Genomic DNA, 56,673 nt, shown 5'->3' on the forward strand with positions numbered 1-56,673 from the left:
CGACGCCACTAACGTTCCCGACCACGACCTGGATCAACGAACCCCTGAAGGCAGGAACGAACTCAATGACCACCTAAAGAAACTGACTCATAAAGGTTGACATCTTCCGCTCGTGCCCTAAAAAAGTGAGGCCCGCGTACCGTCAGGCCGTGACCTTCAGCGGTCAACTTCTAGTCCTGAAGAGAGTCTGCGTAAATGGCTAGATATGACTCAGCTGCGCGCTGTATTTGGAATTTCAGAGCATGCTCTAGAGCGTTCTCTGACATTTCCGCGAAGGCCCCGACATTTGCTTGCAGCTCCAAGATGGTTTCAACAATATCGGGAACCCCACGCGACTGATCGAAGAGCAGCCCCGTTGTCTGATCGATGACGGATTCGTTGAATCCGTCAACATCGGGACCGATGACAGGAAGTCCGAGCGCCATCGCTTCCGCCGCAACCAAGGAGAACCCCTCAAACCTGGAAGTCGAGAGGAGAGCATGGTGTTGATCCATTAAGGCTGCGACATCATCACTCGGACCGTGCAGACGTATACGGTCCGATACATGGAGGGTCGCTATCAGATTCTGTAGGAGATCTCGCTCTGGCCCCACACCTACAATCGTAAGTTGAACCAAAGGGCACTGGGCAACAGCTCGTATTGCGTCACCAAAGTTCTTCCGGTTGTCTAAAGTGCCAACCGCGATCAACTTCAGCGGTGGCTTGACGTCACGGTGCCGCCTCAATTTAGAGCTGAAGAAGGCATCTCCGATTCCATTTGCTACGACAGCCACTGATGAATGAACTCCCAACTTAGCGAGATACTTCTGCAGCGGCTTCCGAACCCCCTCACTAATGGCGATAATTCGAGAGTATTTTCTATACGCGAAACGGTCTGGAACACGGAATATTCTTTTGTCCCGACGCCGGTTCCAGGTGCTGTGCTCGGTGTAATGCAGAACGGCACCACGCGCAACCAGCGGTACGAGATACAGAGATGGAAACAGATGAACATGGACAATGTCAGCACCCCGCAGCGATTTACGGAGTGCGAGCAATGCGCCTAGATCCCGCGTAGACCGCCCAAGCAAATTAACTCGGAGCTCACGCGCCCTGGCCACGTCAAGAGGAACACCTCGCGTTCGCCCGATGGCCACTATCTTTACGTCGTGTCCCAGACTGCGCATGGACGTCGCGAGGTCAACCACCAGCGTCTCAGCCCCCCCCGTCGCAAGTGAATTAATTACATGAATTATTTTCATTCCCGAGGCTCCGCTGGAACTGTCGGAGACGGACCGCGCTCACCGTGGAACCGTGGACGGGCACTGGGTGGAATAGTCTCAGGCGGTAGTCCGATGCGAACAGTTGCAGTGTTCGCTGCGACCTGAGCTTCCATCAGGGCCAAAGCGAGCCAAACAAAAGCTCCCGCTGACGTACCTAGGGTGACGCCAAGCATCGCACCACCTGTTCCTCCCAAAAGCGCCCCTGTGACGGGAAGCACTATGCCAATCAACGAGGTAACGACCCTTCCTGAAAGCAATCGCCGCCGAGAGAAATGCGTGCGCCCAATGAGGTAGAAAACGCCGTTCAGTAGAGTCGCGCCAACGAAAATAGATGCGAGCGGTGCATAGGCCGCAAGGGCCGTGAGCGTCCCCAACTCCACACCCCACAGCGAGAGTAACCAGAGACAGGTGTACGCCAGCCCTCCCAAAATGGCAGATACTGCGCCCAATGCGAGTAAAACTCTCGCCCTCGTGAACCTGGCTAAGGAATAAGCCGAGAAGAGTGGTCTAAGAGGAAAAAGTATGAGCTTCACGGGGCCAGCGATATTGGACAGCCCTCGATATATACCGAACCCAGCAACACCAAGAATCGGGAGAAGAACGTAGGGTGTTCCAATCGCAGACGCGTCCAGAATGATCGAATCGGCCAGTAAGGTTCTAATTTCCATCCGATGACGTTTCATCCACCATCGAACGGCTCGGATGCGAATACTGTGCAGTGGTTTCGATGCCAGGGCGGAGACAATTGCGCTAAAAGACCATAGGAAAACTATATTGACTGTCGATACCGTTACGGAGTCCACGAAGATAAATACGATCCACCCGCCAAGGAGAACGAGGACGCTGAAAAGGTCCCCGGGAAGGACTCCAATCAAGGATCGTTGCTGTAGCGCATAGTATCGGGCACCTGTCCTGTACGCCGAAAGGCCCACTGCAACCGCACTCAAGTACGAGATGTCACGGAAGCCTGGAATGAGTTGGCACAGAATAAGAGCAAGGGCGCCGCTTGCCAAGGATAGCCAAAAAAGTGTCGCACCGTATTCCGGCCAGCCCGCGTGTGGCGTCTGTCTTTGCCACGCCTCGCACAAGACGGAAAGTAGCACTGATGTGGACAATGCTGACAGCAGATAAAGAGCTGAAAACCTACCAAAGTCTGAGGGCGCAAGCGCAACGAGCGCGAGAATCTGCAAAAGTAGTATTGATAGCGCATTCAACAAAGTTCCGCCGGCAATGCCGATAAGTCTTCTTCTGAGGTTGTGTCGATGGGTCCTCGAAAGGTTTACTTTCAAAATATATCCATTCAATAGGACTAAGGACTAAGGACTAAGGACTAAGGACTAAGGACTAAGGACTAAGGACTAAGGACTAAGGACTAAGGACTAAGGACTAAGGACTAAGGACTAAGGACTAAGGACTAAGGNCTAAGGACTAAGGACTAAGGACTAAGCTTACCGAGGTGCAGCATCATGCCCAGGATCCTGTCGAAACCGAATATCCACGCTGTGACTCTTGTAGGGGCACTTCGCAACGTCTTTAACTGTCTTCAGTTTCACGGAATGGCTCGTAGAAGCGATGTTCGACCAATATTGTTTATCGCAATTTCGACATATCTGAGCCTTTCCGGGATGAACGCCATCGCTCCTGCAAATGGCAGTTATCGCCCACTTTGTGCGCCCTCGCTGGCACCAAAGGGCGTTAGTTTACGTGCATATCTGGGGTGCATACTCCGTTGATCAGCTTTTAGAGCCGTTCGACATGCTCTCCAGAAAGCTTGTTCTTCGTATCGAGAATTCCCGTCGTCGTGTTGCGGAGCAGGTCGAAGTCGAAGTCATCATGGTCGGTGACCATGATGATCACATCCGCCGCCTCAAGGGTGGCCGCATTGAGCGATGCCTTTTCTACGCCTGAGGGCCATCGGTGCGCCTCAACGTGCTCATCAATACCGAGAACGGTCGCGCCATACTCGGTGAGGATGTCGATGAGGCGCAGCGACGGTGACTCCCTGATGTCGCCGGTGTTCTTCTTATACGACAAGCCCACGAGTACAATTCGAGACCCGTTGACCGATTTTCCCAGCTTGTTGAGCATGAGCATAAGCCGTTGAACAACGTAGTCGGGCATGTGGTCGTTGATATCGTTGGCGAGTTCGACGAAACGGAAATTCTGGCCAAGTTTGCGCCGCACCTGCCAGGAGAGATAGCTCGGGTCCACCGGCAGACAATGACCGCCGACACCCGGACCCGGCGTGAACTTCATATAACCGAACGGCTTCGTGCTGGCAGCCTCAATAGACTCCCAAACATTCACACCCAACTGATGCGCGTAAATGGCAAGCTCATTCACCAGCGCGATGTTCACATGCCGGAACGTGTTCTCCAGCAGCTTGGTGAGCTCGGCCTCCTTCGGAGTGCTCACCGGCACGGTCTGATTAACCAAGGTGTCATAAAACCCCTGAACGGCCGCAAGGGATGCCGGGCTGATGCCCGAGACGACTTTGGGCGTCTCAACGAAGCCCCACATCTTGTTGCCCGGGTCGATACGTTCGGGACTGTAACCGACATGGAAGTCAACGCCGGCGACAAGCCCCGAACCCTTCTCCAGGATCGGAACGAGAAGCTCTTCAGTTGTGCCGGGGTACGTTGTCGACTCCAACACCACGACGGCACCCTTCTTGAGAAGCACCGCGAGGGAATGCGCTGAATCCTCAATAAACGTCAAATCAGGAAGGCTTTCACGTAGGGGTGTAGGAACGGTGATGACTGCCACATCGAATTGCTCGGCATCCGCGTAATCCGTCGTCGGAAGATACGCACCGGACTCAAGCGCCGCAGTGAGTTGTTCCCCCGTGATGTCATCCACGAAGGAAACACCGGCCTTGAGACTGTCCACCCGACGCGTATCAACATCGACGCCAACCACTCGGTATCCCTGCTCAACCGCGCGCATTGCGACGGGAAGCCCTACGTACCCTTGGCCTACTACTACTACGGTCTGTGTGCGGTTTATCATCACTCTGAAACTATCATTTCTTTCGCCACACCACGTCGCGGTGCGTGTCGGCGCTGGGGCCACCTCAGAAGAACTATTCCTGAAGCTGGCTTGGTTGAACTGTCCGACCAATACTTCGCCGCAACAAACGCGACCAACATAAGCATGAACCAGCCTTGCGGTGCAGTCTCGCTGATGTCCGTGAAGCCACGCCCAATTAGCATGACGCTGGCTAACAAAACCCAGACACCTCCCTCGACTGTTGCCGTTCGAAAGATGCGCGCACCCGACCACAGCACGAAGACGTAGAGCGCGACCACTACGAGCAGCCCTACTCCCCCCAGCGTCACTAGCCAATTCAACATCTCATTGTGAGCGTGGAAGACTGCGTGTCCTCCTAGGGCCTCGACGACCGCCGCGCTGTGCGGCGACCCGGCCGGCCACGAACGCGACCAGCCGAACCCGATCACAAGACTGTGCGGCACGACTGACAGAACGGCAGACCAGATCTCGGATCGCCCGTTCAGTGTCGGATCCTTGCCGAGAAGCTCTAGAACACGAGTATAGTTGACGGCGGCAAACGCAACAACGACGATGACGCCAAGTGCCAACGCCGCCAAGTAGCCCCAGTGGCGCCTGACCAGCACCGCTGCAACCCAGACCAGCACCACGAGCAACATTGCAAAAATAGACGTCTTGGAATCACTGGCAACGACCCCCGCAGCAAGCACGAGCACAAGGACGGTCTTGACCAGGAGTCCCGCGCGGAAAGCAAGACGCACAGCCATCGCGGCAGGGAGTGCCATGAGGATGACGTACCCGAAGCCATTTCGATTGCCGTAGAAACCCTGCACTGCACCGGTATGATAAAAAGCCTGTTCCGGTGCCACCGCGATGAGCACCAACGAGCCTGCCAGCGCAAGGAGGCCACCGGCGGCAACTCCGATCAGGATCGTGTTGAGACGGGCCGAGTGAACGATGAAAAATGCTACAACCGCGAGAACAACAAAGGTCAACGCGTCCCTCGCCGTCTCCCATGAAGCGAAGCTCCATGCCGCCGAGAAACACATGAGAACGAGCAACACTGCAAGAGCAGTCGGAACGGCGACAGTACGAATGGTCGTTCGGCTGCAAACGAAAATGACTAGGACTGCGGTCAGGATCACTAGGGAAAGCTCAAGGAGCGAGTACCGGCTGTCGAGACCGACCGGTGGAAACAGCAGGAAGAAAGACAGCCCAACGACAACGGCGAGCAACGGCTGCGTCCAGCGCCAGTCACGTTGCATCGCTGCGTCGGAACCGCACATTACTGCATCCATGTCAGGTCTTTCCTTAGCTGCGGGGCGCACGGCGCACCAACCTTCGGAGTATCGTCTTGAGCTGCCGGGCCGGGGCCAGCGCATATGTTCCTAACCGCCAGGAGGCTGAGGTCAGCACCGCGGTATTGCGGGCGTGCAGCGCTCGACCGGTGCCCTCGACGGCGGCCGGCAAGTCCAGCCACAGACTGAGCGCGTTCGGCAGTCGTGCCATCGGGCCAGGGCCTTCGTCGACGAGTTGATCTATTCGAGCAATGACGGCGCTGAGCGGGTAGGCGCGGGAAATCTCATCGACAGATCGTGTGGCCGCCTGCGCCATGGCATCGAGTTCGTCCGGCCCATCATGGGCGCGGCGCAGCGCTCGCACGAGGTCTGCCGGGTCCTCGGGGTCGAAGAGCAGCCCCGTCACCCCGTCGCGCACCAGTTCGGCACCGGCACCGCTGCGCCCCACGATGACGGGCTTGCCGAGTGCCATGTATTCAACGGTCACGCGACCAAAGGCTTCGCTGTTTGATGCCGTGATGCCCACGTCACCTTGCCCGATGTACCAAAAGGGGTTGTCGGTCTCCCCCACGAACACAACCTGGTCGTCGAGCGCCAGGTCGTGAACGCGTTGTTTCACCGCATCGGCGTCGTCGCCCTGATCGCCACCGACGAGAATCGCGGCGATGATCCTGCCCTCATCGCGCAGCGCCGCCACAGCGTTCAGAAGACGCCACTGTCCCTTGGACGCTGCCAAGCGGCCGACCATGACCGCGGTGAGCCCGGCCTGAACCTGCGGCAGGATCGGTTTGGCGGGCGCCCGGCCGACGAGCTCGCGGGCCCGCGCCAGGTCGATGACCGGATACGCGATCGCGAGCTTGTCGGCCGGAATCCACTGGCCGATGTGCTCGTGAACGGCACGGGAGTTGGCGACGACCAGATCGGAGAGGATGCCGATATCTTCAAAAGTGGACGCGCGCGACGTCTCAAACTGCAGGCCATGATCGAGATCGCCGTATTCGTGCACAAACCACACGTGCGGAATGCCGAGGTAGCGCGCGGCGATCGCTGCCCACGGCGAGATGATCGTGTTGGTGATAACGACATCCGGCTTCTCCACGCGCAGAATCTCGACGATCGCCAGCACCGCTTCGGAGTTTCTCCGGGCAGTGTGCAGAATGTCTGCAGGGTCTGTGCGCACAGTCGGGAGCACCCAGGCGTCGAAATTCAGGGTGTGAGTGGGCACACCGCGAGCCGCCAATTCCGGTTGCAGCAGGCCCGCCGGGCCACGTGTCACGACCGTGAATTCCACCGCGGCATGGTCTGCAGTCCAGGCATCGATCAGATGCAGCAGAGAGAGTTCGGCGCCGCCGAGATTCTCAATGGCCGAACTATGCGACAGACAAAAGACCTTCATGTGCGCCATCCGTTTCGAAGAGTGCGAGGAACAACGCGTCGAGCAATTCGACCGGCCGTTCGGCGGACGGATCGCAGCGGCCGAGCCAGGTTGCTCCCCACAGTCCAGGTGACCGAGTCGTGCGGATCAACCAAGGCTCCTACATCAGCAAACATTCGTTGGGCCGTCGCGGGGAGGGTCATCCACGATAAGACGAGGTGGGGCATCCGCTCAATCGGAGCAGACCCAGCGGCGACGCAGCCCTCGATCTGCCGCACAATTGCGGGCAGCCTGTTGCGGTTCACGATCTCATCAACCCCGGCGAGAGCGGCCGCGCCGTGGGCGGCCAGCAAGGCCGGGTCTCGGTGATAGGCGAGCAGGGCTTCTACCAGTGCAGAGTCGTCAGCTGCGTCGTAGAGAAGCCCCGTGTGGCCGTCAGAGACCAGCTCGGGGGTTGCTCCGACCCGCGCTGCGACGACGGGCTTTCCGACCGCGAGGTATTCGACCGTGACGCGTCCGAACCCTTCACTGACCGAAACAACGGCGCCAATGTCGGCTGCGGCAATGAATGGAAAAGGATTAGCGGTCTCGCCAGTCAGTACGATCCGGTCACCAACATCCAATTCATCAATCAGTAAGCGGATGCTCGTCAGGTCGTGATCCCGCGCACTCCCCACCAGCGCCACTTCCACGCGAACGTTTTGCCTTTTAAGCTGGGCGATAGAGCGCACCAGCCGCGCCTGCCCTTTAGAAGGCGCGATACGCCCGACACACACCACCCGGAGGGTATCCGGCAGCGCCGAGAACGGATTCGTCCAGTCGGGCGGCGTATCTTTCACACGGTGCGCCAGGTCGGAGAACTCGAGTGCCGGATACAGTACGGCCATCTTGCTGTCGTCAATCCAGCGCGACAGGTAGGTCTTCAACGCGGCCGAGTTCGTCACGACCAGGTCGGATAACGCTCCGAGGTCGTCAAAGGTGTGGTCGACCCCGATCGCGAACTCGTGATCGTCGCCGTATTCGCTGGGAAACCAGACGTGGGGAACGCCCACCATTTTTGCTGCCAGCGCCGCCCACGGAGCCACAATCGTGTTGGTGGCCACGACGTCCGGTCCAAATTCCTGAATCAGCCGTACCAACGACTTGGTCGCTAGAAAGTCGTGTCGTGCCGTTCGATAGACATCTTCCGGTGAAACGATCAGCTGGGGCAGCACCCAGGATCCGAATTCCAGATTCATCCAGGGAATCCCGCGACGGTCGAGCTCTGGTTGCAGACGACCCACCGGGCTGCGCGACACGACCATGACTTCAACCGAGGGGTCGTACGTCCTCCAGTTGTCGATCATCTGAAGCATCGATAGCTCGGCACCGCCCAGATTTTCGACCGCGGAACTATGCGACAACAAAAGTACTCTCACCTCGCGAGCTTAGCCTGCACTGCCTCCTCATTGAGTCTGGAGAGACTATGGTCGTTCACCCAGTGCCGCTGTGATCACCTCGGCTATCTTGGGACTGAGTTGCGCTGAATACGTCGCTGACAGGTGCACAATATCCCGGTACATTATTACATTGGCGGCGACCACGGGGCAGACCCCTTCCGAACACAAAAGCTGGGTCGGATCGAAATACGACACCTGCTGTTTCACGGCGACGCTCTCGTTCAGATCCAGCAAATCCTGAGGGACTGCCTTTTCAGTTGGCGTGGAACAGGCGCTGACGTCGAGAATGTTCTCTGACAAGCACGTCGCAGGGTCCTGGAGGAGTGTGGGAGTTTGCCCTATGAACAGTACCGTACTCCCCCCGGTCATCTGGTGGAGAGTCGTTGAAACGCCATCGGTCCATTTCTCGATAAATCCGTCTTTCAGGCTCACCTTGCTTGTGCGATACCCCTGGGCGTGATTGGCGTAGACAATGAGATCCGGGTCGAGCGCGAGAATGGCCCCCGGTGCCGCCTCCTGCCACGATGCGCATTCCGGCCACGCGTCGCTTGTCGTGCCCTGGCTGATTTCGACGTCGGCGAGCGCGCATCCGTTTTTACCGACGATGTACAACTTCCAGTTGTTATCCCGGGCTGCCCGATCCACGGCTGGCCACCATTGGCCCGCATGGGAATCGCCGGCGAGGACAATCTTCAGTGTGCCTTCTGGATCCCCCCCCTCACAGACGTTGACTTTAGGCCCATAGCAACCGTTTGTGAACACCTCGGCGAGGTCGTCGTCGAGATCATCAAGGGCGACCTGCAGATTGGCGGGCACGCCATCGGGCGTTGGCCCTGGCCCCTGAATCGCAAAGGTAATCGGGCTTGTCGCAGACGAAAGAATGACGTCAGATTCACTCTCCTGGGCCACGATTTCACCTGACGATTGCACAATGAGCGTCGAGACAAACAGCGGTGTCAGGGAGGCGAGCAGAGTGATGCCGAGCCCGAGGGCGATCACGCGAAAGGGCCCAAAGCCCGCCCTCACCCGATTCAGAGGCTGTTCGACGACGAAGTAGCTCGCACTCGCCAGAAGTATGGCGACCATACCGAGTATAAGCAACTTCGCCCGTCCTGGCTCGCCACCAAGATAGGCCGCACCGAGTATGAGAACCGGCCAGTGCCACAGGTACAGAGAGTAAGAAATATTTCCGATGAATTGAGCCGGTCGAAGACTCAATAGCCGATACACGGTGCCCGCCTCCCCGTAAGAACCCGCCCAGAGCACCAACGCCGCACCAAGCGCGGGCACAGCCGCAGTCCAGCCCGGAAACGGGGTCGCGTCAGTGTAGAAGGCAGCCGACCCCGCAATCGCCAATATCCCGGCCCAACTCACACCGCTACGAATGCGCCCCGAAATCACGAAGCGGCGATGGAACACAAGGTAAGCCAAGCCACCACCGATGGCGAGTTCCCACGCACGAGTAGCAAGGGAATAATAGGCCCCCAAGGCTTCGGCATTCGTGAGAATGACAGAGGCGGACAGGGAACAAGCGATGATCGCGATGAGAACCACCATAAAAATCCATGCGCGCTCTCTCGCCAATGGCAGCACGGCGATGAGCACCAGCGGCCACAAGAGGTAATACTGCTCTTCAACCGCCAACGACCAAAAGTGCAGAAACGGCGAAGGATCCGAAGTGTCAAAATATCCGGTCGTCGCTTGGGAAAAGTGATAGTTGGCCAGGTAACCCGCAGTCCAGGCCATGTCCTGCAGGATTCCCGCGAGCCGAATGGGGCCAACGAGCAAAAACGCAGCCAGGACGGTTCCCACCAGAGTGACGGTCGCCGCCGGCAGCAGCCGACGGATGCGGCGCGCGTAGAAGCCTGACAACGAGATACGCCCTGAACGCTGAATCTCTTTAAAGAGCAACAGGGTGATGAGAAATCCGGAGATCACAAAAAATACATCAACGCCGATGAAGCCACCACTGAGCAGGCCAGGAAAATAGTGGTAGACCACAACGAGAATCACCGCGATTGCCCGGAGCCCCTGAATATCGCGGCGGCGAGGCGACCGAGGTTTGTTCGGCACTGTCGCGACGGGCGACAACTGAAAAGTGATATCAGGACTCATCATTGCGAACATTCCGTTTCAGCCCGATCAACTTTGGCAAGTCAATGTCATCTTCAGATTATTCGACAGCGGAACTCTGCGCGAACCTCACTCTCACCCGGCCAGGCCAACTTTCCAGCTTGATTGATCCCGCCGGTAGGCTGACTGGATGCCTGCTCCTCAACAAGACCCCGCGACTCCTGCCTCGATTGGGAAGAACGCGTCGGAGAAGTCCCTCAATCGCATCACGATCGTGGTGCCCGTCTACGGGGACTGGGCGTCTCTGCGCAACTGTATTGCCGCGCTGATCGAACATGCTCCAGCCGCGGACTACGACGTGCTCATCATCAACGACTGCGGTCCCGACGCCGATCTGATGGAAGCCGGCGTGCTCGGCATGATCTTCGGGCACCCCAATTTTCGCTATGAACGCAACCCCGTCAATCTCGGCTTCGTGCGCACCTGCAATCGTGCCGCGTTCGAGCTGGACCGCACCAGCAACGACCTGCTGCTGCTCAATAGCGACACCCGCATCACGGCGGGCGCCCTTGATGAAATGCGTCGGGTGCTCAGCCTCTCCGAACGCCATGCGGTCGTCTGCCCCCGCAGCAACGATGCGACCATTGCCACAATTCCCTTCTATCAGCGCGACCGATTCGCCGATCGGGATGAGGCGCGCACCGAGCGCGTCTTCGCTGCCATTGCACCGAGCCTGCCCCGTTATTACACCACCCCGGTCGCCATCGGATTCTGCTTTCTCATTCGCCGGTCCCTGGTGGCGAACAACGGACTCTTCGATGAAGTTTTCGGGCTCGGGTACAACGAGGAGAACGATTTCTGCCTGCGTCTGAACGCCCTCGGGTATTCATCGCTCATCGCCAACCACGCCCTGGTCTACCACGTCGGAAGCACCAGCTTCGGCACAGAACAGCGGGCGACCCTCGAGGCGGAGAACTCAAAGATTCTGCACGCCCGTTACCCGTTCTACCCAGCGGCCGTCACCGACTTCATCAACAATGAGTATGCGGTTCTGGATCGTTTTGCGGACATCATCACGCACCCGAACGGCCCGGGCAAGAAGGTCTTGATCGACCTGCATCACCTCTCGCTGGCCTTCGATGGATCAACGAAGAATGCCCTGAGTTTTCTGCAGTTCGTCGCCGCTGAAGTCGACTCCGCGACCTTCGCGGTGACGGTCGCAGCGCCGCAGGACGTCATCGACTTCTTCGATCTGCGCTCCTACGGACTGCGCGTGCTCGCCTACGGAGACATCGCTGAGGTTTTCGACGTGGGCATAGCAATTGCCCCGGTCACCGCCCTCGGGCAGATCACGACTCTTAATCGGTTCTGCGCGAAGTGGGTCGTCTCCTATCTGGATGTCATCGCCCTGCGCTCCTGGGGGCTGCGGATGCTGGTTCCCTACAAACCAGAGATCGTGAAGGCATCGCTCGCTTATGCTGACCGTGTCGTCGCGATCAGCGACGCCACGCTCGACGACGCCGTTGATTTCTTCGATGATTTGGGCACCCTGCGCTCCCGCACGACGGTGCTGCACCAGGGTTCCGGCGTCTCGGTTTCCGTGCCCGACGTCGTCGACTTCTCCCCCACCATCACGTCGGCCTGCGCTGCGGTCATTACCGGCGGTGACTACATTCTGGTCGTCGGCAATGCCTTCCCACACAAGCAGGTACGACCGGCGCTTCAGGCGCTCAGCACCATCAACCTGCCCATCATCGTGCTCGGCGGTCCCGACACCGCTCGGGATTTTCCTCAGATGCACGCGCTGCCAGGGGGCACCCTCACCGACGCCGATGTCGCCGCCGTCTACTCGGGGGCCCGGGTCGTCGTCTTCCCCTCGGCGTACGAGGGATTCGGCTTGCCGATTCCCGAGGCCGCACAGTTTCAGCGCCGAATCGTTGTCTTCGATACGGCGGTCGCTCGCGAGGTCACTGCGGCGCTGGAGCTGAGCGAACAGGTGAGCTTCTTCAGTCTTTTCTCAGAACTCCCCGACCGGGTTCGCGTGGCCTACGACAGCGACGCTCACACATCGGCAGCAGCGCCCAGCGTGCGCACGCTGGCCGACTACAACCGGGATTTCTGGGGCCAGGTGCTCGAGACCCTCGACGCCCCGATCGATCAAGCCCACCTGCGCCGGCGTTACGCAGCGATCCGCTCGATCACCGTCGTAAGCGAGGACTTTCTCCAGCGCACCGCGCACAACCTGCATGAACTCGCCGAGATCAAGGGCAGTCAGAAGTATCGACTCTCCCTGACCATTGCGCGCATTCTCGGGCCTGTCGGCCGCGTTGTCGGTCGCGGTCGAAATCCAGGTTCAGCCCTGCAGATGCGCGATGTCGACCGCAGCTAGCGCGACGCGTTAAAGACAGAATGCGGGCTGATTGCATCAGCCCGCATTCTCGTTTAGCCACCACCCAGGGTGTCAGCTCAGCGCTGCTATGGTGTCGTCACGGTCACGCAGCCGAGGTCAACCGAACTGCTGCCGGTCGCACTCAGTCCGAACACGCACACGCGGTGCGCACCGGGGGTCAGCGAGATCAGCGAATCGAAACCGTGGTTGGCGCCGAGGCCCGGAAAAGCGTTCCCGACGTCGCTCCGCGCGATGTTCGCTGAGAAACCAGCGCTGAACCGACCGTCAACGTAGACGTGCACGTCAGTGGATGCTGCGGTGGTCGGATCGAGTGACCAGCCGCGCAGCTGCGCGCCGCCGACGGCGCCCTGCACGGAGTCGAGGAAACCGCGAGGCGTCGGTGTTGTGACGTTGACCGACCGGCAACCCAAGGCCGTTGACCCGGAACCTGAAGCCGTCAATGCGAACGCGCAGACCGAATGGTTTCCCGGGCTGAGGTTGACCGACTGGCTGAAGCCGTGCTGATCGCCCTGGTTGGGATACACAGCACCGACATCTGTGCGCGTTCCCGATGCGGCGAAACCGGACAGGAACCGGCCGTCGGCATACACGTGAACATCGGTAGACGCGGTCGTCGAGGTGTCAAACGCCCAACCGACAAGGTTCGCACCGGTGGCAGTCGCCGTGACCGAGTCGAGATTACCCCGTGCGACAGCAGCGGCCTGACCAGCGACCGTCACGGTCTTGCAGCCGAGACTCTTTGACTGCGGACCTGAGACGTTGAGGGCGTAGGCGCACACCGAATGCCTACCGGCATTCAAGGCGATGCTCGATGTGAAACCGTGCCGAGCGCCCAGGGCGGGATACATGCTCCCGACGTCGGAACGAACCTGGTTGGCAGCGAAGCCGGCGGAGAAAGCACCATCGACGTAGACGTGCACACTGCTCGATGCCGCCGTTGTGGGGTCAAGCGCCCAGCCGCGCACCGACACTCCGGTCGACGTCGCCGTCGCGGCGTCGAACCATCCGAGCGGGGCGGTCGAGGGCACCGTGACGGTTTTGCAGCCCAGAGCCGTGTTGCTGCCGGCGCCATTATTGATGGCATGGAGGCAGATCTGCCGAGAACCTGGGCTCATGGCGAAGGTCTGGTTGAATCCGGTCAGCAGGCCCTGTGACGGGTAGAGCGCCTTGACATCTGACCTGGCGCCGTTGGCGATCCAGCCGCCAACCATTGTCGATCCGCTGTAAGCGTGGATGGCGATCGAGTTTTGGGTGTCATAGTCGAAGGCCCAGCCGCGAACGGTCACCCTCCCGGCGGTAGCGCTGATGGCGTCGAAGTTGCCCACCGGAGCCGCACTCGCCTGTGGGGAACCGAACCAGTTGTTGTAGTGCACCCAGAAATTGCGGTTGCCGTACGAGGAACATGTGTCACCGGTGCCGCCAAGGTTGTTGAGCGCCGCTGCATTTGGCTGGTAGGGCGTGTAGTAATAGAGCGCTGCTGTCGCGCGGTTCTCGATGAGAACGTTGGACGAAGCACAGGCCCCGTTCGGGTGATAAGGACGAGCACTCAGCTGTCCAACCTGGATAGAAGTGTGTGATCCTTCCGGGTTCCCGTACCACGCGAGCTGACGTGCCGCACCCAAGACCTGCATGAAGAATCCATAGTAATAGGGGTTGCAACTAGCGGTGTCTGGGCATTCATATCCCATAGCCTTCCGAAGTATTGCTTGGCTCGGGGACTGACGAGTCACAAGGGTTTGTTCCTTTTGCAGAGTGACGAGAATCACTTTGGCACTGATCGAGCACGCTTGTTGCACCTTATAAATGATCCGCGCTGCAGATTCGTTGGCGCCACCGACATACGTCGCACAGGTCCCGAAGGACAATGTTGTCGTCGCGGTATCCATCCTGACGAGGTTCAGGCAGGGTGAAGTGGAACACTTGGCGTCCAAGAAGGACTGGACTTCGGCCTCCGACATTACGTCTCGGGCATAGAAATTCGCATCACTGATGATGTTTCCGGCGCGAAACTCCGAACCGGAGAGGGCCTGAGACGGGGCCGGAGCGGCCACGACCAAGAAGGAAGAAACCAATGCGACAGCCACCGCCCAGATAACGAAGGGTCTGGAGCGGGATTTCTTAGACGAGAGAGGGATGTTTTTTAGCATATGGAACCTTTAAATTCAATGGTATACGTGAGCACGCATGAGTGCAACGGATCGTGTTCTACTGTGCGGCACCGCGATACGAAGCCACTACCTCGTCGGGATTCCCGACCGTTTGCAGCTCCCCATGGCTCAACCAAGCGAGCCTGTCGCACATCGTCATCATTGTGCCCAGCGCGTGACTGACGATAATGACAGTCTTACCTTCTCGTCGGAATTCCACAAACTTATCGGCACACTTCTGTTGAAAAGTTTCGTCGCCGACGGCCAGCACCTCGTCGACGAGCAGGATATCGGGATCGACATGGATCGCCACCGAAAACCCGAGCCGCACATACATTCCTGAGGAATAGTTCTTGACCGGCTGATCGATGAATTCACTCACACCGGAGAAATCAACGATGGAGTCGAATTTCTTGACGATCTCCTGCTTAGCCATTCCCAGAATGGAACCGTTGAGAAAAATATTCTCGCGCCCCGAAAGCTCGGGGTGGAATCCGGAACCGACCTCGAGCAGGGCTGCGACGCGCCCTTGCATGGCGATACTGCCCTTGTCGGGGTAGAGAATCTGTGCCATGCATTTGAGCAGGGTGGACTTTCCCGATCCGTTGTCCCCGACCAACCCGAATGTTTCACCCTTGTTGATATCGAAGGAGATGTCATTCAGCGCCCAAAAATCTTCGTGCACTGATTTACGACCGCGCATAATCGCCGACTTCAACGACTGGTTGCGTTCCTTGTATAGACGGAACTTCTTCGAGACGTTGTCTATGTGCACTGCTACTTCGGTCACAGGATTTCAGCTAGCTTTCTCTCATTGCGGCGAAAAACCACCCAGCCCAAGGCGAAAACAATCGCCGAGATGAGCACGCACGCGACCGTGTCGCCCAGAGCGGGCCACGCGTTGTCGTACAGCAGGCTGCGGAAAGCGCTGAGGAAGCGCTCCATCGGGTTGAGCCGATACAGGTCCACCAAAGTGAACCAGCCGAACAGGCTCCCGAAACGATCGGACTGCGCCTGAACCAGCGATATGGGGTAGATGACCGGCGTCAGGTACATGCCAAGTTGAAGAATGATCCCGACGAAGTACTGGGTGTCCCGAAAATGAACGTTCGCGATGGACAGCATGAGCGCAATACCCACGGCAAACACGGCGAGCAGGGACATGAAGAAAACGATGACGGGAAGCCAGAGGATGACACCGTAGGCACCGGCGATCACCAGGGCGACGATCAGCACCAGCATCTCGATTCCCCAGTTGACCGCGAGGGAAGCCGCGCTGGAGAAAATGAGAACGTTGCGGGGAAAATAGACCTTCTTGATCAGGCCTTCATTGGCCAGCAGCACGCCCATGCCCTGTTGCACGACGTTCGAGAAGAAGATCCATGGCAGCAAACCGCACAACAGCCAGAGCGGGAAAGCATCGAGCCCGCTCGGAGAACCGACGGGCGGTGCAATGCGAAAAATGAAGGCGAACACAAACGTGTACACAAGCATGAGCGCCAGGGGGTTTGCCAAAGACCAGAGCTGCCCAAGCACCGTACGCTTGTATTTTCCCTTGAGCTCCCTCTGCGTGAGGTTGATGAACAGCTCACGTGACCGCTTGAACTCACTTGATACAGCCACAGAACCATCCTGAACGAGGTTTGCCCCGCCGAGCCGAGGATCAACTAAGGATACATTGCCCGGCGATTCTCGCTGGTCCGGCTGGCAGAGCTGCTGCCGACCGTCTCGTATGATTGTGTGAATGCACGGTAAACCACTTTCACCGGCAGTGTGCACTGCCGTTGTGACCGTCACGTACAATTCCAGCGCCGCCCTCGGCGATTTTCTGGAATCAGTGAAGGCCAGCGAGTCGTCTCCGCCTCCGGTGACCGTCGCCGACAATCTCTCGGCCGACGTCGACGAGACCCGAAGCATCGCGAGCTCCTTCGGTGCGATCGTGCTGTCGCTGGGCAGAAACCTGGGTTACGGCGGAGCCATCAACGCCGCCGTTCGCTCCGTTCCGCTCTCTTATGACTTCGTTCTGGTCTCCAATCCGGACGTTCTCGTGCACCCCGGCGCCATCAGTGCGCTGCAGGACGTGCTGCGTGCCAATCCCGGCGCGGCGGCGGTCGGGCCGCGGATCCTCAACTCCGACGGATCGACGTATCCCTCCGCCCGTCGCATCCCATCTTTGCGAACCGGCGTCGGGCACGCGCTGTTCTCGCGTATCTGGCCGTCGAACCCCTGGACCCGTTCATACCGCGCCGAGAATGAAACCGGAACCGGTGTGCGCCCCGTCGGTTGGCTCTCGGGAGCGTGTCTACTCATCCGTCGCTCTGCCTTCGACGAGATCGGCGGTTTCGATCAGGCGTTCTTCATGTATTTCGAAGATGTCGATCTCGGATACCGCCTGGGCCGGGCCGGTTGGCTGAATCTGTACGTGCCGGCCTCCGTGGTGACCCATACCGGCGCCCACTCCACGAGCACAGACGCCCTCCGTATGATCGCGGCGCATCACGAGAGCGCCTACCTCTTTCTCTCCCGGAAGTACCGGTCCTGGTACCTCGCGCCGGTGCGATGGGCATTGCGCGGCAGCCTGTCCGTGCGCTCCTGGTGGGCAACCCGCCGATAGCGGTCGCTCGCTGCACGGCGCGCTACGAGCTACGAGCTACGAGCTACGGCTGAGCAAGACCAGGCTGGTCGCGGCACCCGGATACTCTTCCAGCACCGAGAATCCCAGGGCCCGCAGCATCGTCTCGTCGGTTGAGCCTGCCCACAGGTAGCCCGACGGGTTGACCATCCAGACCCGATCTGAATCTCCGAGCCGCTCTGCAGCGGTGTCAAACGGCACGAGCTCGTCAAAGAAGTTGGCCCGGGTCGTGTACGAGGTGGCGAGGGCGATGTCTTTCAAACCACCGACCGCGTCGGGGTATGCAAACAGCATTGACCGCGCGTAGGGATAGACGGCCGTTTCGGCGCGCGAGAAGAACACGGCGTCGCCGGGCTGAGCGTGAGCGCCCAGAACCATGCTCGTGCTCCGCCAGTCGGTGCCCTTGGAAAACGGCTCACGCTGGGCCAGATACAACGGCGTCGATAGGACGAGGATGGCGACCAACCCGGCAGCGATCACGAACCTGGAGCGGATGCTGGCGAGGGCCACAGCGGAAAGGAGCGCCACAGCGGGAAGGCTGAAGGCCACATAGCGACCGACGTAGAGCGGGGAGACCACCAGCGAGCCGAGCACCAACGCTGCGGTCGGCAGGACCAGCCACGGCAGTGCGATGAGTGCGAGGCCCGCAGCAGCGGGATCAGTGCGCCGTCGCACAATGACGACGACGACGGCGGCGCCGATCAGGGCCCAGAAGATTCCGGCGATCCAGACGTCGCTGTCGAACCATTGGTCGGCCAGCACATCGAAAACCGTCTGGCGGCTGATCGGGCTGATCCAACTCACCTGGCCACGTTGAAGCACCGCCAACCGAAATACCGGGATCGTGCACACCAGGATGCCCAGAGAACTCAGCCCGAACAACCACCACGACCGGCGCCAGCCCCGCAGCGCCAGGACCGTGATCGCATGAGCGACGATCAGGAGCGCGATATAGATGAAGACCGTGACGGAGATGATGCCGAGGATCGCGTAGGCGATCCACCACCAGCTCGATGATCTGACGGCGAGCACGAGCACGATCGTGAGCCAAACAGCCAGCATGACCGTCAGTCCATACGATCTGGCTTCGGTTGCCACCCACTGGGTTTGCGGAATGAGCGCCAACAGAATCCCTGCCAGAATTCCTACCCTGCGGCTGACCAGCATCGTCCCCAGAACAACGATACCAAACACGGCCAGGGCCACTGCTATCGCGCTGGGCAGACGAAAACTCCAGTCATGAACCCCAACGAGGGCGAACCAGTAGTGCATCAGGAAGTAGTACAGGCCGTGCACGGCGTCCAGGGTGTGCGTGACCAGCGTGAACATCTCAGGAATCGGACGGGTGGCACCGGACAGGGTCGCCTGCTCATCGGTCCAGACTGACGGGACCCACGATCCGCTGAAGCTGATCACACCGGTTGACAGGCCGAGACCGGACGCCAGCGTCCACGTTGTCCCGGTCACCTGCCCGGGTTGTGTGTCGGCGGTGGCCGCCTCAGAGATCGACCCATCATTAATCATTGTCATACTTCACAGGCCGCCCTGCGCCTCTCAATAGTGCCGACGCTGGTGAACTCCTCGGAGTTTCGTTTCGCTCGCATGTAACGACGGGATGTTCCCCAAGCTAGCATTTTTCTCCCGAATTTCTGGGCCGTCGAACCCCGGCCGGTGATTCATAGACGTAGATTCACGCTTCCCGGGCCCGACGAGGGGCGATGACCGAATCTCACTCCAGCCACTTCGGTAGTGTTTGACGAGGATCAGGTGAAGGGACGCCGAAGCGTCTACTCATGGACCCACGCAATTCTCCAGTCTCAAGAAGTAACCGAAAGAACCCGTGCCAGAACTCACCCCCGCAACGCTGATCATCATCCCGACGTACAACGAGGCCGGGAACGTGGCAGCGACAGTGCACCGGGTGCACGCCGCCGTTCCTGACGCGCACATCCTCATTGTCGATGACCAGAGTCCCGACGGAACGGGTGAAATCGCTGACCGCCTCGTGGAAGTAGACACCCGGATTTTTGTGCTTCATCGTGCGGAGAAAGCCGGTTTGGGGGGGGCCTACCTGGCGGGATTCGATTGGGCACTCAATCATGGCTACGAACTGATCGGTGAATTCGACGCTGACGGCTCACACCCGGCCGATGCCCTGCCCGAACTCATCGCGGCGTTCGACCGTCCGGGAATACGCCCCTGGGTTGCCATCGGTTCTCGATGGGTGCCCGGCGGGAGCGTGGTCAACTGGCCGAAGAGCCGTGAATTTCTGAGTCGAGGCGGCAACACCTACGCCCGGCTGATGCTCGGGCTCCCGGTCAGCGACGCCACCGCCGGGTATCGAATCTATTCCGCCACGGCCCTGCGGTCGATGGATCTGCAGAGCGTTGATTCGAAGGGCTACTGCTTTCAGATCGATCTGACTTTGCGGGTCTTCGATGCGGCCGGCCCGATTGTTGAAATCCCCATTGAATTTCGAGAACGGGAGATCGGCGAGTCAAAGATGAGCCGCAGCATCGTTCTGGAGGCCATGGGGCGGGTCACAATCTGGGGGGTACAGCGAAGGTTCAAGAAGCTGGCTTCCCAACGGCCAGGCGGGCGTCGCCGGGTATCCTAATTCACCTGGGCGATGGAATGGAGGTATTTTCCATACCCGCTTTTAACCAAGGGGGCGGCAAGCGCGGCCAGTTGGGCGTCGCCGATCCAACCGGCCCGCCAGGCAATCTCCTCGATGCAGCCGATCTTGAACCCCTGGCGGTCTTCGATGACGCGCACATACTCTGATGCCTGCATCATGGACTCGAAAGTTCCGGTATCGAGCCAGGCGGTGCCCCGGTCGAGCACCTGCACCTGCAATTTGCCCTGTTTGAGGTAGTGCTCATTGATGGTGCTGATTTCCAGCTCTCCGCGGGCGCTCGGTTCGATCGTCTTGGCGATTGCGACAACGGAATTATCGTAGAAGTAGAGACCAGGAACGGCGTAGTTACTTTTAGGCTTCGTCGGCTTCTCTTCAATCGACACCACGGTGCCCGACTCATCGAACTCGACGACACCATAGGCCGTGGGGTTACTGACGTGGTACGCGAAAATACGCGCGCCCTCGATCTCAGCATTTCCACGCAAGGACGCCCCCAGGCCTGCGCCGTGGAAGATATTGTCGCCGAGGACCAGCGCAACACTGTGATCGCCGATGAACTCTTCGCCGATGATGAATGCCTGGGCGAGGCCGTCCGGCGAAGGCTGCACGGCATATTCGATGCGGATGCCTAAATCAGATCCGTCCCCGAGGAGCGCCCGAAACTGCTGGTTGTACTCCGGGGTGGTGATGATCAGGATCTCTTTGATGTCCGCCATCATGAGCGTCGACAGGGGGTAGTAGATCATCGGCTTGTCCCAAATGGGCATGAGCTGCTTGGAGATGCCTTTGGTGATCGGCCACAGGCGCGTGCCTGAGCCGCCGGCGAGGATGATTCCGCGCATGAGCGTTAGTTCCTGTCGTTCAAGGTGGCGTAGTAGGCACGGGCGGCGTCCCAGGTGGGGAGCAGGCCGGCGGCAGCGGCTGCTGCGAGAGTGGGGGCATCCGTGTCTTTGGGAGACAGCAGCAGTTCCCCGGCTTCAGGCGGAAAGACCAGGCCGACCTCTTCGTCGAGCGGGCTGATGCCGTGTTCGCGGCCCGGGCTGAAGGTGCTGTTCACGAGATAGCTCACGGTGGCGTTGTCGGTCAATGCCACGAAGCAGTGCCCGAGTCCTTCAGCAATATAGACCGCGCGACGATCGGCGTCGTCAAGCAAGACGCTGTCCCACTGCCCGTACGTGGGCGACCCGACCCGAATATCGATGATGTAGTCCAGAACGGCACCGTGCACCGCAGTGACGTACTTTGCCTGGCTCGGCGGCACATCCGCGAAGTGAATGCCGCGCACCGAACCGCGCTTGGACACGGAAGTGTTCGCTTGGGCGAGGTCGAGTCTGTGCCCGACCTTCTCTTCGAGCTTGTCGAATCGATACCACTCGAGGAACACTCCCCGGTCGTCACCAAACTGCTTCGGGGTGATTTCAAATGAATCGGGGATAGAGAGTTCGCGAATCTGCACGGTCGGCAGTCTACCAATCGGGGTCCGGTAGAATCGCGGAGGCCATTGAAGCGAACGGAACGGTTACTCCTATATGAAGATCCTCGTCACCGGCGGCGCCGGTTTTATCGGCTCCAACTTTGTTCGACGCACGATTGAAGACAAGTACCCGGGCCTCGAAGGCGCCGAAGTTGTCGTGCTCGACGCACTGACTTACTCGGGCAACCTCGAAAATCTCGCCCCGATCGCCGACTCGCCCCGTTACTCCTTCGTGCACGGCGACATTCGCGACGGCAAGCTGCTCGACACACTCTTTCCCGGGCTCGATGCGGTCGTGCACTTCGCCGCCGAAAGCCACGTGGACCGCTCCGTGATGGACTCGACCATCTTCGTCGAGACCAACGTGCTGGGCACCCAGCAGCTGCTCGACGCGGCTCTCCGCCACAAGCTGGCCCGGTTCGTGCACGTCTCCACCGACGAGGTCTACGGCTCCATTGCCGAAGGCTCCTGGAACGAGGAGCGGGCGCTGGAGCCCAACTCCCCCTACTCAGCGTCGAAGGCGGGCAGTGACCTGCTCGCCCGCAGCTACCACCGCACGCACGGCCTGAACGTTTCGATCACGCGCTGCTCGAACAACTACGGCCCGTACCACTTCCCCGAAAAGGTCATTCCGCTGTTCGTCAGCAACCTGATCGACGACCTGCACGTTCCGCTTTACGGCGAGGGCAACAACATTCGTGACTGGCTGCACGTGGATGACCACACTCGCGCCATCGCCATGGTGCTCGTCGGCGGTCGCGCCGGCGAAATCTACAACATCGGCGGCGGCACCGAACTCACCAACAAGGAGCTCACCCAGCTGCTGCTCGACTCGACCGGCAAGGACTGGTCGTACGTCGACCGCGTCGCCGACCGTCTCGGACACGACCTGCGCTACTCGGTCGACATCAGCAAGATTCAGGCCGAACTGGGCTACGCGCCCGAGGTTCCGTTCGAAGAGGGCCTGGCCGACGTGGTGCAGTGGTACCGCGACAACCGCCAGTGGTGGGAACCGCTCAAGGCTCGGGCGGCGCTGAACTAGCATGACCCGTTATCTGATCACCGGGGCCACCGGCATGCTGGGGCGCGACCTGCAGACGGCGTTGGCCGGTCGCGAGGTGACGGCGCTCGGCCGGAGCGACCTCGATGTGACCGACCTCAACGCGGTCACGGCCGCAGTCGCCGGGCACGACGTCATTATCAATTGCGCCGCGTACACCAAGGTCGACGACGCCGAAACAAACGAAGACGCGGCCTACGCCGTGAACGCGGTGGGGCCGCGCAATCTCGCGCTGGCAGCATCCGCTTTGCGGGCGAAGCTCGTGCAGCTCTCGACGGACTACGTCTTCGACGGCAGTGCGACCACGCCCTACGCTGAGAACACGCCGCACAGCCCGATCTCAGCCTATGGTCGCACCAAGGCCGCCGGTGAAGACTTCGTGCTCGCCGAGAACGGCGCCCGCAGCTACATCGTGCGCACGGCCTGGCTGTACGGCAAGAACGGCCCGAACTTCGCCAAGACCATGCTCAAGGCCGCTGGCACGCGCGACACGTTGAACGTCGTCAACGACCAGGTCGGACAGCCCACCTGGACGGTCGACCTCGCCGCGCAGATCGTGTTGCTGCTCGACTCCGACGCGCCCGCCGGCATCTACCACGGCACGAACTCCGGGGTGGCGTCGAAGTTCGACCAGGCCCGCGACGTGTTCGCTTTGGCCGGACTTGACCCGGAACGCGTGCTGCCGACCGACAGCTCGGCGTTTGTACTGCCGGCGCCCAGGCCCGCGTACTCCGTGCTCGGCCACGCCAACTGGGCGGCCGCCGGGCTTGAGCCGATGCGCAGCTGGCAGTCGGCCCAGGCCGAAGCTTTCGCCGCGGGAGTCTTCGAGACAGCATGATCACTCTGCGGGTAGTCGTCGACCAGATGGTCGCCCCGGTTCCGGGTGGCGTCGGGCGTTACACCGAGGAACTCACGCGTGCGCTAATTGCGACCGCTCCGGCCGAATGCGCGGTGGAGGGCATCGTCTCGTCCTCACCGCCCGCACAGTATGAACTCATTGAGGCCGCGCTGCCCGGTCTGGCGAACCTGTTCAAGACGACGCTGGCCCGCCGCGAGCTGGCCACGGCCTGGGCGCTTGGCGTGACCGCGTCGTCGGGCACTGGCCTGATTCATGCGCCGGGATTACTGGCCCCGCTGCGCCGCCACGATCGGGCCGTAGACGGCACCCAGATTGCGGTGACCCTGCACGACGTGCTGGCCTGGACGCATCCGTCATCGTTGACGCCGACAACCGTGGCCTGGACCAAGAGCATGCTCAAGCGCGCCCGCAAGCACGCCGACGCCATTGTCGTGCCGAGCCACGCCGTGGCGAACCAGCTGACCGAGATCATGGACCTCGGCGACCGGGTGCGCGTGATCGGCGGCGCCGTGGGTCGGGGGCTCGTGCTGCCGACCCTTCCCCTCGTGGAAGAGCGCCTACAGGCGCTGGGCCTGCCGTCGCAGTATATTCTGACCTCGGGGTCGCTCGACCCGCGCAAGGCGGTCACTGCGCTGATCACGGCGCTCGGTCTGCTGGGCGCGCCGGACCTGCCGCTGATCGTGCTCGGCCCGGACACCTGGGGCGAGCTCGACCTGGCCTCGGTCGCCGATGAAGCCGGGCTCGAGCCGGGGCGCGTTCGCGCTCTCTCCGGGCTGAGCGACTCCGACCTGGCCGTTGTTATTGCCCGGGCCAGCGTGTTTGTGTATCCGAGCCTGGAAGAAGGCTTCGCCCTGCCGATCATTGAGGCGTTCCATCTCGGCACCCCGGTCGTGCACTCCGACGCCCCGGCACTGCTCGAAGCGGCCGGAGACGCCGGCGTCGCAGTGGAGCGATCGAACGCGAAGGAATATCCCTCGCGGCTCGTCGACGCGGTGAACCGGGTGCTCGGCGACAGCGTGCTGCGGGGTCGCATGAGCGTCTTCGGTCAGGACCGCTCGCGGGCGTTCAGCTGGCGGGACTCGGCCGAGCGCGTCTGGCAGCTGCACGCGGATCTGTAGGCCATGGCGAGCTTTCTACAGGACCAGCGTGTGCGGTTTCTCGCGGTCGGCGCGACAAACACGCTCGTCGGGTACTTGGTCTTCTCGGCATTCACACTCTGGGTCTTCGCGGATGTCTACCTCGGCTATCTGCTGAGCCTCGCTCTCTCGTACGTGGTTGGCATTTCCCTGGCCTTCGTGCTGTACCGACGATTCGTGTTTGTGGTGCGTGGCCACGTGCTGCGGGACTTTGTCCGGTTCGTGAGCGTGTATCTGGTGGCGATCGGCATCAATGCGGCGGCGTTGCCGCTGCTGGTTGAGGTCGCCGGGGTGCCGCCGCTGCTCGCCCAACTGGTGATTCTCGTGGTCACGACGCTGCTGAGCTTCTTCGGGCACAAGAAGTTTTCGTTTCGGCGCAGTGGTGAGTGAAAGGGCCGACAGCATCCACGTCCTCTACTCAGGCTCTCGACGCAGCGAGTGAACCAGTTGACGCACTCGTAGGCATCCGCTTTCGTGCGGGAGCGATGCTTGCTACAGCGTGCGACTCCCGGCTACACTCAGCGCATGAGCTTGGTTCCGGTTCGAGAATTGCGCAATCACACCGCCGATGTGATCGAGCGCGCGCGACAGGGTGAAGAAGTAACAATTACCAGCAACGGCGTTCCAATCGCGACGCTGGTGCCGATCCGTTCAGGCAAGCAGGCGTTTCTCACGAAAGCCGATATGCGACGCCTGGTGCGACGTCCCGGCGATCCGATCGCGGAATACTCCGACGACGAGGAACCCGACGAGACAACGGACGATCTGGGTCCCATCCAGTGAACCCCTCACGGGGCCTGATTGACACCAGCGTGTTCGTGGTGCTAGAGACAAATCGTGCAATACAGTTCGACAGATTGCCAGAAGAGCAGTTTGTCAGCGCCGTGACGCTCGGTGAGCTGTACGCCGGAGTACATGCAGCGCGGGACGCCGACACACGGGGAGCCCGACTGCAGACCCTTGACACAGTGTCAATCGCGACGGTGCTCAATATCGATGAGGCAGTGGCCGCGCATTGGGCTCGATTGCGGCAAAAACTTCGCGAGAGCGAACGTCGGCTTAACGTCAACGACCTGTGGATTGCCTCCACGGCACTCGTGCATTCGCTCACCGTCTACACCCAGGACGTCGATTTCCAGGTCTTGTCAGACCTTGGTGGCCCCGAAGTGATCGTCATTTAGCGCGCGTTGGCATCAGCTTTCGCAATGCGCTCATTGGTAGGGGCGGTCGCGCGAGCGAAAGCTGCAGGAGCGGATAGCGGATGCTGGTGCTAGTGCTAGCAGCGTGCCACGCGCGCGCAACGTTTGGACGCGCATGCAGGCTCCGCACGCACAACGGCGTGCAGGAGCAGCCTCAGGGCTACGGGGTGGGGGTGGGCGCGGGTGCCAGGGCTGCAGCGATCATTGCGGTGATGACGGCGTAGTCGGGGTTCTCGGGGTCGATACCGTTTTCGGGGATCAGGGGCACCGACACGACCGGCAGTTCCTTGGTCTTCGCTGCCAGGTTCACGAAGTAGCCGAGCATGCCCTGCGGCACGTCGGTCTTCACGACGCGACTGCTGGCGGAGGCGACGCCCTGAAACTTGGTGAGCACGTTCGCCGGGCTGGCCTGCGCGAGCAGGGCCTCCTGCATCTGGGTCTGGCGCTGCATGCGGTCGTAGTCGCTCGTGCCGTGCCTCGAGCGGGCAAACCAGAGGGCGTGGTAGCCGTCCATGTGCTGCATGCCCGGCTCGAACCAGAACAGAACCTCGCTGAAGCTCTCGTCGGTGTGCACGGGAACGCGGTTCTGCACGTCGATGTCGACGCCGCCGAGGGCGTCGATGAGGTCGGAGAACCCCTGCATGTCGATCAGCACGTAGTACTGAATGGTGAGTCCGGTGATGCCCTGCGCGGCCTCGAGGGTGGCCTGAATGCCCGGGGAACTGCCCTCGGCCACGGCATTCGGGTAGTACTCGGGGCGTTTGAGCTCGGCTTCGGTGAAAATGGAGTTAAGCATGCACGCCGACACGTCGCATCCGTCGATCGATCCGTATCCCTCGGGGTACAGCGCGCCGAGCGAGGAACCGGCCGAGAACGGCACGTCCTCGAGGTTGCGCGGCAGGCTGATGGTCGTGGCCTGGCCGGTCGTGGCGTCGATGCTGACCACGGAGAGGCTGTCGGGGCGCAGGCCGTCCCGGTCAGCGCCGGCATCCCCGCCGAGCAGCAGGATGTTGTAGCGGCCATTGACTGGCGGTTCACTCGGACCGGCGACGAAGACGGAGGAGAGGAATCCGCTCGCCGAGGTCGCGACGAAGGCGCCATAGCCAGCCGTGCCGCAAACGACGACCATGAGGGCTGCGGAGAAAGCGGCGATCAGCGGGCGGGCGCCGGGCGCGGCTTTCAGCAGGTTGATCAGGCTGAGGGTGTTGACGGTGAGCACGAGCCAGGTGAGCGCGTAGAACGCGAGCACTGCGGCGGCGGCCCAGAGGCCGATCGTGCTCGTGAACACCGTGAGCACGGCCTCGGGCCAGAACAGGTAGACAGCCCCGGCGACGATTGCCGAGGCCACCAGGATGAGCGTGGCGCCAAGGCCGAACCGGCCGAGTCGTCGATTGCCGGCGAGTACCTGCGCCGAACCGGGGAGCACGAAATTGAGTACGACCAACCACCACGCACGCGTCGTCATGATGCGCGTGGAGCCGGAATTCGGGTGCCGGATCGGGTCAGTCACACTGCTCATAATCGCTCTTGGAGGTCCCGGTTCTTCTGCTCGACCAGGTCGGCGAGTGCGACGGAATAGTCTTCGAGCTTCACGCGCAGCGCGTCATCGCTCGTGGCGAGAATCTTGATCGCGATGAGCGCGGCGTTCTTGGCCCCGCCGATCGACACGGTCGCGACCGGCACGCCGGCCGGCATCTGCACGATCGACAGCAGCGAGTCGAGGCCGTCGAGCAGGCCGAGCGGAACAGGAACCCCGACCACGGGCAGCGTGGTCATGGCGGCGAGCATACCGGGCAGGTGCGCTGCTCCTCCGGCTCCGGCGATAATCACCTTGAGGCCACGGGCCTGCGCGTTGCGACCATAGTCGAGCATCTTCTCGGGGGTGCGGTGCGCAGAGACGACCTGCACCTCGTGCGCCACCCCGAAGTCTTTGAGGGTCTGCGCGGCGGCACTCATGACGGTGAAGTCGGAGTCGCTGCCCATGACCAGGCCGACGAGCGGCGCGCTGGAGTTCACGGGCACACTGTTAATGGGCACAGCGTTTATGGGCACAGCGGAGGGCTCGATGTTGTCTGGCACGCAGATGATCCTATTGCTCAAGACTGAAAGATTTGTGCAGTGGCACGCGCCTGGTAGGCAACTTCGTCGAGATCGTCGCCGCCCGCGGTGACGTGGCCGACCTTTCGGCCGGGCCGTGACGCCTTCCCGTAGTTGTGCACTTTCACCAGCGGATGCTCCGCGAGGGCGCTCTGATACCGGTCGCCGAGCGAGCCTTCCGAGGGCCCGCCGAAGATGTTGACCATGACCGTCCACGGGTCACGGGCGCCCGTCGCCCCGAGCGGCAGGTCGAGCACGGCCCGCAGGTGCTGCTCGAACTGGCTCGTCGTGCTGCCATCAATCGACCAGTGGCCGCTGTTGTGCGGACGCATGGCGAGCTCGTTAATGAGGAGGCGCTCATCCGTGGTCTGAAACAGTTCGACGGCGAGCACCCCGGTGACGCCGATTCCCTTGGCCACGGCCACCGCGATGTCGGTGGCGACGTCGGCGAGGCGGCCTGCAGACTGCGGGGCCGGCGCGATCACCTCGGCGCAGACACCGTCTTTCTGCACGGTCTCCACCACCGGCCAGACCGCGATCTCCCCGCTCGGGCGGCGCGCGACAACCTGGGCGAGTTCCCGGCTGAAGTGCACGAGCTCTTCGACCAGCAGGGCGCCGCCGTTGCCGTCTTCGGCGAGCGCCAGAAACCAGTCGTCAACGTCGTGTTCGTGGCTGACGACGCGCACGCCCTTGCCGTCGTAGCCGCCGCGGGCGGTCTTCACAACGGCGCGGCCGCCGTGCGCCTGCAGAAATTCGGCGAGGCCGGCGGTATCCGTTATGCGCGCCCAATCGGGTACGGGCAAGCCCAGCTCGGCCAGCTTCTCGCGCATGAGCAGTTTGTCTTGCGCGTACAGCAGCGCGTCGGGGCCGGGATGTACTTTGACGCCGGCGCTGACGAGCTCGCGCAGAATCTCCTGCGGCACGTGCTCGTGGTCAAAGGTGATCACGTCGACGGTCTTCGCGAAGGCCAGCACCGTGGGCAGGTCGCGGTAGTCGCCGACGCTGACGGCGGCCAGGTCGGCGGACATACCGTCGGCTTCGGCAAGTACCTTGAGGTCGATGCCGAGGTTCACAGCCGCGGGAATCATCATGCGGGCCAGCTGGCCCGCGCCAATCACACCGACGGTCAAAGCCATCTGTTCACCATTTTCTGTGCAAGCGTTCAGCTAAACGCACGTTCGTACTCAGCCCGGAGAATTCCGCACGCCGTAGACTGCGAGACTTCACTGCATTCCTAGTGCCACTTTACCGAACGGCGGACGGACGCATGTCGATCACACTGAAGCAGCGCCTGCTCAATTTTCTGAGCCAGGGCCTGAAGTTCGGCACCGTCGGCGCCCTCGGCTTCGTGGTGGACTTCACTGTCTTCAACCTGCTGCGCACCACAGTGCTCGACTCGACCGACGTGCACGGCGGCCCCATCTACGCCAAGATCATCTCGACCGTGCTGGCTATTCTGGTGAACTGGCTCGGTAACCGGCACTGGACCTTCAGGAAGAATCGCCAAAACCATACGGTACGCGAGGGTCTGGAGTTTCTCGCGGTGAGCCTGGTCGGTATGGGCATCGGCATCGGATGCCTGTGGTTCAGCCACTATGTGCTCGGCTACACCAGCGTTCTCGCCGACAATATCGCCGGCAATGTGGTGGGTCTTTTTCTGGGCTCGGTGTTTCGCTTCACGCTGTACCGCTACTGGGTGTTTGCGCCGAGTCGCAGCGGCGCGTCGGCATCCGTTACCCATGCGGACACTCGCAGTGGCGCGATTGCGCTAGCGGCGGCCCCAGAACGCTGACTCGTCGGCGTGCGCCGACTGCTCTTGCCGGCGGGAACCCATGACGGTCACCGACTGCTCCATCAGGTCGTGCAGCACGCTCTGCACCAGGTCGACGTTGGGGATGTCTTTCAAGATGAGCGGATGCTCCAGCCCCGAATTGATCAGCACCGTGCCCGAGTGGAACCCGGCCTGCAGCCAGTTCTGCCGCACACTCACGTCGTAGCCGCGGCTGTGCAGCAGTTCTTGCCGGGTGCGCACGAAGAATCCGTGGCGAAAGATGATGCGCCGGGAGGTAATCGTGTAGCGCTTGGTCAGCCAGGCGGCGAGCGGCAGCAGCCAGCCCAGCACGGCCAGCACGATGGCGCCCGGCAGCAGGGCCGCGTTCTGCCAGGGTTCGGGCAGGTTGCCGGCGAAGTAACCGGTGGCGCCGGCCACGGCGAAGAGCAGCAGTGTAGGCCAGAGCAGCACCCGGGCGTGCGGGCGCAAGCGGGCGACGACCTCCTCCGGCCGACTCTCCCGGGCGTAACCGGAGGGTTCGGTCTCGTTGGTCTCTGTCTTCTTCGGTTTCATTACTTCTATTAATACCTCAGGTGGGTGACATCGCCGGCGGCGACAGACCGTTCTTCGCCATCGGCCTGGTTGACGACTCTGAGCCGTCCCTCGGCGTCGATGCCGGTGGCGGTGCCGACCAGGTCGACTCCGCCGGGCAGTTCCACCCGCACGACGCTGCCGAGGGTGCCGCAGAGTCTCGACACTTCCGCGTGGAGACCGCTCTTCTGTGCGTCACCGTCGGCTTCGACGAAGGCCCGATACAGGGTGACGAGCTCGTGCAGATAGGCGGCGAGTACTGCGTCCGGGTCGGGCGCGGTGCGGGTGACTAGCAGGAGAGAGGTCGAGGTGAGGGTGGGCAGGTTGTGTTCATCGAGCGAGAGGTTGAGGCCGGCGCCGATGACGATGCCCTTGCCGTCGGGCAGGAGTTCGCACAGGATGCCGCACACCTTGTAGCCGTCGATGAGCACGTCGTTGGGCCACTTCAGGGTCGTGTCGTGGCGGGGATCCTCGGCCTCTTTAAGATTTACGTCGTGCACCAGCGGCGTGCAGGCCTCAACGATGGTGCGCACGGCCCGGGTCATGGCGGCGCCGGCCAGGAGGGGGAACCAGCCGAGGCTGTGCGGCGGTAACTCCGGGCGAATGAGTACGGAGATGGCCAGGGCTTTGCCGGTCGGGGCCAACCAGACACGACCGAGCCGGCCACGCCCCTGAGTCTGGTTGTCGGTGACGACCACCGAGAGGTCGGGCCAGGCTGCGGCATCCGCCTCAGATAAACCAATAGCACTGGCGAGATCTTTGAGCACATCGTTGGTGGAGGAGGCCTCTGCACGGTACTCGAACCGGCTCACCTCGTTGCGGCTGAGCGAAAAATCCATCGTGCCTACCCTCTCGTGTGCATAACTCCTGCAATTCTCTCGAATCTGGCCTCAAAACACCTATTTCGGGTAGTTTTTGAAGAAATTGCAGGAGTTATGCACGGGGAAGTCCGGTTTCTGCAGTCCAAGGGACCCGACGGAGGGGGAAAGAACCAGTGTTGCGGGGCAAAGTTGTAGAACATCGTCAACGAGGAGCGGTCGGGGGGTGCCGGTAGAGTGAAATGGTGACTGATAAGACGCCCGCCGCGGCACCCGACCTGTATACGACGGCGGGAAAACTCGCCGACCTCAAGCTGCGCTATCACGAGGCTGTGACCGCCAGCGGGGCCACCGCCATCGAGAAGCAGCACGCCAAGGGCAAGATGACCGCCCGCGAGCGCGTCGACCTACTGCTCGACCAGGGTTCTTTCGTGGAGCTCGACGAGTTCGTGCGGCACCGCACCGTGGCCTTCGGCATGGAAAAGAAGCGTCCGTATGGCGACGCCGTCGTCACCGGCACCGGCACGATTCACGGCCGCCAGGTGGCCGTGTACTCCCAGGACTTCACGATCTTCGGCGGTTCGCTCGGTGAGGTCGCCGGCGAGAAGATCATCAAGGTGATGGACCTTGCCCTGAAGACCGGGGTGCCGATCATCGGCATTCTCGACTCCGGCGGAGCGCGCATTCAGGAGGGCGTTGTGGCCCTCGGCAAGTACGGCGAAATCTTTCGCCGCAACACGGCAGCCTCGGGCGTCATCCCGCAGATCTCGATCATCTGCGGCCCGGCCGCCGGCGGAGCGGTCTACTCTCCGGCGCTGACCGACTTCGTGATCATGGTCGACAAGACCAGCCAGATGTTCGTCACCGGCCCCGACGTGATCAAAACCGTCACCGGTGAAGACGTCGGCATGGAGGAGCTCGGCGGCGCCCTCACCCACAACAAGGTCTCCGGGGTATCGCACTACCTCGCGAGCGATGAGCCCGACGCGCTCGACTTTGCCCGCGCACTGCTGAGCTACCTGCCCGACAACAACCTGGCCGAGCTGCCCGTGTTCGACAGCGAGGTGGAGCTTGAGACAACGGATGCTGACCGTCGGCTCAACACGATCATCCCCGACTCCCCCAACCAGCCCTACGACGTGAAAACGGTCATCGAGCACATCGTGGACCGCGGCGAGTTTCTCGAGACGCAGCCGTTGTACGCCCCGAACATCGTCGTGGGCTTCGCCAGGGTCGAGGGCCGGTCGATCGGGATCGTCGCCAACCAACCCAACGCCATGGCGGGCACGCTGAACATCGAGGCCGGTGAGAAGGCCTCACGGTTCGTGCGGTTCTGCGATGCGTTCTCCATTCCCATCCTCACCCTGGTCGACGTGCCCGGCTTTCTACCGGGCACCGACCAGGAATGGACCGGCATCATCCGTCGCGGGGCGAAGCTGCTCTACGCCTACGCCGAAGCCACCGTGCCGCTGGTCACCGTCATTCTGCGCAAGGCCTACGGCGGCGCGTACATCGTGATGGGGTCCAAGCAGCTCGGTGCCGACACCAACCTGGCTTGGCCGACCGCGGAGATCGCCGTCATGGGCGGCCAAGGCGCCGTGAACATTCTCTACCGCGCTGAGATCAAGGCGGCCGAGCAGGCCGGCGAAGACGTCGCCGCTGTGCGCACCCGCCTGGCCAACGAGTACACCTACAATGTGGCGAGCCCTTTTCTGGCCGCGGAGCGCGGGGAGCTCGACGGCATCATCGAGCCCGCCGCCACCCGCGTGTCGGTCGTCAAGGCCCTGCGCGCCCTGCGTACCAAGCGGGCCACCCTGCCCGCGAAGAAGCACGGAAACATCCCCCTCTAATGCCCAAGCCCTCAGAGTTCGATCCCTCGGAGCTCATTTTCGTCACCGGACACGTCAGCGACGTCGAGGTGTCGGCGGTGAGCGCCATCATCCGTGGGCTGTTGCGGGAGGAATCCGACGAGCGTCGGGCGGCTCCCGTACAGCACCGGAGCGCCTGGCAGCAGGGCCAGCGCGCCATCCGCCAGCCGGTGCACCCCGGCGCCGGTCGCTGGCGCGGCTTCGCCGGCTGACCCCCTCCGGCGCCCCACCTTCTTCGTGGACGGGGCCCCGTCCACGGGCCCAGTTTAGAAATTGGGCATCGGTTCACAAGGTGGGCCCAGACGGGGGTAGAATCGACCTCGCGTCTGTCCTCCTAAATGCCGACAGCGAGACTTTGGAGATTAGTGCAGACTGGGGATTGCTCGGTGCAACTCCTGGAGTTTCACCACCAATCATTCGCTGACTAGGGTAAGCGAGCGAATGTGTTGGGGGCGAGAACGGATGGCATTCGGGTTGTCGTCCTTTCTCGAATAAACGGTTGGGGACCAGCTTCGGCTGGTCCCCTTTCGCGTACCCAGGGTCCCGAACAGGGAGCTGGTTGATTAGGGCGTGATCTGACGGGGGATTTCCAGCCACAGGTTGACCTCATCGTCACCCGCAGAGTCCAGCCCGAGGGCACTCACCGCCGGGTCAGGGCTCGACAGCCCCACCACGGTCACCGCGACGGTCGCGTTGTCGGCCGCGGTACGCACAATGATCTTGTCGGCGCTCGTCTGCTCGAGGGCGAGGGCGATGGTGCCCAGCACGTCGTCGAGGGCAACACCGCCCAGATCGTCGATACCGCCCTCGTCGAGGAGCGTAACGCTGGCTCCGCGACGCCGGGCAGCCATGACCTGTTCCCGCACCGCGTGGTTGAGCAGGCGGCGGCCGCGGATCTCATCGCGAATGGCCGCTTCGAGAAACCGGCATTCCTGCTGTTCCTCTGCGGTCAGCTCACCGTTGCTCTCGCTGATGCGTCGCAGCATCGGCATAGCAAGGCGCATGGTCTGAGTGAGACGCACCTGGCGCTCGTAGAGGTGAGCCTCCTGGGCTGCGTGCCATCCGCTCGCCTCGCGCTCGGCTCGGGCATACTGGCGGGCGTCCCGGCTGGCCTTGACCAGGGCACGGGAGAGCACCGCGGCTGCGACCACCCAGACCACGCTTCCGATGACGCCCAGTCCCCCGAGTTCGCCGACTCCGGCCCAGATCACACTGTGGATGACGAGCAAGGCCACACCCAGCAGGGCTAGTTGGGGACGCTTGCGGGTGGCAGTGATGGTCATCAGCGTGCCGATGGCGGCGACGTACCAGGTGGCGTAGCCGAGATTACCCGAAGAGCCATCAAGCTGGCTGCCCACGATCAGTGGGAGTGCCACGCTGACCGCGACGTTGAACAGCGCCAGCGGCAACGACATGCGCATCGGGCTGCTCGGCCAGAGGCTCGCCATTGTCGCCCCCACATACAGGCCCATGGCGACCAGGATCGGCACCGACGACGCCGGCTCTTTGATCGAATACAGCCCGAGAATCACGTGATAGCCCGAGAACAGAGCCGCTACGACGAGGGTGAGCGTGCGCGACACCCTGACAACGCTGGTCATCAGCGATCACCCGCCCGGTCGGTGTCGAGACTGGTGACGGCATACTCGACCGATGCGGGCGCCACTCGAAGCCCCGCGTCGCTGCCCCCATCCGTTTCGCTGTCGGCGGAGACCTCAACCCGCGGCCAGCTGATGACCACGGTCGTGCCCCGGCCGGGGCTTGAGTTCACCACGGCGACGCCACCCACGCTGGCGATCCGGTCGCGAATAGAGACCCGCACGCCGAGCCGGGCACTGGCCACGCTGGTCGGATCAAAGCCGCAGCCGGTGTCGCTGATCTCGATGCGGCATCCGCTTTGACCGTTGCCGCAAATCGTCAGGCTACGCATTTGCGCTGGGCCGGCGTGCTGCACGCTGTTGACCATGGCTTGCACGCTCGCCGCGTACAGGGCCTCGGCGACGAACTCCGGAATGCTCAGGCCGTCGACCCCCCGCTCGGTGATGGTGAAAGCGCCGGTGTTCAAGGCGGCGCCACGAAGGCGGTCGACCAGACGGCTTACGTCGGTCGTCGCATCGTCGAGGGTTCGTTCGCCATTGGCCTCCTGCAAGCGGATGATGGCGCTGCGAGCCATCGCCGCGGCCAGCACGGCTCCCTTGGAATTGCGCACACCGGCGGCCGAGAGCAGAGTCGCGAGAACGCTGTCGTGCACGATCGAGTCGACCTCGACGCGTTCCATCTCGGTCGCGTGGTGGCGCACCGCCACGGCGTATTTTGCCAGGGCATTGGACTGGGCGGTGTCGACCTTGTCGGTCGCGTCGCGGAGCACGTAGATGATGATGAGCACGACACCGCCGAGCAGCATGGCGTAGCAGGTATCGAGGGCGGCGAGCAGGTTTTCGGCCTCACCGCCGGAGGGCAACACCCGCACGAGTCCAAAGACGACGGGCGTGACGACCGTGTAAATGATGGCCCAGAGCAACGGAAACGCGATCGCCGCGCACGAGGTCGCGACGGTGCACAAGTACCAGAGCCACGGTTTGCTGTCGAGAACGACCGTGGGGTCGCGCATAACGAGCGGCCAGACGATGAGGGCGATGAGGTAGACGGCCGCGATAATGCCGGCCGTAGTGCGAATGCCGCGCCGAACCAGCGTTGCGACCACGAACACCAGAATTGACAGGCCCAGGGCGATCCCGATGGGCACGGCGGAACCGGGTTTGCGACTTTCCAGCTGTCCGAGCATAAACGGCAGCGTCTGGAGAGCGAAGACCACCGCGACACCGGCCACCGAACGGGACAGGACGATCTCGATCTGGGCGTGACTGATCGGATTGCGCGGGTGCCGGGGCCGTCCGAACAGGTCGTCCTGGAAGTCGGCCGGATTGACCGCGCCGAACGCGGCCGTATCGGTTGACACCAGGGCGCCCGGGCGGGCGGCCCGTTTAGACACCGCGGTCACCGTCGGAGGCGTCGAGTCCTGGCAGGATTCCGTCTTCGACGGCGCGGCGCAGCAGGTCGACCTTGGTCGGCGCTGGGCGGCCGACCTCGACGTACTTCACCCGGATTCGGTCCAGGTATTCTCGCGCCGTGGAGTGCGCGATGCCTAGCTGCAGGGCAACCATCTTCAGTGGCAGGCCCGAGGCGTACAAGTGCAGAACGTCGCGTTCACGGCGACCGAGCTGAGCCCTGGCGAAGTCGCGGTCGGCGTCGATCGCGGTGGCCCACTCGAGGTTGTTGAGCACGTCGCCCCGGGCAACGGATGCCACGGCGGCCATGACTGTGGTGGTCGGCGAGGACTTGGGGATGACTCCAGCGGCGCCGGCGGCGAGTGCCTCACGCACCGAGGCAACCCGGTCGGCGATGCTGTGCACGAGCACGGCCGAGCCGGTGCTCGCGACGAGGTGCACATTGTCGGTCACGAGCGAACCGTCGCCGAGCGAGAGGTCGAGCACGATCACGTCGCACGCTCGTCCGGCGAGGCCGTCCACAAGGGCCTGAGCGGTCGCGGCGGCGAACAGCACCTCGTAGCCGGAGTTTTCGCAGGCGGCCTGCAGTCCCAGTCGCACCGATTCGTGGTCGTCGACGATACCGACGCGAACGGACTGCTCGGGGGTGCTTGGGGTGGGATCAGGTAGTGCGTGGCTCACGATGTCGCTGTCCTTCTCGTTGGCTCGTCTTAAGGATAGCTATTTGCTGAGCAGTGCGACGGCCTCGACGTGATGGGTATTGGGGAACAGGTCGAAGGCTCGGAGTGTGCGCAGCTGGTATCCCTGCTTCTGGAACAGCGCAACGTCGCGGGCCAGGGCCACCGGGTCGCAGGCCACGTAGACGATTTGCCGGGGTGCCAGGGCCACCAGCTGATCGACGACGGCGGCGCCGGCGCCGGAGCGCGGCGGGTCGAGCACGACGGTGGCGGCGGCGAGGCGGGCGCGCTCCGCGGCATCCGCCTCGCGTAGCAGACGCTGCAGATAGCGGTCGACGCGGTCGGCCTCGGCGGTGGCGCCCGCCCATTCCTTGAGGTTGCGGGCGGCGAAGGCGACCGCTTCCGGGTCGCTTTCGACCGAGGTGATGCGGGTCGACGCGCCGAACTTGTCGCCGACGGCCGCGGCGAGCAGGCCGACACCGCCGTAGAGGTCGAGGTTGGAGGCGCGCGGGTCGAACTGATCGGGGTCGATGATGTTCTGCACCGCGTGGTAAAGCGTGTCGGCGGCCATGGAGTGCACCTGCCAGAATCCGGACCGGTCGAGTTCAAACTCGCGGCCGTCGACAACCTCGTGAATCAGACCGTGCGGCACCCGCTTGGGCTTGCCGCTGGAATCCTTGGCCGAGACGAGCACCTGCACATCGCCCTTGCTCGGTGCGACCAGGTCAACCTTCGCGGCGTTGTGAAACAGGGTGTCGAGCGGGGCGCGCAGCTCGAGTTCGTGTTCGGCGAGCGGCAGATCGTCGACCGGGATCACGCGGTGGCTGCGGGCAGCGTACGGGCCGATGGTGCCGTCGGCGGCCACGTGCAGGCTCACCCGGGTGCGCCATCCGGTGCCGTCCATCGCGTCGCCGGGGCTGGCCTTGGCGCTGACCGCGACCGGTTCGACGACCACGTCGCTGTCGATCCCGGCCATGCGCTGGAGCGCGTCGGCGAGCACCTGGCGTTTGAGTTCGCGCTGAAATCCGAGCTCAATGTGCCCGAATTCGGCACCGCCCGCGCGGTCTTCGGGAGCGCGATCAACGGATGCTGCGCTCCAGATGTGCGGCTGACGTTCCGGTGCGGCGTCGAGCACGGCGATCGTCTCAGCCCGCCAGAAGCTCTTGTGGTTGGCCTCGGTAAGGCGCGCGCGCACCCGTTCACCGGGCAGGGTGTCGCTGACGAAAATGACGCGACCCTCGTGGCGGGCGATGAAGATTCCGCCGTGCGCGATGTTGGTGATGTCAAGCTCGAGCTCGCTGCCGACCGTTTCGGAGGGGAGGCTGGCGGCGGCCTGGGGCTGGTGACTCGAATTGCTCATTCCTTGATGATCCCACACCCCCCCTTCCTCTCGTGCTCGATCGAGCCTGATTGAATGGAGTCACCGAAACTGCGAAGGACAAGCATGCGCCTCTATCTGGCCTCCACATCTCCGGCCCGGCTGGCCCTGCTCCGGGCGGCCGGCATCGAACCGGTGCTGATCAACCCTGACGTCGACGAAGCACGAGTCGTCGCCGAGACCGAGGCTGCCGCCGGAGCCGCGCTCGCGCCGCGGGATCTCGTGCTGCTGCTGGCGCGGGCGAAAGCTGAGGCGGCGGCATCCGTTCTGCTCGCGGAGCCGTTGAACGGGCTACTGCTGGGCGGCGATTCGGTGTTCGTGCTGGACGAGGTCATCTACGGCAAGCCGCATACCGCCGAAGCGGCGCGGGAACGCTGGGAGCGCCAGCGCGGGCGCACCGGAACGCTGTACTCGGGGCATTGGCTGATCGAGCTGACAGCCGGAGTGCCGAGCGACGCGGTCGGTGCGGTTGCGGTGGCCGAAGTGACCTTCGCCGACGACCTCGACGATGCCGAGCTTGACGCCTATATCGCGACCGGCGAACCGCTCTATGTCGCGGGAGCGTTCACGATCGACAGCCTCGGCGCTCCCTTTATTACGAGCATTGTCGGCGACCCGTCCACCGTGGTGGGACTGTCGCTGCCGACGCTTCGACGGCTGGTGCGTGGCCTCGGGCACGAGTGGCCGACGCTGTGGAATCGCCCCGGAGCGCTGTCATTGTAGGCATCCGCAAGAATCTGGCCGGTCTTTTTGTGGGAGAGAACCAAAATGGATGCGGTGCGGCCCAATAGGCTAAGTGATTGTGTCACTCATAACGAAGGTCCTCATCGCCAACCGAGGCGAGATCGCCGTTCGGGTCATCCGTGCCGCGAAGGACAGTGGAATTCTCTCTGTTGCCGTCTACGCCGACCAGGATCGCGATTCCCTGCACGCCCGTCTCGCCGACGAGGCGTACGGTCTCGACGGCACCAGCGGCGCTGAAACTTACCTGGTCATCGACAAGATCCTGTCGATCGCCCGCCGGAGCGGCGCTGACGCCGTGCACCCCGGCTACGGCTTTCTGGCCGAGAACGCTGACTTCGCCCGCGCCGTGATCGGCGCCGGACTGATCTGGATCGGGCCGTCGCCCGAGGCGATCGAGCAGCTCGGCGACAAGGTTTCCGCCCGCAAGATCGCCGAAAAGGTCAACGCGCCGATGGCGCCCGGCACCCTGAACCCCTGCACCGACGCCGCCGAGGTACTCGCCTTCGTTGACGTGCACGGTCTGCCCGTCGCGATCAAGGCCGCCTTCGGTGGCGGCGGCCGCGGCCTCAAGGTCGCCCGCACCCGCGAGGAGGTCGCCGAGATGTTCGACTCCGCCACCCGCGAGGCCATCACGGCTTTCGGTCGAGGCGAATGCTTCGTCGAGAAGTACCTCGACTCCCCCCGCCACGTCGAAACGCAGTGCCTGGCCGACCAGTACGGCAACGTCGTCGTCGTGTCGACCCGCGACTGCTCGCTGCAGCGCCGGCATCAGAAGCTCGTCGAAGAGGCGCCGGCGCCCTTCCTCACCGAAGCACAGACGACCGAGATGTATCGAGCGTCCAAGGCCATCCTCAAAGAGGTCGGCTACCTCGGCGCTGGCACCTGCGAGTTTCTCATCGGCCAGGACGGCACCGTCTCGTTCCTCGAGGTCAATACCCGGCTGCAGGTCGAACACACCGTCTCCGAAGAGGTCACCGGCATCGACCTCGTGCGCGAACAGTTCCGCCTCGCTGAGGGCGGCGAGCTTACCTATGGCGACCCCGTCGCATCCGCTCACTCGTTTGAATTCCGCATTAACGGAGAGGATGCCGGCCGCGGTTTTCTGCCCGCGCCCGGTCCGGTCCACGTGTTCAAGCCGTCCGGCGGCCCCGGCGTGCGCGTCGACACCGGCGTGCAGTCCGGCGATGTGATCAGCGGCTCCTTCGATTCCCTGATTGCCAAGCTCATCGTCACCGGCGCGACTCGCGAGGAAGCCCTGGAGCGTTCGCGCCGCGCCCTCGACGAGTTCGAGGTTGCCGGCCTGCCGACCGTGCTGCCCTTTCACCGCAAGGTCGTGCGCGACCCGGCCTTCGCTCCGACCGACGGCCAGCCGTTCAGCGTCTTCACCCGCTGGATCGAGACCGAGTTCGACAACGACATCGAACCGTGGACCGGCAGCATGGAAGACGCCGTCGGACCGCAGAAACGCCACAGCATCGTCGTCGAGGTGGACGGACGCCGCATCGAGGTGACCCTGCCGACGCGTCTGCTGCCCGGCGGCGCGAGCGCACGCTCGGTGGGCCCGGCCCCCAAGCGTCGCGACGGTCTGCACTCGGTCGATACCGCCACCGGAGACGCCATCAAGGCACCGATGCAGGCGACCATCGTCAAGCTACTGGTCGCCGAGGGCGACATTGTCGTCAAGGGCGACCTGCTGCTCGTGCTCGAGGCCATGAAAATGGAGCAGCCGCTCGTCGCCCACCGCGACGGCACCGTGGGCAACCTGGCCGCCGTCGTCGGCACGACGGTCTCCTCCGGTTCGGTTCTGCTGACCGTCTCCGACGCCGCGTAGCCCGCTCGACACTCGTCGATTGGCTGGCAGCACACCAGACTTGCGCATGATTTTGCCGGCGGGGTTGGGGACAAGACAACCGCTCCTCAGCTCAACCATTGCCGGTTTTCAGGAAGGGATCCGAGAAAAGCATTCGGACCCTTCCCACGCACCCGCGATGCCTGAGCGAGGAGCGGATGACCCGGTTTTCGCGGCCTACCTCGGAACCCCAACCCCGTCCACAAAAGCAGGGGCAGGGCGTCGAGAACGCGGGCTGCCCCGAGAACTGCGCGGGGATTTAGGGGCTACCGGACGACGTGCATGGCGCGCGCGGCATCCGTTATGGAACCGGTGAGCGAGGGGTAGACCGGGAACGTGCGAGCGACCTCGTCGACCGTGAGCCGGTGCTCGACCGCGAGAGCCAGCGGGAAGATGAGCTCGCTCGCCTTGGGGGCGACGATAACGCCACCGATGACGGTTCCGCTGCCGGTGCGGGCGAAGATCTTGACGAAACCGTCCTTGATTCCCATCATTTTGGCCCTCGGGTTCACGGCAAGCGGCAACTTGTAGATATCGCCCTGGGCGAGTCCGTCTTCGATCTGCTTCTGGGTGTAGCCGACCGTCGCGATTTCAGGCTGCGTGAAGATGTTCGCGGCGACGTTGCGAATCTCAATCGGGTTGACGGTGTCGCCCATGGCGTGGAACACCGCGGTGCGGCCCATCATCGAGGCAACGGATGCCAGCGGGAGCTCGGTCGTGCAGTCCCCGGCCGCGTAGATGTTCGGAATGGAGGTGCGGGCGACCCGGTTGGTCTGAATGTGCCCGGACTCGGTGATCTGCACGCCGGCCTGCTCGAGGCCGATATTCGCGGTGTTCGGAATCGACCCGACGGCGATGAGGCAGTGGCTGCCTTCGACCGTGCGTCCGTCTTCGAGGGTAGCGACGACACCGGTCTTGGTGCGCTTGACCGAACCGGCGCGCGACTTGGAGAGCACGGTCATACCGTTGCGCTTGAACACGTTCTCAATCACATTGGCGGCGTCGGCGTCTTCCCCGGGCAGTACCTGGTCGCGGCTGGAGATGAGGGTGACCTTCGCGCCGAGGGCACGGTAGGCGGAGGCGAACTCGGCGCCGGTAACGCCGGAGCCGACCACGATGAGGTGTTCGGGGATCGCCTTGAGGTTGTAGAGCTGGGTCCAGGTGAGAATGTGCTCGCCGTCGGGAAGTGCGGAGGACAGCACGCGCGGGCTGGCCCCCACGGAGACGACGAGGGTGTCGGCGTCGATGCGGTCGAAGTCGGTCGCGGTCGAGTCGCCGGAGGTGGCGACGATGATACCGGTGGTGCCGTCGAGCCGTCCGTGGCCCTGCACGTAGCGCACACCGGCGCGAATGAGCGTGGCCTTCATATCTTCGGACTGCTGGCGCGCCAGCGCGAGGAGGCGCTTGTTCACTGCGGCCAGGTTGATGGCGACTTCGGGGCGCGTGGGCTTGCCGGTGTCGCCGCGTACGAAGAACTGCACACCGAGGTCGGTAGCTTCTCCGATGGAGTTGGACGCCTCGGCGGTGGCGATGAGGGATTTGGAGGGGACAACATCCGTTATCACGGCGGAGCCGCCGACACCGACGCTTTCGATGAGGGTGACATCGGCACCCTGCTGTGCTCCGGCGATGGCCGCTTCGTATCCGCCGGGCCCTCCACCTAATACTGCGATGCGTTGCTTGCGTTCGAACTCATAGGCCATGTACTCCATTCTCGTGGCCTGCGCACCCCCCGCCAAACCGTGGGTATGTTCGCGGCGCGTGGATCGTCCGCCAAATCGGCCCAATTCGAGCCGTATTGTCGCCAGAGTGCCGGTTCGGCGCGCCGATGAGCAGAATTCGCGCAAAATCTCCGCCTGGTTGGCGGGGGTTCTAGAGTAGTGAAATGTTTACGAACGAGATCAACCCGTTAGACCTGCCCGAAACTGACCCGTTTGAGGCAGCTCGGTCGGCCGCAGCGGAGATCGCTGGCATCACGGGAGTGCCCCGGCACGACATCGCCCTGACGCTCGGCAGCGGCTGGGCCAAGGCGGCCGACCTCATCGGCGAGACCACGCACACCGTGGCCGCCGCCGACATCACCGGGTTCAGCGCCCCCGCGCTGGCCGGCCACGCTGGCACCCTGCGCTCGATTCTGCTGCCCGGCGGCAAGCGCGCGCTCGTGATCGGCGCCCGCACGCACTACTACGAGGGTCACGGCGTGCGCCGGGTCGTGCACAGTGTGCGCACGGCAGCGGCCACCGGAGCGACGACGATGATCCTGACCAACGGGGCCGGAGGCATCCGTGAATCGTGGAAGCCTGGAACTCCGGTGTTGATCAGCGACCACATCAACCTGACCTTCGATTCGCCGATCGAGGGCGCAAACTTCGTTGACCTGACCGATTTGTACTCGAAGCGGCTGCGCAATGTCGCGCGCGGCATCGACCCTTCCATCGACGAGGGCGTGTATTGCCAGTTTCGCGGGCCGCACTACGAGACGCCCGCCGAGGTACAGATGGCCAAGGCGATCGGCGGCCACATCGTGGGAATGTCGACCGCGCTTGAGGCCATCGCCGCTCGGCAGGCCGGCATGGAGGTGCTGGGTCTTTCGCTCATTACCAACCTCGCCGCCGGCATTCAGTCGACCCCGCTCAGCCATGGCGAGGTTATCGAGGCCGGTGCTCTGGCCGAACCTGTGATCAGTGCGCTCCTCGCGCGGATCGTGGCAGCGCTGTGAGCGGCCCGGATCGCGACAACGTCGAGCAGCCGGTCGAACGTAGTGGCGGTCGTCACTCCGGCCCGCCAGCGGATGCGACTGTCGAAGTCACCCCGCCAGGCACGCCGGCTTCCCCGCACGTCACCGACGCCGACCCGGCCGACGAGACCGAGACTCCCACCCGCGCCCTCCCGATCGTGCAGGACAGCGACGATGCCGGCTCAGAACCGACCGTCGCAATTCAGACCATTGTGCCGGACAACGACGATGACACCGTGGAAGCGACGGTTGCCATTCAGACCATCACGACCGACGATGGCGCTGAGATCGACGACCTAGCGACCGCGCCGGTGGCCCACGAAACCCCGGAGACCCCGACTGACCGCACCGCGACGGTGTTACAGGCCGCGCGGGCCTGGCTCAACCAGGACCCAGATCCGGAGACGCAGGCACAGTTGCGCGCTCTTATCAATGCCGTCGGAGACGGCGACACCGCAGCGCTGTCCAATCTGCATTCCCGGTTCGATACCCGGCTCGCCTTCGGCACGGCCGGGCTGCGCGGTGAGATTTCCGCCGGACCGAACCGCATGAACCGCGTGCTCGTCTCGCAGGCCGCCGCTGGCCTGGCCACTTACCTGCTGCGACACGCTGCGCCCGGGGTGACCCCGTCAGTCGTCATCGGCTACGACGGACGCAAGAACTCACACGTCTTCGCGACCGACACGGCGGCGCTGATGGCGGGCGCGGGGGTGCGCGCCATCCTCTTGCCGCGTCTGCTGCCCACGCCCGTGCTCGCCTTCGCCGTGCGGCATCTCGACGCAAGCTGCGGCGTGATGGTAACGGCCTCGCACAACCCGCCGAACGACAACGGTTACAAGGTGTACCTGGGCGGCGTGAACAATGGCGCGCAGATCGTCTCCCCCGACGACAAGGCCATCTCGGACGAGATTCTGCGAGTCGCCGCCGACGAGCACGTGCCGCACCTGCCGCGCGCCAGCTACGAGACCGCCGAAGAAACCGTTGTCCAGGCCTACATCGCCGAAACGGCCAGCATCGCCCACACACCGCGGGCGCAGGTGAACTCGGTGTACACCGCCATGCACGGCGTCGGCTGGGACACCACCCGTCGCGTGCTCGAAAAATCCGGTTTTGACCTGCCGACCCTGGTTGACGCGCAGATCGCGCCCGACGCGGCCTTTCCCACCGTCGCCTTTCCGAACCCTGAAGAGCCCGGCGCGATGGACCTCGCCTACGAGACTGCGCGTGAGGTGAGCGCCGAGCTCATTATTGCCAACGATCCCGACGCCGACCGGCTTGCCGTCGCCATTCCCGACCTCTCAAGCGCGAGCGGTTATCGCCGGCTCAGCGGCAACGAGGTCGGAGCGATTCTGGGCTGGCGCGCCGCGGCCCTGGCTACTGCTGACGCCTCAAACCCGGGCGCGCTAGCCTGCTCAATCGTGTCATCGCCGGCTCTGCACGCGGTAGCGGATGCCTACGGCCTGCGTTTCGTCGAAACCCTCACCGGGTTCAAATGGGTGTCGCGGGTGCCGGGCCTGGTCTACGGTTTCGAAGAGGCGCTCGGCTACCTGGTCAACCCGGACAGCGTGCGCGACAAGGACGGCATCTCGGCAGCGGTCGCCCTGCTCTCGCTGGTCAGCGACCTCAAGTCGGAAGGGACAACCCTCGCCGGCTACCTTGACCGGTTCAGTGAGAAGTTCGGACACTATGCCTCGGGGCAGATCTCGGTGCGGGTCTCCGAAGTCTCCACGATCGCCTTGGTCATGACGCGCCTACGGGAATCCCCGCCGACCCATGTCGGGCGCATTCGCGTCGACGAGATCGACGACTTTCGGTGGGGGCTGGGTGACCTGCCGCCGAGTGACGTGTTGCGCATCCGTTTGACCGACGGATCGCGCGTCATGGTGCGCCCAAGCGGTACCGAACCCAAGCTCAAGGTGTATATCGACACCCGAAGCACGGTCGGCACCCTGGTCGAGCGCCGTGCCGCGGCGCAGGCCGCCCTCGACGAGCTCGACCGCGGAATGCGCGCGCTGATCGAGTAAGTGCAGGCATCCGCTCGCGTCGATGGCGGGATCTGGGCGGGTCGGGTCGGCCATCCGCTTCGCTGAGCCGTGAGTTTCAATCACCGAGCCGTGACTTTGAGGCCATTTTGCGCGAGAAATCGCTCAAGACTCACGGCTCGGCGAACGGATGCTGCGGAAGCTAGCCGAGCAGGGAGACCGCCCGGGCGATGACGAGGGCCAGCAGCACGAAGCCGCCGAACGACTCAATCCCCATGAGCGCTTTAGCCCGGAGCGAGAGCGGCATCGTGTCGGTCGGGCTGAACGCCATGGAGTTCGACAACGAAAAGTAGACATAGTCGAAGAACGAAGCGACCCAACCGGTACGCTGCGACGACCTGGCGGCGACCTCCTCGATGGCGTCGTGGTCTTCGTCCTGGGGAAAGCGAAAATCAGCCGGCGGAAAGTCGGCCCGGTCGGCATGACGCCTCGAGACCGGGCCGCCGCGGTCGAGTTCCCAGTAGACCAGCGCGAAGGCGATGACATTGGTGACCCACACCTGCAGGGCAGCGAGCAGCAGTGTCGGCCCGTCATCCTTACCGCCCGACGTGAGCTGGATCACGAGCTGCACGAGGGCGACTTCGTTGGCCGCGACCAGCAAGACCGCCTGGCCGGTGGCGAGGTATTTCGACCAGCGGGTTTCGCGATGCAGCCGGTGGGGGTTGAGGGCGAGGAGCGGGATCAGCATGGCGAGCCCGATCGCGACGACCGTGTAACGCAGCCCGGGCAGGAACGTACTCGGCAAGGTGGCATACAGCGTGAGAGCTACCAGCAACCCCAGTACGGCCGGCCAGCGGTGTTCGGCCCGTGCACCCTGCTTCACGCTGTCGCCCATGCGCTGAGCATAGGCCCGTCGCGGGCGCTCGGGCCACTGCTCGAGGCGTCGCCGTCCAGGCGGTCGACGTGCCGCTCGGTGTGTTCGCCGGCGGGCCCACCTTACGGTCCTGGGCCCATGATCTATCATGGGCCCACTTTCCGGGCCCGGGCCCGGAAAAAACGCGGCCCGGAACGCGGCGGGGCTAGGAGCCCAGCGCGATGTCGAGCTTGGCGACGAGTTCGTCGACGTCGAAGTAGTTGTTGATGACGATCACATCGGCGTTGGTTTTGCCGATCGCGTCGACGAGCTCCGAGGAGGTCAGGATAACCTGGGCGTCGGCCGCGGCGGAACGCACGCCAGCGACATCCGTTGCCTGTACGCGTGCCTCGATCTCAAGCCGTTCGAGCGCGCGCTCGGCGTTGACCTTCAGAATGGCCGAGGTGCCGAGGCCGACGCCGCACATCACGACGATCTTCACGAGAAGACGCTCTGCACGAATTCCGCGGTGGTCGCGCCGGCCAGCGCCGGAATCACCGCCGGGTCATTGAACACGTTGGCGAGTTCGGCGACGAACTGGAGGTGGTCGTCGGCGCCGGCCACGGCCAGGCCGACGATCACGCTGACCGGGTCGTTGTGCGGGTGCCCGAAGGCGACCGGCTCAGCCAGAGTGACGACGCAGAGTCCGTCGGTGAGAACATCCGCTCCCGGCCGCGCGTGCGCGAGTGCCAAGCCGGGCGCGATCACGATGTAGGCGCCGAATTCGTGGATCACCGCGATCATGCGTTCGGTATAAGCGGATGTCGCGGCGCCGGAACGTACGAGCGCGTCGCCGGCGGCCGTGATGGCCGCGGTCCAGTCGTCAGCGTGCGCGCCGATGGTGATGGCGTCAAGCGGGAGGTGCGGGAGTGGCATGGTGTCTTTCGGTTATGCGGGGTCGTCCTTGGTTGGCTGGCGGGGCTAGGCGTCGCCGAAGCCCGCTTCGATGGCTTCGACGAGTTCTTCGCGGTCTTCCAGCGGCAGGAACGCCGCGTGGGCAGCGTTGAGCTGGAAGGTCTCGAGGTCGCCGAGGTCGTAGCCGAAGGCATCCGAGAGCAGGGCGAGTTCCTGGGACAGGGTGGTGTCACTCATCAGGCGGTTGTCGGTGTTGACGGTGACCTTGAAGCCGAGCTGGTACAGCAGGTCGAAGGGGTGGTCGAAAAGTTCTTCGCCCCAGGCGGCGACCGCTCCGGTCTGCAAGTTCGAGGACGGGCTCAGCTCGAGGGTGATCTCGCGGTCGCGCACCCATTGGGCCACCGGTCCGAGGGTGACGAAGGTGTTGTCGTCGTCCTGGCGTTCGATCGTGACGTCTTCGGCGAGGCGCACGCCGTGGCCAAGGCGCAGGGCGCGGCCGTCGAAGAGGGCGCCGCGGATGCTGTCAAGCCCGTCGGCCTCGCCGGCATGCACGGTGACCGGCATGAATTCGCGGGCTAGCAGGTCGAAGGCCGCGCGGTGGTTGCCGGCCGGGAAGCCGGCCTCGGCGCCGGCGATGTCGAAGCCGACGACGCCGTCGAAGCGGTAGCGCACGGCGAGTTCGGCGATCTCGAGGCCGCGGTTCGCGTGGCGCATGGCGGTGATGAGCTGGCCGATGCGGATGCTGCGGCCCGACTGCTCGACGTTCTCAATGCCGGCTTCGATGCCGTCCTGCACAGCCTCGACGACCTCGTTCAGGGTGAGGCCGCGAGCCAGGTGCTGCTCGGGAGCCCAGCGGATCTCTCCGTAGATGACGCCGTCATCGGCGAGGTCTTCGACGAATTCGCGGGCGACCCGGGTCAGGCCCTCGCGGGTCTGCATGACGGCGGTCGTGACGTCGAAGGTCTTCAGGTATTCCACGAGCGAGCCGGCATTGGACTGGTCGGAGAACCATTCGCCGAGCGCGTCGGCATCCGTTGTGGGAAGCACGAATCCGATGGAGTCGGCCAGCTCGATGATGGACTGCGGACGCAGACCGCCGTCGAGGTGGTCGTGCAGCGAAACCTTGGGCAGGGTGTTGATGCTCGTGCCGCCGCCGGGCATGAGGAATTCCTCGATCAAAGTCATACGAACAAGCTCCTCGGTACGGGGGCGGGTGTGAACTACAGCCGCGCGCCCAGCTTATCGGAGCGGCTCTGGGCGGACCATGAGAAATGCACGAGCGGATGCGCCGCCTCGCGTCGCTGCCGCTGCCCGCGCGCGCCGGGCCCACCTTCGGCAACTGGGCCCATGATCTACCATGGTCCCGGTTTCCGGGCCCGGGCCCGGAAAGGGGAAGACCACGTACCCTGAGTTGTGCCCACCAAAATCATCCTCGACTGCGATCCCGGCCACGACGATGCGATCGCGTTGCTCCTCGCGCACGGCAATCCGAACATCGACCTCGTCGCCGTGACCACGGTGATGGGCAACCAGACCCTCGACAAGGTCACTCGCAACGCCCTGTCCGTGGCCCGGGTGGCCGGCATTACCGGAGTGCCATTTGCCGCCGGATGCCCGCGCCCGCTGGTTCGGCAGATTGAAACGGCCCCGTCCATCCACGGCGAGTCAGGCCTCGACGGCCCGGTGCTGCCCGAACCGACCCTCGAGCTCGACGCTCGGCACGCCGTCGACCTCATCATCGACACGATCATGGCGCACGAGCCCGGGGAAATCACCCTCGTGCCGACCGGCGCCCTGACCAATATCGCCCTCGCCGCCCGCAAAGAGCCGCGCATCGTCGAGCGGGTCAAGCAGGTCGTGCTTATGGGCGGCGGCTACCACGTGGGCAACTGGTCGGCCACAGCCGAGTTCAACATCGTCATCGATCCCGAAGCCGCCCACATCGTGTTCAACGAGACGTGGCCGCTGACCATGATCGGGCTCGACCTCACCCACCAGGCCCTCGCCACCCCCGACATCGTCACCCGCATCGCCGCCGTCGGCACAGCGCCGGCCCGGTTCGTCGGCGAGCTGCTCGCCTTCTTCGCGGAAACCTACAAGGATACCCAGGGTTTCGACTACCCGCCGGTGCACGACCCGTGCGCGGTCGCCTACGTGATCGACCCGAGTGTCATCACCGTGCGCAAGGCTCCGCTCGACGTGGAACTGGCGGGCACCCTCACGCTCGGCATGACCGTGGCCGACTTTCGTGCGCCGGCCCCGGCCGACTGCGCCACCCAGGTGGCCGTCGACCTCAACCACGAGAAGTTCTGGGCCCTCATCGTCGACGCCCTCGAGCGCATCGGCGACCCGCCCCAAAGTTAAGCGGCCGGGAACGGATGCCCCCTCGTCGCTTCCCGAGATGCACCTGCCCCGGAATGCTGCGAGGGCGGCCACCCGTGAATCTGCCCGGGCTCGCGACCGACGCGTGACTTCCCCCGCACAAACGGGTTGGCTGAATTACCACCACTACTCGGGAGCACCATGACCAAGACCGCGCCGGCCAGCACGAGCAAACCCATTCCCGACATCCAGGTTCCCGACCTGCACGGCCAGCTGGCCGTCGTCACGGGCGCTAACAGCGGCCTCGGCTTCGGCCTGACCGGCCGCCTCGCCCGGGCCGGCGCCGAGGTCATTCTCGCCGTGCGCAACGAGGAGAAGGGCGCCGCGGCCGTCAAACTCCTGAACGAACAGTCCCCGGAGGCGAGCGTCAGCATCCGTCATCTCGATCTGGCGTCGCTCTCGAGTATCGCCGGATTCGGTGAGGAGCTCAGGAACGAGGGCCGCCCGATCGACATTCTGCTCAACAACGCTGGCCTCATGATGCCGCCTGTGCGCGACGAAACCGAAGACGGCTTCGAGCTGCAGTTCGGCACCAACCACCTCGGACACTTCGCGCTCACCGCGCATCTGCTTCCGCTGCTGCGGGCGGCCGGCACCAGCAGGGTCGTGAGTCTGTCGAGCCTCATCGCCCGCGGCGGCCACCTCGACTTCACCGACCTGCAGGGTCTGCGTTACCGCGCGCACCGCGCCTACGGACTCTCCAAACTGGCCACGCTCATGTTCGCGCGCGAGCTCAACCGGCGCAGCGTCGTCGGGAGCTGGGGCGTGCGCAGCGTCGCCGCGCACCCGGGCGCAACAGTCACGAACCTGCAGATCTCCGGCCCCACCCACAACGGGGCCTCGGCCCGCATCTTCCTCGCCGCCAACGAAGCCTCACACCGCATCGGCTGGATGTGGCAGCAGGTCGACCAAGGCATTCTTCCCGCCCTGTACGCGGCGACGAATCCCGCGGCGGCCGGCGGCGGTTACTACGGCCCTGGCGGGTTCGGTGAACTCACCGGCGCACCTGCTCCCGCCAGGCTGCCCAAACGTTCCCTCGATGAAGCGGATGCCCGCCGCCTCTGGTCGGTCTCGGAGAAACTCACCGGGGTGACCTACCCGGCCGTCTAGCTCAGCTGTCGATCACGTTCACCAGCACCCGGGCCAGGCGCCGGCGGATGATGTGGTCGTTGGCCTCGACCCGGTGCATGGTGACGTGGCGCATCCGCTCAATGATGGTCATGCTGCCCTGCGCGATGAACGCGTCGAGCGCACCGTAGATCACGTCGACCGGCACCTCGAGGCTCGCGATATCGCTCACCACGGTCTGCGATTCGATGCAGTGCTCCATCGACTTGATGAACGGCGTCCATGTTTTCTCGGTCAGTTCAAAGATGCCCTTGGGGAGCAGCCGCGTGATGATGGACGCGTTGGCGAGTGTGAAATCCTTATTGGCGCGCAGAAAATCGTAGGCCCGCAGGTAGGCGCTGACTCGCGCTTTGACTCGTGGGTCGCCGATATCGCTCGGTGACACATAGACCGGCGGCCCGACCAGCACCACGCGCGACACCGTGCCGCTGCCTGTCAGCCTCCGCCAAACGCTCGCCCCCGGGCCCTGCCGCTGCATCGCGGCGTAGCGGGTGCTGATCAGGCTGCCGAGGGAGTGGCCGACCAGCACGAACGGCTCGCGCAGTTTCAATGAGCGGATGGTCGCGGCCAGGGCCCCGACATGATCCTCCAGCCGGTACTCGCAGCCGTCCGGTGCCGGCGACTGCCCGAAGCCCAGAATGTCCACCGCGATCACCCGATGATTCGGGGTGAGCCGCGGGATCACCTCGTAGAAGGTGATCGAGGACGACGCGATGCCGTGCACGAGAATGACGACCGGGCCGGTACCCGCATCCGTTGCCACGTGCAACAGCGGTGGGCGGGACCGACGCGCTCGGCGCATCCGCTCCGCCCACCAGATCATGTGCTAATTATCGTCACGCAGGGTGGCCTTGAAGTCGTTCTTGGTCTCGGTGGCGTTGCGCTCGGCCTCGGCGTGCTTGACCTCGCCCTCGGCCTTCTTCACCTTGACGTCAGCCTTGGCCTCGTCGACCCGGTCTTCGACGCGGTCCTTGGCGTCATCAACCGCCCGGCCGATCTTTTTGCCGGTGGCATCGAGTGCATCCTTGGCATCGTCTACGAATCCCATGTTGTCCTCCTGATCGTGTGTGCAGTTGGGTTGAACGTGCAGTCGGGCTGCTCGCCGTCTCCCTGACCTTACTTCGGGGGTAGGCGCCGAGTCCCAATTGTGATCCGACTCCCAGACTGCCCCCAGACAGCGCCCCCACCCCGCTCGGTACGGTGAGTCATGAGACGAACCTGGGGAGTGATCGCGGTCCTTCTGACCGCCGTGTTGTTGGCGGGATGCACGGCGAATAGTGGTTCGGTGAGCACGGACTCTTCTGGGAGCACAGGCTCGTCGGAAGGCGACGTCGGCGCGGTCGCGCCGGAACAGGACTTTTCGGTCGACAAAGCCCCCTACGGCAGCGTCGTCACCGGCACCACGGGCGACGTGAACACGTCCAACCGGGACGTCATCACCACCGGGTCCATGTCGATCACAGCCACTGATCCGGTCGCGGCGAGCGAATCCGCCGTCACGATCACCGAACAGGCCGGCGGACGCGTCGACAGCCGCAGCGAAAACCCGGGCACCGACGTCCAGCCAGCGAGCGCCACCCTCACCCTGCGTATTCCGTCCGACGAACTCGACCGTACCCTGGCCGAGCTCAAGAAACTCGGCCGGCTCAACTTCGTCTCGCTCAACGCCCAGGACGTGACACAGCAGAGCCAGGACCTCGACGCCCGCATCACGGCTCTGACCACCTCGGTTGACCGGTTGTTGGCACTGATGGCCTCGGCGACGAGCACGACCGACCTGATCAGCATCGAAGACGCATTGTCGAGTCGGCAGGGTGAGCTCGAAAGCCTGCAGTCCCAGCGCGACTTTCTCGCCGATCAGATCGATTACTCGACCGTGCAGCTCGAATTGGTTTCGGAAGGCACCGTGGCCGCCGGCGGCCCCGACAATTTCTGGACCGGCATTATCGCCGGTTGGACCGCCCTCGTCGCCGCCGCCGGCGGCCTGCTGATCGGCCTCGGAGTTGCTCTGCCCTGGCTGGTCATACTGGCGATTTTCGGGGCAATCGCGCTCGTGATCGTGCGGGTGTTGGCGCGACGGCGTAAGGCTGCATAGGCTTGTCCCTGTGACCGAGTTTCTCCCTGCTTTAACCCTGCCCGAAACCTCTCCGGCAGCGCCCGTTTTTGTTCCCTCGACCGAGCCGGTGCTGTCTGATCAGCTGCTGGCCGGCATCCGCTCACGGGCAGCCGGGTATGACCGGGCCAACGCCTTCTTCACCGAAGATCTCGAGGTGCTCGTCGCTGCCGGCTACCTGCGCGCCCTCGTGCCGGTGCAGTTCGGCGGACTCGGCCGCACCCTGCAACAGACCGTGCGCGAGCAGACCCGGCTCGCCGCGCACGCCCCGGCCACCGCCCTCGCCGTGAACATGCACCTGGTTTGGACCGGTGTCGCCGCCAGCCTGAACGCGCAGGGCGACCACTCGCTCGACTTCGTGCTCGAAGAGGCCATGCGAGGCGAAATCTTCGCCTTTGGCGTGAGCGAACCCGGCAACGACCTGGTGCTGTTCGGCTCGCACACGGATGCCCTCCCCCAGCAAGATGGCGGCTACCGGTTCACCGGCACCAAGGTGTTCACCTCGCTCTCCCCCGCCTGGACCCGGCTCGGAACCCTCGGCCTGGATTCCTCCGCCCCAGCTGACCCCGCGATCGTCTGGGCGTTTCTCGATCGAGCGGATGCCGGCATCCGCTCGAAAGATGACTGGGACACCCTCGGCATGCGCGCCAGCCAGAGCCAGAGCACCGTGCTCGATGGCGCTCTCGCCCGCCCGGACCGGGTCGTGCGCCGCCTGCCGATCGGCCCGAACGGCGACCCGCTCATCGCCGGCATCTTCGCCAACTTTGAAATTCTGCTCAGCGCCGTGTACACCGGAATCGGCCAGCGCGCGCTCGAACTCGCCGCCCTGGGCGCTAACCGTCGCACCTCGCTGACAAACGAAGGGCGCACGCACGCGCAGGATCCGGTCGCGCGGTGGCGGATCGGGGACCTCGTCATTGCGATGGACGGCATCTATCCGCAGATCGACGCCCTCGCCCGGGCGGTCGACGAGCGATTATTCGCGGTCGGACCGGCCTGGTTCGCGCAGCTGTCCGGGCTCAAATACCGGGCCACCCAGAACGCCAAGTTCGTCGTCGACACCGCCGTGCAGGTTGCCGGCGGCTCCGCCTACGCCGCGTCCTCCGAACTGGCCCGGCTCTACCGCGACGTGCTCGCGGGTTACTTCCACCCCTCCGACGCGGACTCCGCGCACGCGACCGCCGCAGCATCCGTTCTCGGACCCCTCGATTTGCCTGCCTCATGAGTTTCAGCAAGACCACCGCCATCACGCTCGACCACTCCGGTTACACCCGGGCCGTGCTCGACCTCACCATGCGCCTCGCCGAAGTCATCTTCACCGCCGGCGCCGGCGCCGAAGACGCCACCGCCGCGATGATCGCGCTCACCAGGGCCTACGGGCTCAAGGGCACCGACGCGAATATCACCCACACGACCATCACGCTAACCCAGGAAGACCCGTCGACGCACGAGTCGATCATCCGCAGCCGCAACGTGAAGTACCGCACGCTGGACTATTCCAAGCTCACCGCCACCTCGGAGCTGATCGCGGACATTATCGAGAAGCCGATCGAGGTCGCCGAGGCCCGCAAGATCCTCGCGACCATCGTCAGCTCAAAACCGCAGGTGCCCAAACAGTGGCGCCGCATCGGCTGGAGCCTGGTCGGTGCCGGCGCCGCCGTTCTGATCGGCGGCGGGCCGACGGTGATCATCGCCGCCTTTATCGCCACCTGGATCATCGACTGGATCACGTCGGTGCTCGACCACCGCCAGGTTCCGCTGTTCTACCAGACGGTCGTCGGCGGGGCGATCGGCCCCCTCGTCGCCACGGTCGTGCGGGTGATCGACCCCACGGCCAACCCCTCGCTCGTCGTCGTCGCCACCATCATCATGCTTCTCGCCGGTGTCACAACGTTCGGTGCCGTGCATGACACGCTCTCGGGGTTTTACCTGACCGGCACCGCCCGACTGGTGGAGGCCCTCCTGATCACGGCTGGCCTGGTCACCGGGGTGTCGGGATCCGCCCTGTTTTTGGCCCGGTTCGGGCTGCTGCTCGAGATCGACTCGAATCCGATCGTGACTATCGGCGTGCTGCCGGTACTGCTCGTAGCCGCCATCGTCATCGTCATCGGGTTTGCGCTGGCCGTGCAGGTACCGTGGCGGGCGGTCTGGGTGGTCTGCGTGCTCGGCGCTCTCGCCGAGTTTCTGTTCGTGGCCGCGCTGGCCGGCGGATTCGGACTGGTCGGGGCCTCGGCGGCGAGCGCCCTCGGCGTCGGCCTGCTGGCGGCGGTCGCGGCGCGCATCGTGCGTACCCCTCCGCTCGTCATTATGGTGACGGCGCTCGTGCCGCTCGTGCCCGGCCTCACCCTGTTTCGAGGGTTGCTCCAGCTCTCCGAGGGCGATATCAACGGGCTGCTCGCATTGCTCACCGCTGCCGGCATCGCGATGGCCCTCGCGGCCGGCGCGCTGCTGTCGCAGTATGTCGTGCAGATCGTCTGGGGCCCGGCGCGCAGGCTGCAGCGCCGCTTCGTCGGACCACTCATGGCCCTGCCGGTGCGACTCGGCCGCGACGCAACCAAGCGCATTTAGCGCGCGCTGCAGCATCCGCTGTCAAACGGATGCCTGCGTCAATTGGGAACGTCCGCCTCGCCGGCGTCGACGGCGTCTTCCTCGACGAAACGATACGGGATGGGCTCGTCGGTCTCACGGCCGCGCTTATAAGTGCGGGTGATCGTTTCGGTGTCCTCAACCGCTTCGAGCACCAGGACGTCCTGATACTCACCGTCGATGTATTCCAATTCGACCTCGGTTCCGGCTGCAATCGGGTTGGGTCCAAACAGAACTGCCCGGTAGGTGGCGCTGTGGCTCATGACATGACCTTTCGACGGAGAGCGGGTTCGTTGCAGCGACAGCATACGACAGACCGGCAGCCGTGCACAGGGCTCCGACCAGGTCTGGCGATTTGCGGTAGCGCGGTCGGCTGCGGAGATGACGGATGCCGCAAACCCGCGTATTCTCGAGGAGACGGAGCCCCACGGCTCGGCGCGAAGGAGTACACAATGGCTGACAAATCACCGAAAAAGGACGCAACCAAGAAGGTTGCCGACAAGTCCCTCAAGGAAAAGAGGGCCGACAAGAAGGCGAAGTCTGAAGAGACCGCTTCTCGGGCCCGCAAGAGCTAGATTCTGCATCTTCTCGGTGCTGTGGGTTCTCCGCCCCTGGTACCACGCGCTGCATCTGGCGCAGTATTAGCAAGCACGGGTGCCGCCACGATCGTGGCGGCACCTTTCTTTCGTCGGCGTGACCGACAACATCCGCTTGTGAAAGGACCAGCCATGACCCTGCCCACCGAAGACACCCGAGTGCTCTACCCGAGCGGCGCCGTCGACGCGCGGGCGTCCGTGCTGCACTCCGAGCGGTTGGCGGATGGACGCTCAGCCGTACTGCTCGATGCGACCTGCGTGCATCCGGTCGATGCCGGCTGGCCCGACCAGGGACCCGACCAGGCCTTGCTGCACCACGGCGCCGCGTTCTGGCCGGTCGAGGACTGCATCGTCGGAGCCACCGACGGGTCCGAGCTGTATATCGGTGCGGACATTCCGGTGGCCAAGGGCACCCCGGGCTGGGCCTTCGTCGTGGTGCACGTCGTCGACGCGGCCGGGCTTTCAGCCGGCGACACCGTCACGGTCGAGGTTGACGAGGGCCTGCGCGACGCCACGAGCGCCGGCCACACCGCGTGTCATTTGGCCTCCCTCGCCCTGAACGACGCTCT

At 63.5% G+C, this 56,673-nt stretch carries 52 protein-coding genes (1 of these 52 only partly in view); 23 read left to right on the forward strand and 29 right to left on the reverse strand.

The window, feature by feature from the left end; translation table 11 throughout:
- Window positions 1–170: 170 nt before the first annotated feature.
- The 6 genes from E3O11_RS18410 to E3O11_RS05120 form a co-directional block, all read right to left on the reverse strand.
- A complete protein-coding gene (locus E3O11_RS18410; RefSeq protein WP_092452237.1) occupies window positions 171–1,241 on the reverse strand; it encodes a glycosyltransferase in 1,071 nt (356 codons plus the stop codon).
- Window positions 1,242–3,002: 1,761 nt separating this feature from the next.
- A complete protein-coding gene (locus tag E3O11_RS05100; protein WP_092452240.1) occupies window positions 3,003–4,271 on the reverse strand; it encodes a nucleotide sugar dehydrogenase in 1,269 nt (422 codons plus the stop codon).
- A complete protein-coding gene (locus E3O11_RS05105; protein ID WP_166787493.1) occupies window positions 4,271–5,569 on the reverse strand; it encodes an O-antigen ligase family protein in 1,299 nt (432 codons plus the stop codon). The genes E3O11_RS05100 and E3O11_RS05105 overlap by 1 nt, the downstream gene beginning before the upstream one ends.
- A 13-nt stretch (window positions 5,570–5,582) precedes the next feature.
- Window positions 5,583–6,965: a glycosyltransferase family 4 protein gene (locus E3O11_RS05110; protein WP_166787494.1), complete on the reverse strand. Its 1,383-nt coding sequence runs from the start codon at window positions 6,963–6,965 to the stop codon at window positions 5,583–5,585.
- The gene (locus E3O11_RS05115; protein ID WP_139226679.1) at window positions 6,962–8,362 is read right to left on the reverse strand and encodes a glycosyltransferase; all 1,401 of its coding nucleotides are present in this window, start codon (window positions 8,360–8,362) and stop codon (window positions 6,962–6,964) included. The genes E3O11_RS05110 and E3O11_RS05115 overlap by 4 nt, the downstream gene beginning before the upstream one ends.
- 45 nt (window positions 8,363–8,407) lie before the next feature.
- Window positions 8,408–10,501, reverse strand: a complete 2,094-nt coding sequence (locus E3O11_RS05120; protein WP_166787495.1) for an acyltransferase family protein — start codon at window positions 10,499–10,501, stop codon at window positions 8,408–8,410.
- Window positions 10,502–10,646: 145 nt separating this feature from the next.
- Here E3O11_RS05120 and E3O11_RS05125 point away from each other — a divergent pair, with 145 nt between their 5' ends.
- Window positions 10,647–12,845, forward strand: coding sequence for a glycosyltransferase (locus E3O11_RS05125; protein WP_092452258.1), 2,199 nt, complete (start codon window positions 10,647–10,649; stop codon window positions 12,843–12,845).
- Window positions 12,846–12,931: 86 nt separating this feature from the next.
- On the opposite strand, the gene E3O11_RS05130 is transcribed toward E3O11_RS05125, so the two are convergent.
- The 3 genes from E3O11_RS05130 to E3O11_RS05140 all read right to left on the reverse strand — a co-directional run bounded on the left by E3O11_RS05130 (window position 12,932) and on the right by E3O11_RS05140 (window position 16,810).
- A complete protein-coding gene (locus tag E3O11_RS05130; protein ID WP_092452261.1) occupies window positions 12,932–14,497 on the reverse strand; it encodes a hypothetical protein in 1,566 nt (521 codons plus the stop codon).
- A 574-nt stretch (window positions 14,498–15,071) separates the two neighbouring features.
- Window positions 15,072–15,803 (reverse strand): ABC transporter ATP-binding protein, encoded by a 732-nt coding sequence (locus tag E3O11_RS05135; RefSeq protein ID WP_241994649.1) that lies wholly within the window; start codon window positions 15,801–15,803, stop codon window positions 15,072–15,074.
- Entirely contained in the window at window positions 15,800–16,810 is a 1,011-nt protein-coding gene (locus tag E3O11_RS05140) for an ABC transporter permease (protein ID WP_241994650.1), read from the reverse strand. Before E3O11_RS05140 ends, E3O11_RS05135 begins: the two co-directional genes overlap by 4 nt.
- Here E3O11_RS05140 and E3O11_RS05145 point away from each other — a divergent pair.
- Window positions 16,800–17,627 (forward strand): glycosyltransferase family 2 protein, encoded by an 828-nt coding sequence (locus E3O11_RS05145; RefSeq protein ID WP_241994651.1) that lies wholly within the window; start codon window positions 16,800–16,802, stop codon window positions 17,625–17,627. The two genes, E3O11_RS05140 and E3O11_RS05145, sit on opposite strands and share 11 nt — an antisense overlap.
- Window positions 17,628–17,663: 36 nt before the next feature.
- On the opposite strand, the gene E3O11_RS05150 is transcribed toward E3O11_RS05145, so the two are convergent.
- Window positions 17,664–19,175: a glycosyltransferase family 39 protein gene (locus E3O11_RS05150; RefSeq protein WP_092452270.1), complete on the reverse strand. Its 1,512-nt coding sequence runs from the start codon at window positions 19,173–19,175 to the stop codon at window positions 17,664–17,666.
- A gap of 310 nt (window positions 19,176–19,485) precedes the next feature.
- On the opposite strand from E3O11_RS05150, the gene E3O11_RS05155 reads away from it, so the two are divergent.
- Window positions 19,486–20,262 carry a polyprenol monophosphomannose synthase gene (locus tag E3O11_RS05155; RefSeq protein WP_241994652.1) on the forward strand — a complete coding sequence of 259 codons (777 nt, stop codon included), beginning with the start codon at window positions 19,486–19,488 and terminating at the stop codon, window positions 20,260–20,262.
- On the opposite strand, the gene rfbA is transcribed toward E3O11_RS05155, so the two are convergent.
- The gene (rfbA, locus tag E3O11_RS05160; RefSeq protein WP_092452273.1) at window positions 20,259–21,125 is read right to left on the reverse strand and encodes a glucose-1-phosphate thymidylyltransferase RfbA; all 867 of its coding nucleotides are present in this window, start codon (window positions 21,123–21,125) and stop codon (window positions 20,259–20,261) included. The two genes, E3O11_RS05155 and rfbA, sit on opposite strands and share 4 nt — an antisense overlap.
- Window positions 21,126–21,130: 5 nt before the next feature.
- A complete protein-coding gene (locus tag E3O11_RS05165) occupies window positions 21,131–21,739 on the reverse strand; it encodes a dTDP-4-dehydrorhamnose 3,5-epimerase family protein (RefSeq protein ID WP_092452275.1) in 609 nt (202 codons plus the stop codon).
- 73 nt (window positions 21,740–21,812) lie between these two features.
- Here E3O11_RS05165 and rfbB point away from each other — a divergent pair, with 73 nt between their 5' ends.
- The 6 genes from rfbB (at window position 21,813) to E3O11_RS05195 (ending at window position 25,993) form a co-directional block, all read left to right on the forward strand.
- Window positions 21,813–22,799 (forward strand): dTDP-glucose 4,6-dehydratase, encoded by a 987-nt coding sequence (gene rfbB / locus E3O11_RS05170; protein ID WP_092452278.1) that lies wholly within the window; start codon window positions 21,813–21,815, stop codon window positions 22,797–22,799.
- Between the two features lies 1 nt (window position 22,800).
- Window positions 22,801–23,655 carry a dTDP-4-dehydrorhamnose reductase gene (gene rfbD / locus E3O11_RS05175; protein WP_092452279.1) on the forward strand — a complete coding sequence of 285 codons (855 nt, stop codon included), beginning with the start codon at window positions 22,801–22,803 and terminating at the stop codon, window positions 23,653–23,655.
- A complete protein-coding gene (locus E3O11_RS05180) occupies window positions 23,652–24,794 on the forward strand; it encodes a glycosyltransferase family 4 protein (RefSeq protein ID WP_092452282.1) in 1,143 nt (380 codons plus the stop codon). The genes rfbD and E3O11_RS05180 overlap by 4 nt, the downstream gene beginning before the upstream one ends.
- 3 nt (window positions 24,795–24,797) lie before the next feature.
- A complete protein-coding gene (locus tag E3O11_RS05185) occupies window positions 24,798–25,202 on the forward strand; it encodes a GtrA family protein (protein WP_092452285.1) in 405 nt (134 codons plus the stop codon).
- A 135-nt stretch (window positions 25,203–25,337) separates the two neighbouring features.
- On the forward strand, window positions 25,338–25,595 hold the full coding sequence (locus E3O11_RS05190; protein ID WP_092452288.1) for a type II toxin-antitoxin system Phd/YefM family antitoxin: 258 nt from the start codon (window positions 25,338–25,340) through the stop codon (window positions 25,593–25,595).
- Window positions 25,592–25,993 carry a type II toxin-antitoxin system VapC family toxin gene (locus E3O11_RS05195; RefSeq protein ID WP_211477687.1) on the forward strand — a complete coding sequence of 134 codons (402 nt, stop codon included), beginning with the start codon at window positions 25,592–25,594 and terminating at the stop codon, window positions 25,991–25,993. Before E3O11_RS05190 ends, E3O11_RS05195 begins: the two co-directional genes overlap by 4 nt.
- A 178-nt stretch (window positions 25,994–26,171) precedes the next feature.
- Here E3O11_RS05195 and E3O11_RS05200 read toward each other — a convergent pair whose 3' ends face one another.
- The 3 genes from E3O11_RS05200 to E3O11_RS05210 all read right to left on the reverse strand — a co-directional run bounded on the left by E3O11_RS05200 (window position 26,172) and on the right by E3O11_RS05210 (window position 29,244).
- Window positions 26,172–27,530: an LCP family protein gene (locus E3O11_RS05200; protein ID WP_241994654.1), complete on the reverse strand. Its 1,359-nt coding sequence runs from the start codon at window positions 27,528–27,530 to the stop codon at window positions 26,172–26,174.
- The gene (gene purE / locus E3O11_RS05205; RefSeq protein ID WP_092452378.1) at window positions 27,527–27,994 is read right to left on the reverse strand and encodes a 5-(carboxyamino)imidazole ribonucleotide mutase; all 468 of its coding nucleotides are present in this window, start codon (window positions 27,992–27,994) and stop codon (window positions 27,527–27,529) included. Before purE ends, E3O11_RS05200 begins: the two co-directional genes overlap by 4 nt.
- A gap of 113 nt (window positions 27,995–28,107) precedes the next feature.
- Complete coding sequence (locus tag E3O11_RS05210) at window positions 28,108–29,244, reverse strand: 5-(carboxyamino)imidazole ribonucleotide synthase (RefSeq protein WP_092452294.1); 1,137 nt, start codon at window positions 29,242–29,244, stop codon at window positions 28,108–28,110.
- A 131-nt stretch (window positions 29,245–29,375) separates the two neighbouring features.
- Here E3O11_RS05210 and E3O11_RS05215 point away from each other — a divergent pair, with 131 nt between their 5' ends.
- On the forward strand, window positions 29,376–29,900 hold the full coding sequence (locus tag E3O11_RS05215; protein WP_092452297.1) for a GtrA family protein: 525 nt from the start codon (window positions 29,376–29,378) through the stop codon (window positions 29,898–29,900).
- On the opposite strand, the gene E3O11_RS05220 is transcribed toward E3O11_RS05215, so the two are convergent.
- Window positions 29,877–30,452, reverse strand: coding sequence for a PH domain-containing protein (locus tag E3O11_RS05220; protein ID WP_092452299.1), 576 nt, complete (start codon window positions 30,450–30,452; stop codon window positions 29,877–29,879). The two genes, E3O11_RS05215 and E3O11_RS05220, sit on opposite strands and share 24 nt — an antisense overlap.
- A gap of 8 nt (window positions 30,453–30,460) precedes the next feature.
- A complete protein-coding gene (locus tag E3O11_RS05225) occupies window positions 30,461–31,309 on the reverse strand; it encodes a biotin--[acetyl-CoA-carboxylase] ligase (protein WP_092452301.1) in 849 nt (282 codons plus the stop codon).
- Between the two features lie 221 nt (window positions 31,310–31,530).
- On the opposite strand from E3O11_RS05225, the gene E3O11_RS05230 reads away from it, so the two are divergent.
- Window positions 31,531–33,138 (forward strand): acyl-CoA carboxylase subunit beta, encoded by a 1,608-nt coding sequence (locus E3O11_RS05230; RefSeq protein WP_092452304.1) that lies wholly within the window; start codon window positions 31,531–31,533, stop codon window positions 33,136–33,138.
- Window positions 33,138–33,368 (forward strand): acyl-CoA carboxylase subunit epsilon, encoded by a 231-nt coding sequence (locus E3O11_RS05235; RefSeq protein WP_092452307.1) that lies wholly within the window; start codon window positions 33,138–33,140, stop codon window positions 33,366–33,368. Before E3O11_RS05230 ends, E3O11_RS05235 begins: the two co-directional genes overlap by 1 nt.
- A 351-nt stretch (window positions 33,369–33,719) precedes the next feature.
- Here E3O11_RS05235 and E3O11_RS05240 read toward each other — a convergent pair whose 3' ends face one another.
- From E3O11_RS05240 to E3O11_RS05255, 4 genes are read right to left on the reverse strand one after another with little or no spacing between them, the layout of a single operon-like run.
- On the reverse strand, window positions 33,720–34,757 hold the full coding sequence (locus E3O11_RS05240; protein ID WP_092452309.1) for a hypothetical protein: 1,038 nt from the start codon (window positions 34,755–34,757) through the stop codon (window positions 33,720–33,722).
- A complete protein-coding gene (locus tag E3O11_RS05245) occupies window positions 34,757–36,148 on the reverse strand; it encodes a sensor histidine kinase (protein WP_134495427.1) in 1,392 nt (463 codons plus the stop codon). The genes E3O11_RS05240 and E3O11_RS05245 overlap by 1 nt, the downstream gene beginning before the upstream one ends.
- A complete protein-coding gene (locus tag E3O11_RS05250; protein ID WP_104131962.1) occupies window positions 36,141–36,845 on the reverse strand; it encodes a response regulator transcription factor in 705 nt (234 codons plus the stop codon). The genes E3O11_RS05245 and E3O11_RS05250 overlap by 8 nt, the downstream gene beginning before the upstream one ends.
- Window positions 36,846–36,884: 39 nt before the next feature.
- Window positions 36,885–38,201 carry a class I SAM-dependent RNA methyltransferase gene (locus E3O11_RS05255; protein ID WP_092452317.1) on the reverse strand — a complete coding sequence of 439 codons (1,317 nt, stop codon included), beginning with the start codon at window positions 38,199–38,201 and terminating at the stop codon, window positions 36,885–36,887.
- A gap of 84 nt (window positions 38,202–38,285) precedes the next feature.
- On the opposite strand from E3O11_RS05255, the gene E3O11_RS05260 reads away from it, so the two are divergent.
- A complete protein-coding gene (locus E3O11_RS05260; RefSeq protein ID WP_092452320.1) occupies window positions 38,286–38,942 on the forward strand; it encodes a Maf family protein in 657 nt (218 codons plus the stop codon).
- A 79-nt stretch (window positions 38,943–39,021) separates the two neighbouring features.
- Window positions 39,022–40,794: an acetyl/propionyl/methylcrotonyl-CoA carboxylase subunit alpha gene (locus E3O11_RS05265; RefSeq protein WP_092452381.1), complete on the forward strand. Its 1,773-nt coding sequence runs from the start codon at window positions 39,022–39,024 to the stop codon at window positions 40,792–40,794.
- A 284-nt stretch (window positions 40,795–41,078) separates the two neighbouring features.
- On the opposite strand, the gene E3O11_RS05270 is transcribed toward E3O11_RS05265, so the two are convergent.
- The gene (locus tag E3O11_RS05270; protein ID WP_092452323.1) at window positions 41,079–42,515 is read right to left on the reverse strand and encodes an NAD(P)H-quinone dehydrogenase; all 1,437 of its coding nucleotides are present in this window, start codon (window positions 42,513–42,515) and stop codon (window positions 41,079–41,081) included.
- A gap of 182 nt (window positions 42,516–42,697) precedes the next feature.
- Here E3O11_RS05270 and E3O11_RS05275 point away from each other — a divergent pair, with 182 nt between their 5' ends.
- Both E3O11_RS05275 and E3O11_RS05280 read left to right on the forward strand, forming a co-directional pair.
- Window positions 42,698–43,531, forward strand: coding sequence for a purine-nucleoside phosphorylase (locus E3O11_RS05275; RefSeq protein WP_092452326.1), 834 nt, complete (start codon window positions 42,698–42,700; stop codon window positions 43,529–43,531).
- Window positions 43,532–43,860: 329 nt separating this feature from the next.
- Window positions 43,861–45,573 carry a phospho-sugar mutase gene (locus E3O11_RS05280; protein ID WP_092452384.1) on the forward strand — a complete coding sequence of 571 codons (1,713 nt, stop codon included), beginning with the start codon at window positions 43,861–43,863 and terminating at the stop codon, window positions 45,571–45,573.
- Window positions 45,574–45,733: 160 nt separating this feature from the next.
- Here E3O11_RS05280 and E3O11_RS05285 read toward each other — a convergent pair whose 3' ends face one another.
- The 4 genes from E3O11_RS05285 to E3O11_RS05300 form a co-directional block, all read right to left on the reverse strand.
- Window positions 45,734–46,426 (reverse strand): DUF1345 domain-containing protein, encoded by a 693-nt coding sequence (locus E3O11_RS05285; RefSeq protein WP_092452329.1) that lies wholly within the window; start codon window positions 46,424–46,426, stop codon window positions 45,734–45,736.
- A 184-nt stretch (window positions 46,427–46,610) separates the two neighbouring features.
- A complete protein-coding gene (locus E3O11_RS05290) occupies window positions 46,611–46,886 on the reverse strand; it encodes a PTS sugar transporter subunit IIB (protein ID WP_092452332.1) in 276 nt (91 codons plus the stop codon).
- On the reverse strand, window positions 46,883–47,320 hold the full coding sequence (locus E3O11_RS05295) for a PTS sugar transporter subunit IIA (protein ID WP_092452335.1): 438 nt from the start codon (window positions 47,318–47,320) through the stop codon (window positions 46,883–46,885). The genes E3O11_RS05290 and E3O11_RS05295 overlap by 4 nt, the downstream gene beginning before the upstream one ends.
- 45 nt (window positions 47,321–47,365) lie before the next feature.
- Window positions 47,366–48,484 carry an adenosine deaminase gene (locus tag E3O11_RS05300; protein ID WP_092452338.1) on the reverse strand — a complete coding sequence of 373 codons (1,119 nt, stop codon included), beginning with the start codon at window positions 48,482–48,484 and terminating at the stop codon, window positions 47,366–47,368.
- A gap of 228 nt (window positions 48,485–48,712) precedes the next feature.
- Between E3O11_RS05300 and uriH the strand changes: the two genes are divergently transcribed.
- Together uriH and E3O11_RS05310 are read left to right on the forward strand one after the other, a co-directional pair.
- Window positions 48,713–49,663, forward strand: coding sequence for a uridine-preferring nucleoside hydrolase UriH (gene uriH, locus E3O11_RS05305; protein ID WP_092452341.1), 951 nt, complete (start codon window positions 48,713–48,715; stop codon window positions 49,661–49,663).
- A 159-nt stretch (window positions 49,664–49,822) separates the two neighbouring features.
- The gene (locus tag E3O11_RS05310) at window positions 49,823–50,791 is read left to right on the forward strand and encodes an SDR family oxidoreductase (protein ID WP_092452344.1); all 969 of its coding nucleotides are present in this window, start codon (window positions 49,823–49,825) and stop codon (window positions 50,789–50,791) included.
- Window position 50,792: 1 nt separating this feature from the next.
- Here E3O11_RS05310 and E3O11_RS05315 read toward each other — a convergent pair whose 3' ends face one another.
- Together E3O11_RS05315 and E3O11_RS05320 are read right to left on the reverse strand one after the other, a co-directional pair.
- The gene (locus E3O11_RS05315; RefSeq protein ID WP_092452347.1) at window positions 50,793–51,632 is read right to left on the reverse strand and encodes an alpha/beta fold hydrolase; all 840 of its coding nucleotides are present in this window, start codon (window positions 51,630–51,632) and stop codon (window positions 50,793–50,795) included.
- Between the two features lie 3 nt (window positions 51,633–51,635).
- The gene (locus E3O11_RS05320) at window positions 51,636–51,857 is read right to left on the reverse strand and encodes a hypothetical protein (RefSeq protein WP_092452350.1); all 222 of its coding nucleotides are present in this window, start codon (window positions 51,855–51,857) and stop codon (window positions 51,636–51,638) included.
- Window positions 51,858–52,094: 237 nt separating this feature from the next.
- On the opposite strand from E3O11_RS05320, the gene E3O11_RS05325 reads away from it, so the two are divergent.
- Genes E3O11_RS05325 through E3O11_RS05335 form a run of 3 tightly spaced genes read left to right on the forward strand, consistent with a single transcriptional unit; the run spans window position 52,095 to window position 55,490 of the window.
- A complete protein-coding gene (locus E3O11_RS05325) occupies window positions 52,095–52,904 on the forward strand; it encodes a DUF4349 domain-containing protein (RefSeq protein WP_166787497.1) in 810 nt (269 codons plus the stop codon).
- A gap of 37 nt (window positions 52,905–52,941) precedes the next feature.
- Window positions 52,942–54,147: an acyl-CoA dehydrogenase family protein gene (locus E3O11_RS05330; protein WP_170851595.1), complete on the forward strand. Its 1,206-nt coding sequence runs from the start codon at window positions 52,942–52,944 to the stop codon at window positions 54,145–54,147.
- Window positions 54,144–55,490: a threonine/serine exporter family protein gene (locus tag E3O11_RS05335; RefSeq protein WP_092452356.1), complete on the forward strand. Its 1,347-nt coding sequence runs from the start codon at window positions 54,144–54,146 to the stop codon at window positions 55,488–55,490. The genes E3O11_RS05330 and E3O11_RS05335 overlap by 4 nt, the downstream gene beginning before the upstream one ends.
- Before the next feature lie 38 nt (window positions 55,491–55,528).
- Here E3O11_RS05335 and E3O11_RS05340 read toward each other — a convergent pair whose 3' ends face one another.
- Window positions 55,529–55,771, reverse strand: coding sequence for a hypothetical protein (locus E3O11_RS05340; RefSeq protein WP_092452359.1), 243 nt, complete (start codon window positions 55,769–55,771; stop codon window positions 55,529–55,531).
- 189 nt (window positions 55,772–55,960) lie between these two features.
- On the opposite strand from E3O11_RS05340, the gene E3O11_RS18415 reads away from it, so the two are divergent.
- A complete protein-coding gene (locus E3O11_RS18415) occupies window positions 55,961–56,083 on the forward strand; it encodes a hypothetical protein (protein WP_255408738.1) in 123 nt (40 codons plus the stop codon).
- Between the two features lie 153 nt (window positions 56,084–56,236).
- Window positions 56,237–56,673 carry the 5' portion of an alanyl-tRNA editing protein gene (locus tag E3O11_RS05345; RefSeq protein ID WP_092452362.1) on the forward strand. The gene runs 433 nt beyond the window's last position, so only the first 437 of its 870 coding nucleotides appear in the window; the start codon lies at window positions 56,237–56,239; the stop codon falls past the right edge of the window.

It is taken from the genome of Cryobacterium levicorallinum (assembly GCF_004402405.1).
GTDB lineage: Bacteria > Actinomycetota > Actinomycetes > Actinomycetales > Microbacteriaceae > Cryobacterium > Cryobacterium levicorallinum.

Excerpts from the sequence above, each read along its gene's own strand:
- E3O11_RS05200 (WP_241994654.1), bottom strand. The coding sequence starts at position 27,530 with ATGAGCAGTGTGACTGACCCGATCCGGCACCCGAATTCCGGCTCCACG.
- E3O11_RS05320 (WP_092452350.1), bottom strand. The coding sequence starts at position 51,857 with ATGGGATTCGTAGACGATGCCAAGGATGCACTCGATGCCACCGGCAAA.
- rfbD (WP_092452279.1), top strand. The coding sequence starts at position 22,801 with ATGACCCGTTATCTGATCACCGGGGCCACCGGCATGCTGGGGCGCGAC.
- E3O11_RS05270 (WP_092452323.1), bottom strand. The coding sequence starts at position 42,515 with ATGGCCTATGAGTTCGAACGCAAGCAACGCATCGCAGTATTAGGTGGA.
- E3O11_RS05190 (WP_092452288.1), top strand. The coding sequence starts at position 25,338 with ATGAGCTTGGTTCCGGTTCGAGAATTGCGCAATCACACCGCCGATGTG.
- E3O11_RS05230 (WP_092452304.1), top strand. The coding sequence starts at position 31,531 with ATGGTGACTGATAAGACGCCCGCCGCGGCACCCGACCTGTATACGACG.
- purE (WP_092452378.1), bottom strand. The coding sequence starts at position 27,994 with ATGGGCAGCGACTCCGACTTCACCGTCATGAGTGCCGCCGCGCAGACC.
- E3O11_RS05180 (WP_092452282.1), top strand. The coding sequence starts at position 23,652 with ATGATCACTCTGCGGGTAGTCGTCGACCAGATGGTCGCCCCGGTTCCG.
- E3O11_RS05125 (WP_092452258.1), top strand. The coding sequence starts at position 10,647 with ATGCCTGCTCCTCAACAAGACCCCGCGACTCCTGCCTCGATTGGGAAG.
- E3O11_RS18410 (WP_092452237.1), bottom strand. The coding sequence starts at position 1,241 with ATGAAAATAATTCATGTAATTAATTCACTTGCGACGGGGGGGGCTGAG.
- E3O11_RS05100 (WP_092452240.1), bottom strand. The coding sequence starts at position 4,271 with ATGATAAACCGCACACAGACCGTAGTAGTAGTAGGCCAAGGGTACGTA.
- E3O11_RS05295 (WP_092452335.1), bottom strand. The coding sequence starts at position 47,320 with ATGCCACTCCCGCACCTCCCGCTTGACGCCATCACCATCGGCGCGCAC.
- E3O11_RS05310 (WP_092452344.1), top strand. The coding sequence starts at position 49,823 with ATGACCAAGACCGCGCCGGCCAGCACGAGCAAACCCATTCCCGACATC.
- E3O11_RS05240 (WP_092452309.1), bottom strand. The coding sequence starts at position 34,757 with ATGACCAGCGTTGTCAGGGTGTCGCGCACGCTCACCCTCGTCGTAGCG.
- E3O11_RS05210 (WP_092452294.1), bottom strand. The coding sequence starts at position 29,244 with ATGGCTTTGACCGTCGGTGTGATTGGCGCGGGCCAGCTGGCCCGCATG.
- E3O11_RS05260 (WP_092452320.1), top strand. The coding sequence starts at position 38,286 with ATGCGCCTCTATCTGGCCTCCACATCTCCGGCCCGGCTGGCCCTGCTC.
- E3O11_RS05300 (WP_092452338.1), bottom strand. The coding sequence starts at position 48,484 with ATGACTTTGATCGAGGAATTCCTCATGCCCGGCGGCGGCACGAGCATC.
- E3O11_RS05340 (WP_092452359.1), bottom strand. The coding sequence starts at position 55,771 with ATGAGCCACAGCGCCACCTACCGGGCAGTTCTGTTTGGACCCAACCCG.
- E3O11_RS05255 (WP_092452317.1), bottom strand. The coding sequence starts at position 38,201 with ATGAGCAATTCGAGTCACCAGCCCCAGGCCGCCGCCAGCCTCCCCTCC.
- E3O11_RS05225 (WP_092452301.1), bottom strand. The coding sequence starts at position 31,309 with ATGGATTTTTCGCTCAGCCGCAACGAGGTGAGCCGGTTCGAGTACCGT.
- E3O11_RS05130 (WP_092452261.1), bottom strand. The coding sequence starts at position 14,497 with ATGCAGGTCTTGGGTGCGGCACGTCAGCTCGCGTGGTACGGGAACCCG.
- E3O11_RS05275 (WP_092452326.1), top strand. The coding sequence starts at position 42,698 with ATGTTTACGAACGAGATCAACCCGTTAGACCTGCCCGAAACTGACCCG.
- E3O11_RS05220 (WP_092452299.1), bottom strand. The coding sequence starts at position 30,452 with ATGAAACCGAAGAAGACAGAGACCAACGAGACCGAACCCTCCGGTTAC.
- rfbB (WP_092452278.1), top strand. The coding sequence starts at position 21,813 with ATGAAGATCCTCGTCACCGGCGGCGCCGGTTTTATCGGCTCCAACTTT.
- E3O11_RS05110 (WP_166787494.1), bottom strand. The coding sequence starts at position 6,965 with ATGAAGGTCTTTTGTCTGTCGCATAGTTCGGCCATTGAGAATCTCGGC.
- E3O11_RS05215 (WP_092452297.1), top strand. The coding sequence starts at position 29,376 with ATGTCGATCACACTGAAGCAGCGCCTGCTCAATTTTCTGAGCCAGGGC.
- E3O11_RS05150 (WP_092452270.1), bottom strand. The coding sequence starts at position 19,175 with ATGACAATGATTAATGATGGGTCGATCTCTGAGGCGGCCACCGCCGAC.
- E3O11_RS05285 (WP_092452329.1), bottom strand. The coding sequence starts at position 46,426 with ATGGGCGACAGCGTGAAGCAGGGTGCACGGGCCGAACACCGCTGGCCG.
- E3O11_RS05120 (WP_166787495.1), bottom strand. The coding sequence starts at position 10,501 with ATGATGAGTCCTGATATCACTTTTCAGTTGTCGCCCGTCGCGACAGTG.
- E3O11_RS05105 (WP_166787493.1), bottom strand. The coding sequence starts at position 5,569 with ATGGATGCAGTAATGTGCGGTTCCGACGCAGCGATGCAACGTGACTGG.
- E3O11_RS05315 (WP_092452347.1), bottom strand. The coding sequence starts at position 51,632 with ATGATCTGGTGGGCGGAGCGGATGCGCCGAGCGCGTCGGTCCCGCCCA.
- E3O11_RS18415 (WP_255408738.1), top strand. The coding sequence starts at position 55,961 with ATGGCTGACAAATCACCGAAAAAGGACGCAACCAAGAAGGTTGCCGAC.
- E3O11_RS05335 (WP_092452356.1), top strand. The coding sequence starts at position 54,144 with ATGAGTTTCAGCAAGACCACCGCCATCACGCTCGACCACTCCGGTTAC.
- rfbA (WP_092452273.1), bottom strand. The coding sequence starts at position 21,125 with ATGCGCGGAATCATCCTCGCCGGCGGCTCAGGCACGCGCCTGTGGCCG.
- E3O11_RS05185 (WP_092452285.1), top strand. The coding sequence starts at position 24,798 with ATGGCGAGCTTTCTACAGGACCAGCGTGTGCGGTTTCTCGCGGTCGGC.
- E3O11_RS05235 (WP_092452307.1), top strand. The coding sequence starts at position 33,138 with ATGCCCAAGCCCTCAGAGTTCGATCCCTCGGAGCTCATTTTCGTCACC.